General features: G+C 53.6%; 45 protein-coding genes and 1 pseudogene. 16 read left to right on the top strand and 30 right to left on the bottom strand.

Annotated features, from left to right (window positions below; translation table 11 throughout):
• Window positions 1–244 precede the first annotated feature (244 nt).
• The 5 genes from HMPREF0494_RS05920 to HMPREF0494_RS05900 all read right to left on the bottom strand — a co-directional run bounded on the left by HMPREF0494_RS05920 (window position 245) and on the right by HMPREF0494_RS05900 (window position 7,472).
• Entirely contained in the window at window positions 245–1,666 is a 1,422-nt protein-coding gene (locus HMPREF0494_RS05920; protein WP_007124050.1) for a DASS family sodium-coupled anion symporter, read from the bottom strand.
• A 39-nt stretch (window positions 1,667–1,705) separates the two neighbouring features.
• Window positions 1,706–2,641 (bottom strand): L-lactate dehydrogenase, encoded by a 936-nt coding sequence (locus tag HMPREF0494_RS05915; protein WP_007124049.1) that lies wholly within the window; start codon window positions 2,639–2,641, stop codon window positions 1,706–1,708.
• Between the two features lie 84 nt (window positions 2,642–2,725).
• Entirely contained in the window at window positions 2,726–4,120 is a 1,395-nt protein-coding gene (locus HMPREF0494_RS05910) for a flavocytochrome c (RefSeq protein WP_007124048.1), read from the bottom strand.
• 22 nt (window positions 4,121–4,142) lie between these two features.
• Window positions 4,143–5,531, bottom strand: coding sequence for a class II fumarate hydratase (locus HMPREF0494_RS05905; RefSeq protein WP_007124047.1), 1,389 nt, complete (start codon window positions 5,529–5,531; stop codon window positions 4,143–4,145).
• 315 nt (window positions 5,532–5,846) lie between these two features.
• Window positions 5,847–7,472 carry a malolactic enzyme gene (locus HMPREF0494_RS05900; protein WP_007124046.1) on the bottom strand — a complete coding sequence of 542 codons (1,626 nt, stop codon included), beginning with the start codon at window positions 7,470–7,472 and terminating at the stop codon, window positions 5,847–5,849.
• 149 nt (window positions 7,473–7,621) lie between these two features.
• On the opposite strand from HMPREF0494_RS05900, the gene HMPREF0494_RS05895 reads away from it, so the two are divergent.
• Window positions 7,622–8,503, top strand: a complete 882-nt coding sequence (locus HMPREF0494_RS05895; protein ID WP_007124045.1) for a LysR substrate-binding domain-containing protein — start codon at window positions 7,622–7,624, stop codon at window positions 8,501–8,503.
• Window positions 8,504–8,552: 49 nt separating this feature from the next.
• Here the strand turns inward: HMPREF0494_RS05895 and HMPREF0494_RS05890 are convergent, their stop codons facing one another.
• The 3 genes from HMPREF0494_RS05890 to HMPREF0494_RS05880 all read right to left on the bottom strand — a co-directional run bounded on the left by HMPREF0494_RS05890 (window position 8,553) and on the right by HMPREF0494_RS05880 (window position 11,854).
• On the bottom strand, window positions 8,553–9,140 hold the full coding sequence (locus HMPREF0494_RS05890) for a peptidylprolyl isomerase (protein ID WP_040458852.1): 588 nt from the start codon (window positions 9,138–9,140) through the stop codon (window positions 8,553–8,555).
• A 47-nt stretch (window positions 9,141–9,187) separates the two neighbouring features.
• The gene (locus HMPREF0494_RS05885) at window positions 9,188–10,234 is read right to left on the bottom strand and encodes a zinc-dependent alcohol dehydrogenase family protein (protein WP_007124043.1); all 1,047 of its coding nucleotides are present in this window, start codon (window positions 10,232–10,234) and stop codon (window positions 9,188–9,190) included.
• Between the two features lie 66 nt (window positions 10,235–10,300).
• On the bottom strand, window positions 10,301–11,854 hold the full coding sequence (locus HMPREF0494_RS05880) for a plasmid pRiA4b ORF-3 family protein (RefSeq protein WP_225430256.1): 1,554 nt from the start codon (window positions 11,852–11,854) through the stop codon (window positions 10,301–10,303).
• Between the two features lie 133 nt (window positions 11,855–11,987).
• Here HMPREF0494_RS05880 and HMPREF0494_RS05875 point away from each other — a divergent pair.
• A pseudogene (locus HMPREF0494_RS05875) lies at window positions 11,988–13,382 on the top strand (DUF2252 domain-containing protein).
• A gap of 42 nt (window positions 13,383–13,424) precedes the next feature.
• Here the strand turns inward: HMPREF0494_RS05875 and HMPREF0494_RS11400 are convergent.
• Window positions 13,425–13,583: a hypothetical protein gene (locus tag HMPREF0494_RS11400; protein WP_007124039.1), complete on the bottom strand. Its 159-nt coding sequence runs from the start codon at window positions 13,581–13,583 to the stop codon at window positions 13,425–13,427.
• Between the two features lie 110 nt (window positions 13,584–13,693).
• Between HMPREF0494_RS11400 and HMPREF0494_RS05870 the strand changes: the two genes are divergently transcribed.
• Window positions 13,694–14,731, top strand: coding sequence for an aldose epimerase family protein (locus HMPREF0494_RS05870; RefSeq protein ID WP_007124038.1), 1,038 nt, complete (start codon window positions 13,694–13,696; stop codon window positions 14,729–14,731).
• Between the two features lie 130 nt (window positions 14,732–14,861).
• On the opposite strand, the gene HMPREF0494_RS05865 is transcribed toward HMPREF0494_RS05870, so the two are convergent.
• On the bottom strand, window positions 14,862–16,100 hold the full coding sequence (locus HMPREF0494_RS05865) for a D-alanyl-D-alanine carboxypeptidase family protein (protein WP_007124037.1): 1,239 nt from the start codon (window positions 16,098–16,100) through the stop codon (window positions 14,862–14,864).
• 183 nt (window positions 16,101–16,283) lie between these two features.
• Between HMPREF0494_RS05865 and HMPREF0494_RS05860 the strand changes: the two genes are divergently transcribed.
• The 4 genes from HMPREF0494_RS05860 (at window position 16,284) to gtfA (ending at window position 20,985) form a co-directional block, all read left to right on the top strand.
• Window positions 16,284–17,072, top strand: a complete 789-nt coding sequence (locus HMPREF0494_RS05860; protein WP_007124036.1) for a serine hydrolase — start codon at window positions 16,284–16,286, stop codon at window positions 17,070–17,072.
• 81 nt (window positions 17,073–17,153) lie between these two features.
• Window positions 17,154–17,996, top strand: coding sequence for an aldo/keto reductase (locus tag HMPREF0494_RS05855; RefSeq protein ID WP_040458851.1), 843 nt, complete (start codon window positions 17,154–17,156; stop codon window positions 17,994–17,996).
• Between the two features lie 288 nt (window positions 17,997–18,284).
• Window positions 18,285–19,508: an MFS transporter gene (locus tag HMPREF0494_RS05850; RefSeq protein ID WP_007124033.1), complete on the top strand. Its 1,224-nt coding sequence runs from the start codon at window positions 18,285–18,287 to the stop codon at window positions 19,506–19,508.
• 19 nt (window positions 19,509–19,527) lie between these two features.
• Entirely contained in the window at window positions 19,528–20,985 is a 1,458-nt protein-coding gene (gene gtfA, locus HMPREF0494_RS05845) for a sucrose phosphorylase (protein WP_007124032.1), read from the top strand.
• A gap of 302 nt (window positions 20,986–21,287) precedes the next feature.
• Here the strand turns inward: gtfA and HMPREF0494_RS05840 are convergent, their stop codons facing one another.
• Window positions 21,288–21,947 carry a putative quinol monooxygenase gene (locus tag HMPREF0494_RS05840; protein WP_007124031.1) on the bottom strand — a complete coding sequence of 220 codons (660 nt, stop codon included), beginning with the start codon at window positions 21,945–21,947 and terminating at the stop codon, window positions 21,288–21,290.
• Window positions 21,948–22,111: 164 nt separating this feature from the next.
• Between HMPREF0494_RS05840 and HMPREF0494_RS05835 the strand changes: the two genes are divergently transcribed.
• Together HMPREF0494_RS05835 and abc-f are read left to right on the top strand one after the other, a co-directional pair.
• Entirely contained in the window at window positions 22,112–23,056 is a 945-nt protein-coding gene (locus HMPREF0494_RS05835) for a Dyp-type peroxidase (RefSeq protein ID WP_007124030.1), read from the top strand.
• 251 nt (window positions 23,057–23,307) lie between these two features.
• The gene (gene abc-f, locus HMPREF0494_RS05830; protein ID WP_007124029.1) at window positions 23,308–24,810 is read left to right on the top strand and encodes a ribosomal protection-like ABC-F family protein; all 1,503 of its coding nucleotides are present in this window, start codon (window positions 23,308–23,310) and stop codon (window positions 24,808–24,810) included.
• A gap of 50 nt (window positions 24,811–24,860) precedes the next feature.
• On the opposite strand, the gene HMPREF0494_RS05825 is transcribed toward abc-f, so the two are convergent.
• Window positions 24,861–25,577 carry an alpha/beta hydrolase gene (locus tag HMPREF0494_RS05825; RefSeq protein ID WP_040458850.1) on the bottom strand — a complete coding sequence of 239 codons (717 nt, stop codon included), beginning with the start codon at window positions 25,575–25,577 and terminating at the stop codon, window positions 24,861–24,863.
• 189 nt (window positions 25,578–25,766) lie between these two features.
• Between HMPREF0494_RS05825 and HMPREF0494_RS05820 the strand changes: the two genes are divergently transcribed.
• A complete protein-coding gene (locus HMPREF0494_RS05820) occupies window positions 25,767–26,795 on the top strand; it encodes a YeiH family protein (protein WP_007124027.1) in 1,029 nt (342 codons plus the stop codon).
• A gap of 86 nt (window positions 26,796–26,881) precedes the next feature.
• Here HMPREF0494_RS05820 and recQ read toward each other — a convergent pair whose 3' ends face one another.
• The 5 genes from recQ to HMPREF0494_RS05795 all read right to left on the bottom strand — a co-directional run bounded on the left by recQ (window position 26,882) and on the right by HMPREF0494_RS05795 (window position 33,068).
• The gene (recQ, locus tag HMPREF0494_RS05815; RefSeq protein WP_007124026.1) at window positions 26,882–28,672 is read right to left on the bottom strand and encodes a DNA helicase RecQ; all 1,791 of its coding nucleotides are present in this window, start codon (window positions 28,670–28,672) and stop codon (window positions 26,882–26,884) included.
• A 22-nt stretch (window positions 28,673–28,694) separates the two neighbouring features.
• The gene (locus HMPREF0494_RS05810) at window positions 28,695–29,384 is read right to left on the bottom strand and encodes a class I SAM-dependent methyltransferase (RefSeq protein ID WP_007124025.1); all 690 of its coding nucleotides are present in this window, start codon (window positions 29,382–29,384) and stop codon (window positions 28,695–28,697) included.
• A 12-nt stretch (window positions 29,385–29,396) separates the two neighbouring features.
• Window positions 29,397–30,074, bottom strand: a complete 678-nt coding sequence (locus tag HMPREF0494_RS05805; RefSeq protein WP_007124024.1) for a potassium channel family protein — start codon at window positions 30,072–30,074, stop codon at window positions 29,397–29,399.
• Window positions 30,067–31,410, bottom strand: a complete 1,344-nt coding sequence (locus HMPREF0494_RS05800) for a TrkH family potassium uptake protein (protein WP_040458849.1) — start codon at window positions 31,408–31,410, stop codon at window positions 30,067–30,069. Before HMPREF0494_RS05800 ends, HMPREF0494_RS05805 begins: the two co-directional genes overlap by 8 nt.
• Window positions 31,411–31,916: 506 nt before the next feature.
• The gene (locus HMPREF0494_RS05795) at window positions 31,917–33,068 is read right to left on the bottom strand and encodes an ATP-binding protein (protein WP_007124022.1); all 1,152 of its coding nucleotides are present in this window, start codon (window positions 33,066–33,068) and stop codon (window positions 31,917–31,919) included.
• A 154-nt stretch (window positions 33,069–33,222) separates the two neighbouring features.
• On the opposite strand from HMPREF0494_RS05795, the gene HMPREF0494_RS05790 reads away from it, so the two are divergent.
• The 3 genes from HMPREF0494_RS05790 to HMPREF0494_RS11480 all read left to right on the top strand — a co-directional run bounded on the left by HMPREF0494_RS05790 (window position 33,223) and on the right by HMPREF0494_RS11480 (window position 36,787).
• On the top strand, window positions 33,223–33,732 hold the full coding sequence (locus HMPREF0494_RS05790; protein WP_225430257.1) for a GNAT family N-acetyltransferase: 510 nt from the start codon (window positions 33,223–33,225) through the stop codon (window positions 33,730–33,732).
• Window positions 33,733–33,889: 157 nt separating this feature from the next.
• A complete protein-coding gene (locus HMPREF0494_RS05785) occupies window positions 33,890–35,392 on the top strand; it encodes an ABC transporter substrate-binding protein/permease (RefSeq protein WP_040458848.1) in 1,503 nt (500 codons plus the stop codon).
• Between the two features lie 1,248 nt (window positions 35,393–36,640).
• Complete coding sequence (locus HMPREF0494_RS11480; RefSeq protein ID WP_204365258.1) at window positions 36,641–36,787, top strand: hypothetical protein; 147 nt, start codon at window positions 36,641–36,643, stop codon at window positions 36,785–36,787.
• 1,371 nt (window positions 36,788–38,158) lie between these two features.
• On the opposite strand, the gene HMPREF0494_RS05780 is transcribed toward HMPREF0494_RS11480, so the two are convergent.
• The 10 genes from HMPREF0494_RS05780 to HMPREF0494_RS05735 all read right to left on the bottom strand — a co-directional run bounded on the left by HMPREF0494_RS05780 (window position 38,159) and on the right by HMPREF0494_RS05735 (window position 48,970).
• Window positions 38,159–39,214, bottom strand: a complete 1,056-nt coding sequence (locus HMPREF0494_RS05780) for a hypothetical protein (RefSeq protein ID WP_007124014.1) — start codon at window positions 39,212–39,214, stop codon at window positions 38,159–38,161.
• A 162-nt stretch (window positions 39,215–39,376) separates the two neighbouring features.
• Window positions 39,377–40,870: an ABC transporter substrate-binding protein/permease gene (locus HMPREF0494_RS05775; RefSeq protein WP_007124013.1), complete on the bottom strand. Its 1,494-nt coding sequence runs from the start codon at window positions 40,868–40,870 to the stop codon at window positions 39,377–39,379.
• 160 nt (window positions 40,871–41,030) lie between these two features.
• On the bottom strand, window positions 41,031–41,588 hold the full coding sequence (gene efp, locus HMPREF0494_RS05770) for an elongation factor P (protein WP_007124012.1): 558 nt from the start codon (window positions 41,586–41,588) through the stop codon (window positions 41,031–41,033).
• A gap of 163 nt (window positions 41,589–41,751) precedes the next feature.
• Complete coding sequence (locus HMPREF0494_RS05765; RefSeq protein ID WP_007124011.1) at window positions 41,752–42,297, bottom strand: DUF3278 domain-containing protein; 546 nt, start codon at window positions 42,295–42,297, stop codon at window positions 41,752–41,754.
• The gene (locus HMPREF0494_RS05760) at window positions 42,294–42,488 is read right to left on the bottom strand and encodes a helix-turn-helix transcriptional regulator (RefSeq protein ID WP_040458847.1); all 195 of its coding nucleotides are present in this window, start codon (window positions 42,486–42,488) and stop codon (window positions 42,294–42,296) included. The genes HMPREF0494_RS05765 and HMPREF0494_RS05760 overlap by 4 nt, the downstream gene beginning before the upstream one ends.
• Window positions 42,489–42,655: 167 nt before the next feature.
• Complete coding sequence (locus HMPREF0494_RS05755; RefSeq protein ID WP_040458923.1) at window positions 42,656–43,693, bottom strand: zinc-binding dehydrogenase; 1,038 nt, start codon at window positions 43,691–43,693, stop codon at window positions 42,656–42,658.
• A gap of 98 nt (window positions 43,694–43,791) precedes the next feature.
• Complete coding sequence (locus tag HMPREF0494_RS05750; protein WP_040458846.1) at window positions 43,792–44,877, bottom strand: Ldh family oxidoreductase; 1,086 nt, start codon at window positions 44,875–44,877, stop codon at window positions 43,792–43,794.
• A gap of 294 nt (window positions 44,878–45,171) precedes the next feature.
• Window positions 45,172–46,161: a LacI family DNA-binding transcriptional regulator gene (locus tag HMPREF0494_RS05745; RefSeq protein WP_040458845.1), complete on the bottom strand. Its 990-nt coding sequence runs from the start codon at window positions 46,159–46,161 to the stop codon at window positions 45,172–45,174.
• A 111-nt stretch (window positions 46,162–46,272) separates the two neighbouring features.
• Window positions 46,273–47,547 (bottom strand): oligosaccharide MFS transporter, encoded by a 1,275-nt coding sequence (locus HMPREF0494_RS05740; protein ID WP_007124006.1) that lies wholly within the window; start codon window positions 47,545–47,547, stop codon window positions 46,273–46,275.
• Between the two features lies 1 nt (window position 47,548).
• Window positions 47,549–48,970 carry a glycoside hydrolase family 32 protein gene (locus tag HMPREF0494_RS05735; RefSeq protein ID WP_007124005.1) on the bottom strand — a complete coding sequence of 474 codons (1,422 nt, stop codon included), beginning with the start codon at window positions 48,968–48,970 and terminating at the stop codon, window positions 47,549–47,551.
• Window positions 48,971–49,364: 394 nt separating this feature from the next.
• Between HMPREF0494_RS05735 and HMPREF0494_RS05730 the strand changes: the two genes are divergently transcribed.
• Window positions 49,365–50,780 (top strand): glycoside-pentoside-hexuronide (GPH):cation symporter, encoded by a 1,416-nt coding sequence (locus tag HMPREF0494_RS05730; RefSeq protein ID WP_007124004.1) that lies wholly within the window; start codon window positions 49,365–49,367, stop codon window positions 50,778–50,780.
• Window positions 50,781–50,829: 49 nt separating this feature from the next.
• Here HMPREF0494_RS05730 and HMPREF0494_RS05725 read toward each other — a convergent pair whose 3' ends face one another.
• Window positions 50,830–51,948 carry an ROK family transcriptional regulator gene (locus tag HMPREF0494_RS05725; protein ID WP_007124003.1) on the bottom strand — a complete coding sequence of 373 codons (1,119 nt, stop codon included), beginning with the start codon at window positions 51,946–51,948 and terminating at the stop codon, window positions 50,830–50,832.
• A gap of 216 nt (window positions 51,949–52,164) precedes the next feature.
• Between HMPREF0494_RS05725 and HMPREF0494_RS05720 the strand changes: the two genes are divergently transcribed.
• Together HMPREF0494_RS05720 and HMPREF0494_RS05715 are read left to right on the top strand one after the other, a co-directional pair.
• Complete coding sequence (locus tag HMPREF0494_RS05720) at window positions 52,165–52,941, top strand: SDR family oxidoreductase (RefSeq protein ID WP_007124002.1); 777 nt, start codon at window positions 52,165–52,167, stop codon at window positions 52,939–52,941.
• Window positions 52,942–52,975: 34 nt separating this feature from the next.
• On the top strand, window positions 52,976–54,511 hold the full coding sequence (locus HMPREF0494_RS05715; RefSeq protein WP_040458844.1) for an FGGY-family carbohydrate kinase: 1,536 nt from the start codon (window positions 52,976–52,978) through the stop codon (window positions 54,509–54,511).
• 174 nt (window positions 54,512–54,685) lie between these two features.
• On the opposite strand, the gene HMPREF0494_RS05710 is transcribed toward HMPREF0494_RS05715, so the two are convergent.
• Both HMPREF0494_RS05710 and HMPREF0494_RS05705 read right to left on the bottom strand, forming a co-directional pair.
• Window positions 54,686–55,537 (bottom strand): GRP family sugar transporter, encoded by an 852-nt coding sequence (locus HMPREF0494_RS05710; RefSeq protein WP_225430258.1) that lies wholly within the window; start codon window positions 55,535–55,537, stop codon window positions 54,686–54,688.
• A gap of 361 nt (window positions 55,538–55,898) precedes the next feature.
• Window positions 55,899–57,479 (bottom strand): LPXTG cell wall anchor domain-containing protein, encoded by a 1,581-nt coding sequence (locus HMPREF0494_RS05705; RefSeq protein WP_225430259.1) that lies wholly within the window; start codon window positions 57,477–57,479, stop codon window positions 55,899–55,901.
• Window positions 57,480–57,671 lie beyond the last annotated feature (192 nt).

Below are 57,671 nucleotides of genomic sequence, written 5' to 3'. Positions count from 1 at the left end.
CCTCGACAAGGCGTATGGCTAACCTAGAACGATAGTTGGCACGGCACGGGCCGGCTAGCGTTCGTAGTTAGACACTAGCCTTGTGGTTATTTTCCACGTTATCTTTGTAATAGTTAAGAACTAACATGAGGCTGGTGAGAAAACAAAGTTCTCTCCCAGCCTCTTTTTTTGATTACTAGTGAATGATTCAAAAAGGCAACTTACCAATCCAACTCTTTCAGTAGCAAACTATTCAATTAACTTATTACCAGAGGCCAATAACCTTCATCCACAGGGTGCCGATAATTCCGTATACCAAGAGGTAGAAAATCCCCATGACGAAGTTCATCTTCCACCATTCGGACTGGGTAACGTAGCCTGAAGATGACAGCACGGAGGCTGGCCCGTTAGCATAGTGAGTAGTAGAACTCATGAATGCGGAAGTGAAGGCCAACAGCATTGCCGTTAACATTGCAGGAGCACCGGCGGCAACCGCAACGGATACGAAGGCTGCGTACATCGCAGTAACGTGGGCAGTGGCACTAGCAAAGAAGTAGTGCGCGTAGAAGTAGACGATCATTAAGACTGCCAGGACCCAAACCCAGCTAATGCCGTGAAGGGCTGAACCGATGGAACTAGAGAACCACTTGATAAAGCCGAGCTTGGCCAGCTGACCGGCCATGTAAACCAGGACGGACAGCCAAATCAATACGTTCCAAGCACCAGTTTCGTGCAGAACATCTTTGGTATCAAGAACCCCGGTTACCAGTAACAGGGAAATTGCCAAGAAGGCCACAAAGGTCGCGTCAATTGCCGGAATAAAGCTGGTCAGCATCCAGAGAACCAGGGTCAGGATGAAGATTAAGCCCATCAGCTTTTCAGAAATCTTCATCTTCCCCATCTTGCCCAGCTCGTCGTTGGCCCATTGCTTGGCGTTCGGCGTTTCCTTTACCTCCGGCGGGTACATCTTGTAGATGATGTATGGCGTAGCGATCAAACAAATAATACTTGGAACAACCCCGGCCACAAACCAGCCCAACCAGGTAATGTTAATGTGCAAGGTCTTCGCTAAGGCCACGATAACCAGGTTTGGTGCCATGGCCGTCATGAAGGTTGCGGAAGTAATCAGGTTACTGTGGAATTCAGAGAAAACCAGGAATGAACCGATCTTCTTCCGGGTTCCCTTCTTTGGGTCAGACCCGTAAGTTTCCGCCAGTGACTTTACGATTGGGTAAACAACCCCACCGGCACGGGCAGTGTTGGATGGGATGGCTGGTGAAGTTACCAGGTCAATTCCCATGATTGAGTAGGCCAAGCCGAGGCTCCGGTGACCGAAACTCCGTACGAACACCAGGGCAATCCGCCGACCCAGGCCAGTCTTGATAAAGCCCCGGGAAAGCATGAAGGCCATTGCAATCAGCCAAGCAGACGAATTGCTGAAGGCGGTCAAGGCCCCCTTCATCGGTGCAAGACCGACCAACACCATCACCGTAAACCCAACCAGGGTCGTTCCGGCGATTGGTAGCGGCTGAGTGATACAGCCGACGATTGTGGCAACAAAAATGGCAAACATATGCCAAGCAGCTAACGAAACGCCATCTGGCCGAATTGGACCACAGAACCACAGGATTAAACCAATGGCGAGTGTCCAGGCCCAGGCCTTAGTTTTAAACTTTGATAATTCCATCTTTCAATTCCTCTTTAACTATTAAATATTTCCTCTAATTTACAGCTCCACGCCGTCAAGAACTTCCTTCATCTTGGCAGCTGAGTGCGCCATCTTCTTACTCTCTTCTGCAGACAGGTCATGTTCGATAACCTTGACGATCCCACTGGTGTTAATCACCGCTGGGACCCCCAGGTACAAGTCAGAAACACCGTATTCACCATTTAAGGGTGCGGAAATTGGCAGGGTGACGTTACGATTTTCCAAGATCGCCTTGACGATGTAAGCCAGGCACTTGGCAACCCCGTAGAAGGTTGCTCCCTTGCGGGCAATAATCTTACCGCCCCGTTCCTTAACCATTTCCTCAATCCCGGCATAGTTAGTTGCTGAGAAGTCGGCAACTTCCTTCAGCGGCTGCCCGTTAACCGTTGCTTCATCAAAGGCCGCAAAGGACGTATCCCCATGTTCGCCCATGATGTGAGCATCAATCTCGCTGACCGGAACATCCAGCTTTTCTGCCAGGATCACGTTCAGGCGGGCACTATCCAGTGACGTCCCCGTCCCGATGACCCGCTCCTTCGGGAAACCGGAAATCCGCTGGGTCAGCGTCGTCAAAATATCAACCGGGTTGCTGGAAACCACGAAGATCCCGTGGAAACCACTGTCGACGATTGGCTTAACGATCGTTGATAAAATCTTGGCGTTCTTGTTGACCAGGTCCAAACGGGTTTCGCCCGGCTTACGGGGAACCCCGGCGGTAATCACGGCCACGTCCGCGTCACTGGCGTCCGCGTATTCACCGGCACGGATAATCGTTGGTGACTCTAACGGTGTAATGTCTTGCAGGTCCATCGCGTCCCCGGTTGCCTTTTCCTTGTTAAGGTCGACAATTACCAGTTCATCAACTTCCTGCGTCGTTTGCAGCAGTGAGTACGCAAACGACGAACCGACCGCACCATCACCGACCAGGAGAACCTTGTGGCGATGTTTAATCATATCAAATTCCTCCCTGAATAAGGTTAAAATAATTGCTTGCCACCGGCACCGTTACCGATGCCAGTCAAATGTTAATTTAAACGCCTACTTGAGGCCGCGGGCGTACAAGGTCACCTGCTGGCCGGCCTGCCGGCCAAAGACAATCGTTTCGGCGATCGAATTGCCACCGACCCGGTTGTTCCCGTGCAGGCCACCAGCAACTTCACCTGCAGCAAAGAGACCCTTAATGATGTCACCGTTGCCGTCCAGCACCTGAGTCTTCGGTGTGATGTGGATTCCGCCCATCGTGTAGTGGATAGCCGGAGCAATGTGGATAGCGAAGAAGCCTGGCTTAGTGATTCCCCGGTCCATCCCGGTTGTCCGGTGGAACTCGGTATCATCGTGATTTTCTACGGCTTGGTTCCAAGTCGTAACTGTCTGTTTCAAGGTTGCTGGATCCATCTTCAGTTTGCCTACCAAGTCTTCAATCGTATCACCATGAACAACTAAGCCCACCTTGTCGTAGAACTCAATGGCCTTAGCACGGTCACGAATGCCCTGATCAAAAATCAGATAAGCACTGTGTTCTGGTAAAGCAGTGATAGCGTTGGAAACGATCTTCCGGGTGTTCAGCTCATTCACGAACCGCTGCCCGTCAGCGTTAACCAGGATGGCTCCTTCACCCCGAACGGCTTCCCCAATCAGGTAAACATGGGGGTTGTCCTGCTGGACAGTTGGGTGGACCTGAACCAGGTTCATCTGCATCAGCTCGGCACCGACGTTTTCAGCTAACTTCAGACCATCCCCGGTTGCTCCCGGCTGGTTAGTCGTCTTGTAATCCTTGAGGTCAGGACGGAAGCGCTCAATGTACTCCTTAGAAGCACCGAAACCACCAGTTGCTAGGATTACCGCCTTAGCATTAACCCGCTTAGTAAGGTCGCCGGATTTAACCTCAACCCCGTTAACCCGGCCATCATCAGTCTGCAAAAGCTTGATAACCTTGGTCCGGTTAAAGACCGGAATGTTTTCCTTCGCCACCACTTCAAGCAGGCTGTTGACCAGGAAGCCGCCAATTGGGGCCATGCTTGCCGGCCGGTGGGTCCGCTTCTTGGACATCCCCCCGGTAACGGTGATGTCGTCGAGCTTGATGTCGTGGTCGGCCAGCCAGTCAATTGCTGGCGCGGTATGGTAGACGAAGTAGCCCAGCATGTCCTTATCGTTGAGCCGGCCACCATCCTTGTAGGTTTCACGGTAGAAATCACCGACATTGTCGATCACCCCGTGGTGCAGCTGGACGTTGGTTTCGGCGGCGTTCATCCCGGAAGAGGCCCGGTTGGTGTTCCCACCCAGTTCTTCTTCCTTTTCCAGCACGGCCACCTTCAGGCCCAGCTCGTGGGCCTGAATGGCGGCGGCCAGGCCGGTTCCGCCAGAGCCGATAATCACGGCATCATAGCTGTCATCCAGCTTGCTAACTGATAATGGTTGAAATTTTTCTGCCATTATTAATTGATCTCCTTTTTAATTAGTCTTCACGATCAACGTTAGTCATCTTCAGCATATCCATCCACTCATCGTACTGTTCTTCAGTCACCTTGCCGGACTTCAGGGCTGCTTCCTTCAGTGTGCTGCCCGCCTTGTCAGCGGCTTGGGCAATCTTGGCGCTGTCGTGGTAGCCAATGTGTGGTGACAGTGCGGTAACTGTCATTAGGGAGTTGTCAACCAGTTCGGCCATCCGTTGTTCGTTGACGGTCAGACCAGCAACGCAACGGTCGGCGAAGCCGGTGATGGTTCCGGCCAGCAGGTCAGCAGATTCCAGGAAGGCATCGATCAAGACCGGCTTGTAGACGTTCATTTCAAAGTTACCCTGGGATGAGGCCATCGTAACCACGGTGTCGTTACCGAAGACCCGGATAGCGGCCATCGTAACGGCTTCCGCCTGGGTTGGGTTAACCTTCCCCGGCATGATCGATGAACCCGGTTCGTTAGCCGGAATGTTTAATTCACCGTAGCCGGCCCGCGGGCCAGAAGCCAGGAAGCGGATATCCTGGGCAATCTTGAACATATCCGCGGCCAAGGTCTTCAAGGCGCCGTGAACCACGTCCAAGCCGGAGTGGTTAGCCAGGCCGTAGAACTTGTTGCTCTTGGCGGTCAGCTTCAAGCCGTAAACTTCGGACAGCTTTTCGGCGATCTTTTCCGGCATCCCTTCGGCGGCGTTCAGGCCGGTACCAACGGCGGTTCCCCCGATGGCCAGTTCGTTCAGGGTTGGTTCCAAGGTCTTGATGTAGTCCAAGTCGTGTTCCAGAGCGGCTACGTAACCGGACACTTCCTGACCGAACGTCAACGGGACGGCATCCTGCAGGTGGGTCCGGCCAACCTTAACCGTCTTCCAGTACTTGTCCTGCTTCAGCTTTAACTCGTCGATCAGGTGTTGAACGGCGGGCTTTAAGTTGTCCAGGGCTTCCAAGGCCACCACGTTCATTGCGGTTGGGAAGGTATCGTTGGAACTCTGGCCCTTGTTGACATCGTCGTTTGGCAGGATTTCGATGTCCGAGTTGATTTCGTGCGCCTTGTGGGCTACGACTTCGTTGGTGTTCATGTTGGTTTGCGTCCCGGAACCGGTTTGGTAAACCTTTAATGGGAAGTCCTTGCGCAAATCTTCGTCGCTCAACGCGAGCAGTTCATCAATTGCCTGCACAATCAGGTTCCCCTTGTCGGCAGAGATTGCGTTGGTTTCCATGTTCGCCTGGGCCGCGGCCTTCTTAATGTTCAGTAAAGCACGAATGATTGCCAGTGGCATATACTGACCAGTTGGGAAGTTGTTCCGGCTCCGTTCCGTTTGCGGTCCCCATAACGCACTTGCGGGGATTTTAACTGGGCCTAAAGTATCTTCTTCTGTTCGGTAATCAGACATAATAAAAACCTCCAATGGATTATCACACAATAACAACTTGTGAAAATTTACACATCATTACGCAACTATCCTAACTCATCGCCGTTGCAATAGTCAAACCTCTAACATTTAATAAAATTCACTTATAGAATTAAGCGTAATTACCGTTATGATAGCCTTTTCATTTAGGCACCGTGATTTTTTCACAAGCCATTTAAAACAAAAAAATGCCGCTAAACTCCAAAAAGTTGTTACGGCATTTTAATTGTTTAAGTTCACTTTCACAAGCTAAATCAACAAATTAACCGGTAAGTGCTCATTACCATGACGGCCATTTTAATACTTAGCTTCCCAGGTCATTTGCTCCACGGCCTGCTGGGCATCAGTAATTCCTTTGCCAGCTAACCCCTGGTCGATTGCGGACTGGGCAACCGTTATCGCGACCCGCTTGGAGAAGTCCGCCAGCTTCTCCACCGGTGGCAGCACCGCGGCGCCCGGCTGGTCAGGGTCAACAATGCCGCTTAAGGCATGGGCCGCCGCGGCAATCATCTCGTCATTCAGCACCTTAGCCTGGGCGGCCAGGGCCCCGAAACCGACGCCCGGGTAAATCAGGGCGTTATTGGCCTGACCGATTTGGTAGTCAACGTCCCCGTAGTTAACAGTTCCCGCGGGGATCCCGGTCGCAACCAGGGCCCGGCCGTCAGTCCACTTTAGGAGGTCGGCGGCCTTGGCCTCGGCCAGCTTAGTCGGGTTCGACAGCGGGAAAATCACCGGACGCTTGGCGTGGGCCGCCAGCTCGCGGACGACCTCCTCAGTAAAGGCCCCTGGCTGGGTTGAAGTTCCGATCATGACCGTCGGGTGGACCGCCTTGACCACCGAAAGCAGGTCGGTCAGCTGGCCCGCATTCGCAAATTCGGCCCGGCGCCGAGTAAAGGGCTGCTGCTTCGGGGTCAGGCCCGGGGTGTCTTCAAAGAGCAGTCCCTGTTTATCAACCAGGTAAAAGCGCCGCTTGGCTTCAGCAGGGTCCATCCCCTGCCGGACCAGCTCCTCATACAGCATCTTGGCAATTCCCATGCCGGCAGTACCAGCGCCAAAGGTCAAGAAGGTCTGGTCGGTCAGTTTTTCCTTAGAGATGTTCATGGCGCCCAGGACCCCTGCGAGGGCGATGATGCCGGTTCCCTGAATATCATCATTAAAGGTCAAAATCCGCTCCTGGTACTTATCCAAGATTTTGGCGGCGGTCCCCCGGCCAAAGTCCTCAAAGTGGAGCAGGCTCTTTGGAAAGAGGGCTTCTACCCGGTCAACGAAGCGGTCGATAAAGGCAAAGTACCGCTCGCCGTGAATCCGGTGCTGACGGTTGCCCAGGTAGTTCGGGTCATCTAGCAGCTGCTGGTTGTCAGTCCCGGCATCAATCGATACCGGCAGGACCTGGGCCGGGTCAATTCCAGCGGCAGCGGTGTAGACCATCAGCTTGCCGACCGAGATGTCGACCCCGTTGACTCCCCAGTCGCCGATGCCCAGGATCCCCTCCGCGTCGGTAACCACGATCAGCCGAATGTCGCGGCCGTCCGCAGCGGCACGCAGCTCCTCTTCGATGTCCTCGGGATGGTTGACGTCCAGGTAGGCGGCATCCTGGGGCCGCAGGTAGCGTTCATCATACTGTTCGATAGATTCAGCAATTACCGGGTCGTAAACCACGGGCATGAATTCAGTAATGTGCTGCTTCATCAGGTAGAAGAACAGGGTTCGGTTAGTATTGAAAATTTCCATCAGCAGGTGGCGCTTTTCAATTCCCGCCGTTTTGGACTGGTACAGGGCGTAGGTTTCCGCCGCCTGCTCTTCAATCGTCCGCACGTGGGTCGGTAGGAGCCCCAGAAGGCCCAGTTCCCGGCGTTCCGCCATCGTAAACGCCGTCCCCTTATTTTTAAACGGGTCATTTAAGATTTGCATTCCCTTGCGCATAGTTACGTCACTTTCCCTCTTTCATCCTTCGTCCTTGCAATCAATTGTCCCCATCTTAAGCGGACGGATAATGGATAGTCAAACTTGTGCTATACTATCAATAAAGTTGATATACCAGGCTTCGATTACTGATCTAGGGGGATTTATAAATGAAAATCAAGGATCTTGAATACTACCAAAAATTGGTCGAATACCAAAATTTTTCTCAGGTGGCCAGCCACTTCCAAGTTAGCAAGCCGACCATCACAATGGCCATCCAGCGGTTAGAAAAGTCCTTTGGCAGTGCCTTCTTTATCCGTGACCACGTTCATAAGCAGCTGCACATCACGCCTGCGGGCCAGCAATTCGCCAACCACGTCACGGTCATCTTAAATGAATTACGGGTAGCCCGCGAAGAAATTGCCCGCACCCAGTCGACCCGGATCCGCTTCGGCCTGCCGCCGATCATCGGTAACTACTACTTTCCGCCACTGACCCCGACCCTGATGCGGGCCAAATTAATGTCCCGCCTCGACACCTACGAACACGGCTCCAAGGAGCTGCTCCGGATGCTGAAGCAGGGCCAGCTCGACATCGCCCTGCTCGGTTCGCTGACGGCCCTCCGTCAGGACCGCCTGCATACCCAGGAATTTGCCCGCTACCCCTTTAAGGTTATCGTCGGCAAAAACCACCCCTTAGCTAAGCAGCGGCAAGTGCGTTTCGCCGACCTTAAGGATGAAAACTTCATCGTCCCGGGAAGCGAGTTTTTCCACGAGCAAGCCTTCAAGCAGATGTGCCATAATGCCCACTTCCGGCCACGGGTTCTCTTCCGGACGCCCGACATCCACGTCATCAAGGCAATGGTGGCGGAAAACCTGGGAATCTCGTTTCTGACCCAGCTGGCGATCACCCCGACTGACGACCTTGCGGCCCTCAGCATCACCGATGATGAGCAGCCCACCTTCCGCCTTTCGCTCGCCACCCGGGAAACGGCGGTCCTCTCCGCTGACCAGCAGAAACTCTGGCAATTGTTAACTAGGCAGGCAAACTAATCTGAAAACACCCCCAAATGCCGACAAGAAGCATTTGGGGGTGTTCTAATCATTCTTCAATTGTAACTTTGTTCATCACAACGTCTTCCTTTGGCTTATCCATGCCGTCCCGGTCGACCTTGCTGATCTTTTCAACAATCTCCATCCCGGAAATCACCTGGCCAAAGACGGTGTGCCGGTGGTCCAGCCACGGTGTCCCGCCGGTTTCCTTGTAGTGGTCAATGATCTCTTGCGGGTAGCCGACCAGCTTCATCTGCTCCAGCATATTCGCTGGAACCCGGCTTGCGGACACGATAAAGAACTGGCTGCCGTTCGTATTCGGACCGGCATTGGCCATCGACAGGGCCCCGTTGAAGTTAAAGAGCTGGTCGCTAAATTCATCCTCAAAGGCCTTACCGTAAATACTCTCGCCGCCGCGGCCGGTCCCGGTAGGGTCACCACCCTGGATCATAAAGTCGGGGATCACCCGGTGGAAGAGCACCCCGTTGTAGTAGCCCTTTTTCGCTAGTTCAACGAAATTTTTGACCGTCTTCGGTGCTAATTTGGCAAAGAGCTGGACCTTAACGTCCCCTAAGCTAGTCTTAATCGTTGCCTTGGGGCCTTCCGCCTTCGCTAAATCAAGTTGTGGATAATCCATTTTCATTCCTCATTTCTCTGTTTAATAGTCATTGCCTTAACGGATCCTTAGTCGCGGCTAACCCGCAATACACAGGCCCCCTTGATGTTGCCTCCTTTAACGTGTCTGAGCGCCTGGTCCGCCCGTTCAAACGGGTATTCCGTCAAGGCCGGTTCAATATCCAAGCGGTCCGCCAGGGTCAGAAATTCTTCCCCGTCACGCCGCGTGTTGCTTTCCACACTGGTCAGGGTCTTTTCGTGGAAGAGGTAGTCCTGGTAATTCATCGTCGGGACGTCCGACATATGAATTCCCGCCAACGCCAAGGTACCGCCGGGAACGAGACTCGCCAGCGCCGGCAGAACCATGTCACCGACCGGGGCAAACATGATTGACGAATCCAGCGGGACTGGTGACGGATCATAGGCCCCCTGCGCCGATGCACAGCCCAGCTCCAGGGCAAACTGCTGGGCATCCCGACCCCGGGTGAAAACATGAACTTCGATTCCCTGGGCCAGGGCAATCTGGGCGGTAATGTGGGCCGACCCGCCAAAGCCATACAGGCCTAGCCGGCCGCCGGCAGGAACGTTCGCCCGTTCAAAGGCCCGGTAACCGATGATCCCCGCACACAGTAACGGTGCTGCGGTTAAGGAATCAAACCGTTCGGGAATCCGGTAGGCAAAACCCTCCGGAACGGTAACGTACTCGGCATAACCGCCATCGTGGTCCCAGCCCGTGTAAACGGAGTGCGGGCACAAGTTCTCATGGCCGGACCGGCAAAACTTGCAGACCCCGCAGGCGTGTCGGAACCAGGGAATCCCGATTCGATCACCCAGGGCAAACCGCTGCGTTTCCGGCCCCTGGGCAACCACCCGGCCGACAATTTCGTGCCCCGGGGTAACGTGCTCCCGGTGAACCGGCAGGTCCCCCTCCGTGACGTGCAAGTCAGTATGGCAAACCCCGCAGGTTAAGACCTTAACCAGCACTTCCCCGCGGCCAGGCGTTGGGACCGGTTTTTCCACCAGTTTAAGCGGGGCGGGATCACCATTGAGCGGACCGGGTGTTGTCACGGCCCACGCCCGCATCGTTTCCGGAATCGTTTCGTTTTGTTCTGTCATCGTTAACGCTCTCTTTCATAACCAAGTTAACCTCATTGTACCCCACTGGCCGGCTGTGTTAAGCCCCTATTCGTAGTGCCGCTGGAGGGCGGCAATCGCCGGACCCCAGTCTTCCTGAACCGTGGCAACATCAAGCGGCTGATTGACCGTCAAGTCATCCTTAGCGGCTTGGGTCAGGCCGCTGGGCCCACCGATGTCCTCAATGATCCCACGGCCAAAGCCCGCCAGCAGCGTAGCACGGTCACCATTCGAACGGCGGGGCCGCCCCGCCGCTGCCTGGAGCTGGATTGTAAACTTCCAGGAATCGCCAAAGTCATAGTTAAGGATCAGCTGGTCACCGGGCTGAAATTCACCCAGCCAGTGCTTCGTCAAGCTAGCTGTTTCCTCGTAGCCGCTGTCTAAAAACGGCAGCTGGTACCCCGTCTTCCCGGCCCAGAGGTCAAAGAGGTGGTTGCCCCGGGCGTTAAAGAGGGTAAGGACCTGAAAGCAGAACTTATCCAGGCGGGTATCGCCGCTGACTTCAAACTCCCGCCACATTTGCGGCCGGTAGTCAGCTAGCTCGACCCGCACGTGGAAGGTCTGCCGGGCCATGTCCAGGGGCCGCCGGACGTTTTGCTGCTGCCGGTCAAACTGCAATTGAAGCCGGCGGAACAGCTGGCGAAGGCGGTAGGTCCGCCGTTGCGAGTGGAGGGCGTCCCAGCCCTGGGCCACCGCCTGGTTAAACTGGCTGAAATCGTCGTCGTTAAACAGGTGCTGGGACCGCATGAAGCGCGCAAACTCGCGAAGCCCCGTGGCAATCCCCTTCAAAGCCGTGTCGGAAATATTTTCGTCCTGCCGTTCGTTATAGTGGAGGAGGTAGTAGTAAGGCAGGGCCAGGTCATCTAGGGGTGAGATCCCGTTAGCCTCGCAAAGTGAGCAGTAGTCCGCGGCCACGTCAACGTCCCGGTCAATGATTTGGTCACTTTTGCCGTGGCGGTCGAGCAAGCGGCGGTAGTCCGTCAAGAACTGCTGGTTAACGGCCACCGCGTTCATAATGTCGTTTAAAGATGAAGAGCGGTAAAGGTAGGCCCGGTTGTGTTCATTAAAGTTGGGGTGCGCCGGCAGGTGGAAGTTCATCATCGCGTAGTCTTCAAAGAAGTCCATAATCGGCAGCCGTTCCCCCGATACTGGATCCTTCTTCCAGGTTTCCTCGGCAAGCTGCAGGGCCAGTTCAGCGTTGCTGGGCTGCTTGCTCCAGTCAATTACCCCGTTATGGTCATTTAATAAGTTGGCATAGTTCTGGAGGTAGCGGTCCGCCTCCCGGTTAATGCCGTTTTCAAAGCTCACGGTGGCAAACTGGGCGTTCCTAATCAGGCTGATTTTGGCGTGGGGAATCGGGGCCAGTTCCAGCAATGCCAAAAACTGGCGTTTAAACGCCGCCATGAACGAGCGGGAATCATTAAAGCGCTGGGGGTGGCGCACGATTACGGGAAGGGCCAGTTGATTATTCATAATAATCATGAAATCACCCGTCACCCGGACTGACCAGTTCTGTGCACTGCCCAGCTGGCCCTTGAACCGTGCCCGTGTGTTGACGTGCAGGTGTTGGGCAAGCAAATTGTCGACTGCAATAATCACCATTACCAGCTCCTTTTCCATAGTTACCCTTATTGTGGCAGATAAACATTATCAAGACAAATATTGTTTACAAAATTAATGGAAAAGCTAAAATGAGAATTACTAACCCCCGTTATTTCAGAAAGGAAGTCCGCTTATGACCACGCCTAGTTTAGACATCTTTGACTTAAAGCAGCTCCAACTCCACCAGAGCAAGCAGGAGCTGGAGCAGACCGGCCGCAAGCTCCAGCAGGAAACCAGCAGCCATGACCTGAGTACCTTTGTCCCCGTTAAACGGGACCCAGTTGCCGCGATTATGATGACCGAGTCTAAAATGATTCCCGAGCTGCTGCCCCTGCGCCACGAACGAATGATTGCCAGCCCCTTTTCCTTTTTCCGGGGTACCGCGGAACTAATGGAGCGCGATCTAAAATAGCAGCACCAAAGCAATATCCCGATCGTCATCAGCGGGGATGCCCACGTCAATAACTTTGGCTTCTACGCCTCGCCAGAACGGCAGCTGCTCTTTGGCCTCAACGACTTTGATGAATCGCGGATTGGCAACTGGGAAAGTGACCTCAAGCGGCTCTTGGTCAGCGCCGAACTAGTAGGCGAGGAAAATGGCTTTGACCGCACCGCCCTCAAGGAGCTGCTTGAACTAACGACCAAGACTTACCGCCATGCCATCAAACGGGCCAACCGGATGACTTTGTCCGAAACCTTTTACTCTTCCTTTGAAATTAACGACATGGTCAATACCATTAACGCTCTCGGGGACGGCAATTCCGAAATGAACTACCGGCTTGAAAAAATTATGAAGAAGAGCCAGCACAGCAATTCCGAGGAAATCGTTCAAAAGATGGGGACGACCAACGAGCATGGCCAGCTCGTCTTTAAGGACAACCCGCCGCGGGCCAAACACCTCGGCCCCCTGCTCTACCAGCAGGTGGTCGCTGGCTATAACTTTTACCGGCAAAACGCCCGTGAAGATGTCCGGGTCTTTTTGGCCAACTTCCACATCTCCGATATTATCCGGTACAGTGTCGGGGTGGGCAGCTTTGGGACCCGCTGCTACCTAATCATGCTGACCGGGCTGGACGGGAGCCACATTGTCCTCCAAGTCAAGGAGGCCCTTCCCCTCCGCTACAACCTGCTCAGCCTGCAGGTGCAGGAAGCAATCCACAACGGGATCCGAGCCGGGCGGCGGATCGTCACGGCCCAGCGGGTCCTCCAGTCGAGTTCCGACCCCTTCCTGGCTAGCACCCGGTTTGGCGGCCGCAGCTACTACGTTCGCCAGTTCCGCGACATGAAGGAATCGATCAACGTCAGCAAGCTCGACCTGGACAGCTTCCAGCTCTACTGCCAGGTCTGCGCCCTCCTCCTTGCCATGGCCCATTCCCAAAGCCCCACTTCACCGCTCATCCGCGGCTACCTCAAGCACCAGAAAGTCCTTGATGAGGGCCTGGCCGACTGGTCGTTGCAGTACGTCAACCAGGTTCGTAAAGACTACCAGGCCTTTAAGCAGGCGCTCCATCCTCACCAGCAAAAGTAGGTTAAACTAGCCGCCAGCCATTGCGACTTCAATGGCTGGCGGTTAGTCTTTATCCTTACCATAGCGGTCCTGCTCGCTAATCATACTGCTCTTGCGCTTATGCTTATTGATAAATTCGTCCTCCGCCGCAAAAATTTTCAAAAAGTCCATAAAGTTGCGGTGGAAGCTGGCCTTAAAGCGCGGCCACCAATTAGATTTCATTTTCTGATCACCTCGATTTCATTTTACCGCACCGATCATCACACTAGGAAAAATGTGGTAAAATGTTAAGTAAATGTTAAAGCGCTTACGTTCAAGGAGGACTATTTCTTATGGAGATCGTAAAAGTACCTTTCGGCAAGTTCAACGGCCAGCCCGTTACCAAGTTTATTTTGGTTAATGATAATGGTGTCCAGGTCGGCATCCTCGACTTTGCCGGCCTGTTGCAATCGTTTAAGGTGCCAACCAAGGACGGCGGTTTGGCCGACATGGTTTTGACCTCGGAAAACCTAGACGAATTTACCGGCAATGGCTTCTGCACTAACCGGCTAATCGGCCGGGTTGCTGGCCGGATCGCCAATGGTGAATTCAAGATTGACGGCCAGGAATACCACGTCGAACAAAACGAAGGCCAGAACACCCTGCACGGTGGCAAGAATGGCTTTTACAACCACATCTGGCACGTCGACGGGACCAAGCTGACCGACGATGCCGTTTCAGTAACGCTAAGCTTGACCCTGACGGAAGAAATGGACACGTTCCCGGGCAAGATGCACGTCGTTGCTACCTACACCCTTGATAATAACGACAACCTGAGCCTGCAATTCAGCGCTACTAGCGACGCGGACACCCTCTTTAACCCGACCAACCACACCTACTGGAACCTCTCAAAGGCCGCGGCGCCAACGATTGACGACCTCAAGCTCTACGTTAACTCCAAGGACCACTTGGCAGTTGACGATGGCAAGATCCCAACTGGCGAAAAGGTTGCTAACGCGGGCACCCCGTTTGACTTCTCCAAGCCAACCAAGCTGGCAGACGCCCTCAAGCCAATGGCGAACACGAAGGAAAACGGTTTTGACGACATCTGGGAAGTTGAGCCCAGCCTGGACGAGCCGGTAGCTACCCTGGAAGACCCCGAAAGCGGCCGCAAGATGAGCCTCTACTCCGACCGCAACGGGCTGGTCATGTACACCATGAATTCCGACGACCCAACGGTTTACAACCACGGTGAAGTGCACCCCCACAACGGGCTGGCGATGGAAGCACAGACCCTGTCGGATACGCCGCACCATCCAGAATTTGGCAACGTTAACCTCCATCCAGGCGAAGAAAAGACCTGCACCATTAAGTGGCACGTTGAATATTAAGCAGACTAGTAGCGGAACTGTGATTGAAGTAATATAGTATAACACCCCTAAGCTCGGGAATCCCGAACTTAGGGGTGTTTTGTACTTTGCTAAAGACTCGCTGCGGATCCACCAGCTTTAGCCAGCTCGCCTAGAATAACGTGTTTTGAATCGTCCTAGTCACCTGAACTGGCACCTGGACCGCTGGCATCCCCGCTGGCTGCAGTTTAATCCAGCCCACCTGCTCGCCCGTCTTCAGGGGAGCCTTGAGCTGGCCCGTCAGCGACTGGTGCGCCTTGTCCAGCTGCAATTGCGGACTGGTCTGCGCCCAGGAGGTGTTCTTTGGCAGCCAGATCGCGGTCTTCTTAGTCAGGGCCAGGCCGGTCGAGTGCTGTTTCTTCGCGTGAACAACGTGCCGCTGCTGCAGCTTCTTCGGGAAGGCCTTAATGCTATTGAGGGCCACCGGCTGGTAGCCGTTCGCCAAGGCCTCGTAGAATTCCTTTTGCATCTTCGACTGGTCGTTCCAGTCGCCATCGGTGTGCAGGGCGACCACAATCACCCGGCGGCCCGCGTAGGTCCCAGTAGTCACGATACACTTGCCAGCCTCATCGGTATTCCCCGTCTTGAGCCCGTCAATCTGCCAGTCCTTCGGTGCCGCCCCGTTTTGCGGCAGCAGGGAATTAATGTTGGTCATGTGCTCCTTGTGGTCCGCACTGACCTTAAAATCCGCAAACTTAGTTGAGGTAATCTGCAGCGTTTCTGGATACTCCTCAACCAGGTATTTGGCAATCAAAGCAATGTCCTTGGCGGAAAAGAGGTTTTCGGCGTCCTTGTCCACTCCTTTGAGGGCGTGAGCACCCATGTAGCTGTTCGGCAGGCCGACCATGTTGTAAATCTTAGCGTCGTGTACCCCCGCCTTGTGCGCCACTGCCTGCATTTTTTGGTTAAAGGCGGCCGTGCTGCCGGCATCCGCGAGGGCCAGCGCCTCGGTACTGCCATCCGCTGAAACCAGCATCATTGACTCCACCAGCTGCTTAACGGTGTACTTCTCGCCAGCATTCAGCTGCACGTTCGAACAGCGGGGGTCATTGGCCATCTGGGCCACGGCCGGACTAGCGGTGATCTTCTGGTCCCAGCTCAGCTTGTGGGCGCGAATGTCCTGTTCAATCACGGCCAGGGTGAGGATTTTCGTAACCGACGCCACCGGATAAGTTTTCTGCGCGTTTTTTTGGTACAAAACCTGACCCGATTCCGCATCAATTGCGTACGCAGAACGGGCCTTCATCTGGTAAAAGCTGCCAGTATCGGCCTTTGCCAGTCCACCAAGGCTGAGCAGACTCAGGTTTAAGCTAAGTAATACCAGCAGACACTTGCTAATTAATTTTCTCATTTTGCTAACGTTACTCCTTATTGTCCATACCCAACCATGATAGCCGAAAATTAATCGTTTGAATATGACGTTTTTCTAACAAATCGCAAAATCTTAGTTAAGTTTCTCCCGGCGCGCTTTCTTTTTCGCCCATTCCATGTATCATGGTAATTATGTGGATTTTATTAAAAGGAGCATCAACAAATGCAGCCACGGACTAACCGGCGCAAGCGCACAATTTGGGCAATCATCATTATTATCCTACTGGCAATCTGGGGAATTCACCGTTACGGTTCACTGAACGGCCGCCTGCAGAATGCCTGGAACAAGGTCATTTACACTTCAAACGACAACGTGGGGATCGCGGTCTATTCGCCAAAGACCCGCCAGGTTTATACGGGCTCAAACGTTCCCGGCCACCGTTTTCACATGGCGAGCACCGTTAAGGTGGCCATCCTCGCCGGGGTGTTGGTTAAACAGCCAAACGGGCTAAGCGACCACCAGTATCAACTCGCGAAGGAAATGATTGAGCAAAGTGACAATGCCGCCACGACGGAACTGCTCGATGATCTGGGTGGCAGGCAGGGCCTCCAGTCAACGTTCAACCGCTTTGGGATGCACAACTCCACGGCCCGGAGCAATTGGGGCCTATCCACGACCACGCCCCGGGACCAGATCAAACTGCTTAACAATATTTTTTACAAGTCCAACCTGCTGACGAAGCAGGACCAGGAGCTGATTGCCAAGCTGATGCGCAATGTCGAAGCGGATCAGAATTGGGGAATTTCGGCCGATAGCAGCGACTTTGCCGTTAAAAACGGCTGGCTGAGCTATGGCAAGTCCAAGTGGATGGTTAACAGTATCGGCTACGTCAAAAACCGCAACGGTACGGATTATACCATCGCCATCTACACCGACAAGAACGCCAATATGCAGGTCGGCCAGCAGGCGGTCGAGCAGTTGGCCCGGGTCACTAAGAGCCTGCTGAAGTAATCGTTGGCGTGGCAACTGCAAAATAGTCTTTTATTCGGTATTCCGCTGGTGGTACACTAGCTAGTGAAAGAGGGTAATCTGATGAACATTCGTGAAAACTACTTAACCCTGGCGGACGGCCAGCAAATGCCCCAGGAGGGTTTCGGCCTCTATAAGGTTGATGGTCAGGAAACGATGACCGCAGCCATCCAGCACGCCTATGCGGACGGCTACCGTCTCTTTGATACCGCCCAGCTTTACGGCAATGAGGCGGCGGTCGGGACAGCGCTCAAGCAGCTGTCCCTTCCCCGCGACGAGCTCTTCGTGACAACTAAGGTGGCCGAAGAAAACCAGGGCTATGACCGGACCATCGCGTCCGTCAAGGATTCCTTGCAAAAGCTGCAGCTGGATTACGTAAACCTGCTGCTGGTCCACTGGCCGATTGAACGCGCCTTCTTTGAAACCTGGCGGGCCTTTGAGGACCTGAAAAAGGCGGGCCTCACCAGGTCAATCGGGGTCAGCAACTTTGAAATGATTCACCTGCAGTACCTGGCCACCCAAGCCCATGAACTACCGGTTGTCGACCAAGTCGAGCTGCACCCGCTGCTCACCCAGAAGCCCCTGCTCAAGTTTAACCGGGACCACCAGATTGTTACCCAGGCCTGGAGCCCGCTCGGCCGGGGCGCCGTGCTCAGCCAGGACGTGCTAAAGCAAATTGCTGACCAGCACCACAAGTCGCCAGCCCAGGTCATCCTGCGTTGGCACCTGCAAAACGGGGTTTCCTTCATCCCCAAGTCGGTCCATGAAGCACGAATTGCCCAAAACGCCGACATCTATGACTTTACCCTTTCAGCAGGGGAAATGACCCGGATTGATGCCCTTAACAACTACCAGCGCACTGGGCGGGAGCCGGAGTTAGTCTACGAATATAACCGCCAATACTAAGCAAATACGTGCGCACCAGCGTTCCGAATCAGTCGATTTGGGGCGCTTTTTTTGCCGCTGGCTCCCGGTTAAATTGTTTAGCCATGAACAAGCTTGCCAAACCAAGCCCCAATCTTACTATCAGCAGTTTTCATTCTTGTTTTCAACAAACGCTTTAAGAGCAAAGATGAAAGTGATTGCAAATTATTTTTGATAAACGTTTGACAATTAGAAATCACGGTTGTATATTATAGTCACAAGCAAATGATAAGCGTTTAGCAAAAATCTCAAGAAAGCGATATCAGAACTATGAATAATAAGCATTCCATTATTACTAAGCTCGCGTTTCTATCGGTTTCACTGATGGTTACCAGTGCTTACGCCATTCAGGGGTCGCTGCCGCAACTAAAGGCCGCCCTGCACATTAGTCAGACCCAGTCCGAATACCTGGTGACGACACCATCCTTTGCCGTAATGATTTTCGTGGTCCTCTCGCCACTCATCCAGGAATGGTTCCACATTTCTGACAAGAAGATCATCATGACCGGGGTCACCATCGTCGGCTTAGCCGGGATCGTACCGATGTTTGTCGACAACTACCTGACGATCTTGATTTCCCGGTTGATCCTGGGGGCCGGTTACGGCTTGTACAACTCGCAGGCCATCTCGATGATTTCCGTCTGGTACGACGGCTCAGAACGGGCCCAGATGCTGGGCTGGCGGGCCGCAGCGGAACAAATTGGGCAGGCCTGCACGCTGACCATCGCCGGCCTCTTCCTGAGTTTCGCCGGCTGGCACGGTTCCTTCGCCGTTTACTTCTTCGCCTTCCTCGTATTACTCTTCTTTGCAATTCGGGTTCCTGACGACAGCAAGGCCCAGGATGACCACGTCGAAGAGGATAACCTGGCCGCAGAACTGACCGAAAGCGACAGTAAGGAGATCACCAAGATCAGCCCGGTTGTCTACTTGCTGGTTCTGTTTGCCTTCCTGCTGGTCGTTGACTACGTCGGCATGGAAAACCGCTTCCCCGGCCTTGCCGTTGCCATCAATGGGAACCACTACACCGGTTCTTCGATGTTCCTATCACTGATGCTGATTGGTGCCACGCTTGGTGGTATCTGCTACGGAGCGATTCAAAAGCGCCTCGGCTTCGGGACCGTCTACCTCGGCCTGGGGCTGATGGCCCTGTCCAACTTCCTGTTTGGCTTTGCCGGTCACAACTTCGCCCTGATGGTTATCGGGCTGCTCTTGATCGGTTTCCCGCTCCAGCTAGTGTCACCGTTGATTTTCAACCTGTTGCCCGACTTAGCACCCGCCAACCGGCAACCGCTCGTCACTTCACTCTGCCTGATTGGTTTCAACTTTGGTTCCTTCTTCTCACCATCAATTGCAAAATGGACGAACCACCTGCTTGGTCAACCAACCAGTGGGATGGGCTTAGCCGCACCGTTCCCGGTCTACGGCGTGGCGTTGCTCGTCATCGCCCTGATTATTTTCTTTGCTACCCGTCACAACGCTAAACAAGCGCAATAAATTTTTGGAGGTTATTACTATGCCGATTCAAAACAAAGCAATGCTGATTACCTACTCTGACTCCATGGCCAAGAACATTAAGGAAACCCACGAAGTCCTGAAAGAATACATCGGCGACGCCATCGGTGGTGTCCACCTGTTGCCGTTCTTCCCTTCGACTGGTGACCGTGGCTTTGCTCCTTACCGTTACGACGTTGTCGACTCCGCCTTCGGTAACTGGGACGACGTGGAAGCCCTCGGTGAAGACTACTACTTAATGTTTGACTTCATGATCAACCACATCTCCCGGAAGTCTGAAATGTACCAAGACTTCAAACAGAAGCACGATGATTCCAAGTACAACGACTTCTTCATCCGCTGGGAAAAGTTCTGGGAAGCCGCTGGTAAGGGCCGCCCAACCCAAGCGGACATTGACCTGATTTACAAGCGCAAGGACAAGGCGCCAGAGCAAGAAATCGAATTCGCCGACGGCAGCAAGGAACACCTCTGGAACACCTTTGGCGAGGAACAAATCGACATCAACGTCAAGAGCAAGGTGGCCCAAGAGTTCTTCAAGCAAACCCTGATCGACATGGTGAAGCACGGTGCGGACTTGATTCGTTTGGACGCCTTTGCCTACGCGGTTAAGAAGGTCGACACGAACGACTTCTTCGTCGAACCAGAAATTTGGGACCTCTTAAACGAAGTTCGCGAAATCCTGGCCCCTTACCAAGCCGAAATCCTGCCGGAAATCCACGAGCACTACACGATTCCGGAAAAGATTTCTAAGCACGGCTACTTCACTTACGACTTCGCCCTGCCAATGACCACCCTGTACACGCTCTACTCTGGCAAGACCAACCGCCTGGCTAACTGGCTAAAGATGTCGCCAATGAAGCAGTTCACGACGCTGGACACCCACGACGGCATCGGGGTGGTTGACGCCAAGGACATCCTGAGCGACGACGAAATCGAATACTCCTCCAACGAACTGTACAAGGTCGGTGCCAACGTCAAGCGGAAGTACTCCAGCGCTGAATACCACAACCTGGACATCTACCAGATCAACTCTACTTACTACTCCGCCCTCGGTGACGATGACAAGGCCTACCTGCTGGCCCGGGCCTTCCAAGTATTCGCCCCTGGGATTCCAATGATCTACTACGTTGGTCTGCTGGCTGGTTCCAACGACCTGGAACTCCTTGAAAAGACCAAGGAAGGCCGGAACATCAACCGGCACTACTACACGAAGGACGAAGTGGCCAAGGAAGTCCAACGGCCAGTTGTTAAGAACCTCCTCGACCTGCTCTCCTGGCGGAACCAGTTCGCTGCCTTCGACCTTGATGGCTCGATCGACGTGGAAACGCCAAGTGAAACGACCATCAAGATTACGCGGAAGGACAAGGACGGTGCTAACGTCGCCGTGCTGGAAGCCGACGCTGCTAACAAGACCTTTACCATCACTGCCAACGGCGAACAGGTAATGGAACAAAAGTAACCTGACTACAAAACGATGATCTCTCTCAAAATATAACTGCGTCGACCAGGGAAGTGGGAAACAACCTCCTCGACAAGGCGTATGGCTAACCTAGAACGATAGTTGGCACGGTACGGGCCGGCTAGCGTTCGTAGTTAGACACTAGCCTTGTGGTTGTTTTCCACGTTATCTTTGTAATAGTTAAGAACTAGCAAGAGGCTGGTGAGAAAACATAGTTTTTCTCCCAGCCTCCTGGTTTGTCTTACTATCCAAAAAAAGCACTCAGCTAACCGTAAAGCGGTCAGTTGAGTGCTTCATTGACTTTAATTATTGCCAGTATTAACCAGCACGTCGCCAATCGTCTGGTCGACCTGCTTATCTTCGATCCAGTCCTTGCTGGCCGCCACGTAACGCTGGTGGTCCGGGTCGGCAACGTGGTTCCGGTAATTTTCCTCCGACTGGAAGACTTCGTAAATTACCCACTCGTCTGAATGACCCTGCTTGGTCCCGGCGTAAATTGCCAAAATGCCCGGATCAATCTTCAAGGCGTTTTCCAACTGCGCCGTCACCACCCGCTGGTAGTCAGCTTGGTGCCCCGGCTTGACCGTCACTTGGACAATGTTAATCCACAAACCATTTGGAGTGCTGATGTTTAACGCCACGTCCTGGTGGCCCATAAATTGCGGTTCGAGGTCCACCGTCTGGTCGTTGACGATGATCCCGGCCATCTCCTGGTTAAACTGCTGGTACTGGTCAGCGGCAACGTGCTCGTCATAGGCCGCCTGGTTGTTATAGACTTCAAACGTGTAGTTCTTAGTGAGGTCCTCGGGACGGTGGGAGGCATACATCCCAAAGGTCCCGTCCTCAATGGCAACCGCCGTGATCATTTGGCCGCGCCGGGCGTTTAAGTATTCATCATGTGCTTCGGGAGCCGTTTCAATCAGGTGCATCTTATAAACGACGTCCTTGTTCATATTCGTCATGGTTTGAATCCTCTTATTATAGTTCTTGATGGTTATATGATATGCCAAAAGCCTAAAAAAAGTAAACCCAAATCTATTCGGCAGTTTGAAAACGTTTCGGCAATTACCGTTAGAATGCTATAATGAAAACGTAATCGGAATTAATTTGAAGGGAGTCTTTTACCATGCCGATGAACCCAGCAAAAGCACAAGATGTCTGGAAAGATGCTGGTGAACACGTCCAGTTTACTGTATTGGAGCTCAACCGCCAAGACCAGGCCAAAGAACAGGAAGCCATCCAAGAATTCGTGGACCGCTACCAGGCCATTATCCGGTCGCTGCGGATCCGTGATAACAAGGGAAATCTCAAGGCGTCCCTGGGCTTTAGCAGCGCTGCCTGGGACTACCTCTTCCCGGACGCACCGAAGCCAAAGGAGCTGGAACCCTACGAAACCCTGGCCAGTGAGAAATACTCAATGCCCGCTACTAAGGGGGACCTCTTCCTCCACATCCGGGCCAACGATGAGGCCGTTGTCTACGAGCTAATCAGTCAGTGTATGCTCTTCCTCCGGGACTTCACAACGGTAGTCGACGAAACGAAGGGCTTCCGCTACTTTGAGGGCCGGGCGATTATCGGCTTCATCGACGGGACCGAGGCCCCGCAGGTTGAAGATGCTGCCGAATACGCAATCGTCGGCGACGAAGACCCCTTCTTTGAAAATGGTTCCTACGCCTTTGCCCAGAAGTGGCGGCACCACATGGACATCTGGAATAAGCTGACTACCGAAACCCAGGAAAAGGCGGTCGGCCGGAAGAAGTTCAGCGATCTCGAACTGGACGAAAAGGAAAAGTTCCACAACGCCCACAATGTTGCCTCCCAGGCAAAAATCGACGGGGTTGAGCAGAAGATTGTCCGGATGAACGTTCCTTACTCCGACCCGGCAACCGGCAACACCGGGACTTACTTCATCGGCTACTCCCGCTACTGGAAGGTCACGAAGCTGATGCTGCAAAATATGCTGAAGAACGGCGACTACCTGCTGACCTTCTCCGACATCCTATCGGGACAGCTCTTCTTCATCCCGTCCCGCCCGCTGCTCGACCAGATTGCCGACGGTGAATTAAATTAATAATTGACAAGCGGGTCAATTCCTGCTAAGCTAACGTCATTCAAACATTCGGAGGGATCAACCATTGAAATTTTAATTCTACCCATTATTAAGCCGCTTATCGTCCGCGCGCGAACTGGCGGCCCCGAGTAGGATTATTATTTCAAACATTGATCACGATTAATAGCTGGCACGTGCCAGCTGTTTAAAGGTCTGTCCTACCCAGGGCAGGCCTTTTTGCGTCCCTAAACGAAAGGACCGTGATTACTTTGATGCAACCCATTACCATTCGCAACCTCACCTTCGCCTACCCGGGGCAAGCCCCGCTGTTTACCGATTGCAACTTGGACTTCAGCAGTGACTGGCGGCTCGGTCTTCTGGGCCGGAACGGCCGCGGGAAGACCACCCTGATGCAGATTCTTCAAGGGCGGCTGGAATACCAGGGAACGGTCACCAGCAGGCTGAACTTTGCTGTCTTTCCTATGACCATCACCGACCCAACTGCCTTCACCGGGGACGCGCTGCAAGCCGCCATCCCGAATCAGAACCTTGAACAGTGGCAAATCGAACGTGAACTAGGCGTGCTGGGCGTTGATGCCGCCTTATTGTGGCAGCCATACCAAACCTTGAGCGGGGGTGAGCGCACTAAGGTCCAGTTAGCGGCCCTCTTCGCCCAGGACAACGCCTTTTTCCTCCTCGACGAACCGACCAACCACCTGGACCTGGCAGGCCGCCAGCAGGTCGCGGACTACCTGGCCAAGCAGCACAGCGGCTTTATCATTACCAGCCACGACCAGGACTTTCTCGACCGGGTCATTGACCACACCCTCGTGATCGAGCGGCACCAGCTGGTCCTTGGTCAGGGCAACTACTCCGCCTACTTCCAGCAAAAGGAGCAGCGCGACCGCCGCGCCCAAGCCGTCAACCGGCAGCTCAAGACCGAAATCAAGGAGTTGCAGCACACCCGTCAGCAACGGCTCCAATGGGCCCAGCGGGCGGAAAACAAAAAACGGGGGAATTCCCACGCCGATAAGGGCTTCCTCGGGGCCAAGGCCGCCAAAATGATGAAGAAGACCATTTCGACCGCCAACCGCCTCGACCAGACGATCAGTAACCGGCAGGGCCTCCTCAAGAACGTAGAGGAAGTGGTCCCGCTAACGCTCAACTACCAGCCCCACCACCAGCAAACCTTACTGACTGCCGACCGGGTCACGCTGACGATCGACGGTCGCCAGCTCTTTTCACCCCTCACCTGGGCGCTCCACCAGCACGAACAGATCGCCCTGGTCGGCCCGAATGGTGCTGGCAAGAGCAGCCTCATCCGGGCAATCACCGGCCACTTTGCGGGAGAAACTGCCGGCGAGCTCAGTGTTCCCACTGGTCTAACGGTCTCCTATGTCCGCCAAGACTACGCCACTAATACCGGTTCGCTCCGCCAGTTTGCCAGCCAGCATTCCCTACCCTATGACCAGCTCTTGAACCTCCTGCGCAAGCTCGGGATGGAACGGGCGGCCTTTACCGTCCCGATCGAAAAAATGAGCATGGGCCAGCAAAAGAAGGTTGAACTCGCCCGATCGCTGTTAACGCCCGCCCAGCTCTACATCTGGGACGAACCGCTAAACTACTTGGACACTTATAACCAGCAGCAGCTAACGAAGCTCATCAATGAATACCGGCCCCCGCTGCTGTTCGTGGAGCATGACCAGCATTTTATCAATACGATCGCCAGTCAGCAGGTCGCCGTCACCCCACTGGACAGTGCAAACCAGGGTTAAACAAACCGGCGGCCGACACCTAAATTCATTCTGTGCCGACCGCCGGTTGATTATTCACTTTCCAGTTGCTTTAGCCAGTCCAGGAATAATGGCAACCACCTTGCCATGTGCTCATCGGTCCGCTGGTTATTCACGATTCCAGTATAGTAGTTTGCCAGGCCCAGGCCGTGGCCCCCAGTGCTAAACTCGTGCAGCTCGAACGGGACCCGGTTGCGGGCCAGCGCCGCGGTATAGACCGCAATATGGTCCTGGTAAGGCGTCACATCATCCCTTACCGACCCCCAGACAAAGGTTGGCGGGGTCTGGGCGGTGACCAGGGCGGCCACGTTTTCGGTCGTGACCCCCATCCGCTGGTCAATCGTGGGCTGAATTACCGGATAGCCCAAGCCGGCAAAGCGGGCCTTCGTTCCCAGCTGGTTGCTGTACGCGGCCGCGAGCTGCCCGCCGGCGGAAAAGCCGAGGATTCCCAACCGGGCCGGGTCCAGGTCGAGGGCCGCGGCGTGGGCGGTCAGGTAGTCAAAGGCCTGGGCAATCGCCCGTTTGGCGCCCGAATAACTCCGCTGTTCCAGAACCGGATAGCGGACCACGAAGGTTTGAAAGGCCTGGGCTGCTAGCGTGATTGCAACCCGCTCGGTATCCCGCTCCACAATCTGCTTGTAACTGCCGCCCGGGATAATCACGATTCCGGGGAGGGGCACGGTTGTTTTACTATGATAAATGTCAAGCGACGAAGCGGGTTCCATCAGTGAAACATTCTGAATTTCGATAAGATCACCTCATTAACTTAATTGGTCCAAGCGGCAATGGTTGTGCCACCGTTTCTCTGTCAACTATTTTACGCGCATCCGCGATCCCTGACAAAGAAAGCGGCTGCAAAGACCGATTCCCCCTTGCTTCTCACCGTGGGTCTGGTAAAGTGATACGAAGAGAAAGTGATTGGGAGGATTAATACCACGATGCAAATCTTTGCTAAACGGTCATTCTGGCTGGCAGCCGGTATGACTTTAACCTGTTCCGTTGCCGGGGTGCTGCTCGCAAAGCTCCCCTACATCAACCTGATTGGGGCCTTAGTACTCGCCCTGCTCTTAGGGATTGCCATGCAGCTAACCCCACTTCGCCTGCGGCAGGAGGCCAGCGCGGGAACGGCCTTTATTTCCAATAAGTTCCTCCGGCTGGGGATTATCCTGCTCGGTTTCCGTTTAAACCTTACCAAGCTAGCCGCCGCTGGCGTTAAGACAATTTTTGTCGCCGCCTGTGCCGTTACACTCACCATCTTCCTCACCTACTGGCTGAGCCGTAAGTTCGGTGCCGAGGACGAACTGGCAATTTTGACCGCCTGCGGATGCGGGATCTGTGGGGCCGCCGCCGTAATGGGAGTTTCGCCACAGATTGAAACGAACGATGAAGAGCGGAAACGTGAAAATGAGGTCCTCGCCGTCGCGGTCGTTTGCGTGATGGGGACCGTCTTCACCCTCTTAGAAATCGGCCTGAAGCCCCTGCTCCACTTAACTGCGCCCCAGTTTGGCATTGTCGCGGGGGCTTCCCTGCACGAAATCGCCCATGCAGTTGCCGCCGGCGGGGCCTTTGGTCAGGCCAGCCTTGATAACGCCCTGATTATGAAACTATCCCGGGTCCTCCTGCTGGCACCGGTGGCCTTGATTGTCGGCTACTGGTACCAGCACCGCCTGGTGAAAGAAAGCAAGGCCGGTGAAGTCCCGACCCCGAAGCAATTGCCGATTCCGTGGTTCCTGGGCGGTTTTATCCTGACGAGTATTCTGGGAACCTTCCTGCCCTTTTCACAAGGCGTGCTCGACACCCTGGTTCAGGCAGCCTACATCTTCTTGGGAATGGCAATGGCCGCACTGGGGCTGTCGGTTAACTTCAAAGTCATCTTTAAACGGGGTGGTGCCGTCTTTGGGGCGGCAGTCATCAGTTCCACCTGCCTGCTGACCTTTGCAATCATCATGAGCAAGTGGCTATTCTAACCTCGTCAGCTGCTTAGAAAATTCAAATAGCGGTCCAGCGTTCGGGTTGACCGAGCACTGGGCCGCTTTCTGTTTGCTTTATTCGCCTAGCTTTCCCCCGCCAGGTATTCGCCAATGACGTCCATCATTGCCTGCCCATACTGAGCGAGCTTCTGCTGGCCAACCCCGCTGACTTCCAAAAAGTCCCGCTGGGTCTGCGGCTTGAGGCGGGCCATATCGTGAAGGGTTTTATCAGAGAACACCATGAACGGCGGCACGCCCTGCGCATTTGCCAGCTCAAGCCGCTTTTGCCGGAGCTGCTCAAATAAGGCCGCAACGTCCGGACTTTCCTCCAGCTGGGTATGTGACCGGTCCGGTGCCGCTTCCTGGCGCCGGGTGACTTTTTTGTCCCCCCGCAGGACCGCCCAGCCCGCCTGCGCTACCTGGATAACCGGATACTGGGCGCCGGCCGTTTCCAAGAGTTTGGTCGCTAGCAGGTAGTCGATTAAACTGGCCGCGCGCTGCTTGGATAGCTGTTTTAAGCTCCCAAAGCTAGCTAGCCGGCTGGCGCCAATCTCCTGCATCCGTTTATTTTGCGAGCCGGTCAGTGCCTGGGCCACGACGCCCTTACCAAAGCGACCGTGCAATTCTTGGACCATCTTGAGCACCTGCTTGGCTTCAGCCGTAATATCCTGCACCGTTCGCTCATCGGTACAGTTGCTGCAATGCCCACACGGCGGACAGTCCTGCCCAAAGTAGCGGACAATATACTGCTGCAGGCACTCGGGGGTACTGGCATAATTAGCCACCGCCTGCAGTTTTTGGTATTGCAGGTCCCGGTAATCATCGGCCGCGGTCGACTGGTCAATAAACCAGCGGTACTGCCGCAGGTCGTTCGGGTGGTAGATCAGGATTGCTTCACTCGGGAGACCATCACGTCCGGCACGGCCCGCTTCCTGGTAATAGGATTCGATATTCTGGGCGCTCGTCGCGTGAATTACAAAGCGAACATTGCTCTTGTCAATTCCCATTCCAAAAGCACTCGTCGCCACAATCGTACTGACCCGGTCAAATTGAAAGTCATCCTGGACTCGGGCCCGGCTAGCGGGATCCATCCCCGCGTGGTAAGCCGCTACTGAGAGCTGGTGTTCCAGCAGGTAGGCGGTCAGCTGGTCGACCCCTTTCCGGGTATTGACGTAGATAATTCCCGCCTCATCCTGGTGCTTTGCTAAATACTCCCGGATATAGCGCCGACTGCTATTGGTCGGGTGGACAACCTGAAAACTGATGTTGGGCCGGGCAAAGCTGGTGACCACAAAGTTTGCCTTCTCGATTGCCAGCTGCTCGCCAATGTCGGCCTGTACCGCCGGGGTCGCCGTTGCGGTCAGCGCTAAAATGTTGGGCCGGGACCTGAGCTGGTCAATTGCCGCCTTAAGCTGGCGGTAGGCGGGTCGAAAGTCGTGCCCCCACTGGGAAATGCAGTGGGCCTCATCAATTGCCACCAGGTCAACCGGCAGGAAGTTGAGCTGGTAGCGGAAGTATTCCATGTTTAAGCGTTCCGGCGTAACGTAAATCAGCTTGATCCGCCCCTCGTAAGCCTGGCGCAGGATCGGGTTGACCTCGGCCTGGGGAATCGTACTATTAATGGCTGCGGCAGCAATCCCGTTTTGGCGCAGCGCATCAACCTGGTCCTTCATCAAGGAAATCAGGGGCGACACCACGAGGGTGACCCCCGGCTTGACCAGGGCCGGGATCTGGTAGCACAGTGACTTCCCGCCGCCGGTCGGCATAACCGCCAGCACATTTTCACCGTTTATTACCCGGGAAATAACTTCCTTTTGCCCGCTGCGAAATGTTTTAAAGCCAAAATTATCTTTTAAAACCTGCTCTGGTGTCATTACTGCCAGTCCTCCCGTTCAGTCAAACCGCTGCCGCCCGCTTCGCCAGCAGAAGTTTGGTGCTGATCCACGGGCCACCCCACCAGCCATCAATGCCGGTCTTAATGACCCGTATATTATCGATCCCCATATTGCTTAAAACCTGCCGGTACTCGTCCATGTACTTAGTGTCAATGATTACCAGAGTCCCGTCAGCCTTGAGGACCCGGGCGGCCTCTTGCAAGGCCCGGCCCCGTTGAATGGCGGGCGTAATATTATGCAGGGCGGCGTCAATAATAACGTAGTCAAAGTGCTGGCTGGCAAAGGGCAGGTTCATCATTCCACCATCCACCAGTTTAACCCGGTCAGCAAGCTGAGCCGCTGCCACCTGCTGCTTAACCACCGGCAGGGTTTGCCCCCAGGCAGCCACACTGATCACCTTGCCTGGAGCTTGCAAGCGGCGGGCCGCCAGCACAATATCCGCGGGCCGGCCAGCATTAAAGGCCAGGACCTGTGCGTCAGCCGGCAAGCTGAGCCGGTCAAAGAGCCGCCGGAGGATCTTTTCATGGCCACGGGAAATGGTGTGGAAAAAGATCCCCGCCCAGATGATAATCAGAGCCACCCAAACCAGGTTCCAGTATTCGTGACTGGCAAAGGCGGCAAACAGCCCGCTGATGACAGCCAGGAGGGCAATAATACTAATGGTAACAACGGTAATTGCACGGTTTCTCACGGTTGGTTCTCCTTACTTCTGCTTCTGCACAATGTCATTAAGGTGCTGAATGTCGTTAATGTTGCCCACGACGGTAATTTTATCCTGGGGCTGGATGATGTCATTGGCCTGGGGCACCTGGTTAACCTCATCATCCTGGCTTACGATAATGATCACGTTTACCCGGTACCGGTTGCGGAAGTCTAGTTCCTCAAGGGTCTTGCCGAAGAATTTCGGGTTATTGATGCTGAGCTCAGCTAGGGTGGTTTCCTTGCTCAGGGTGACGTAATCGACCATGCTCGGGTTAAGTTGCTGGAAGATGAGCCGCTTTGCCAGGTCATGTTCCGGACGCACCACCATGTCGGCCCCGATCCGTTCTAGGACCCGGGCGTGGTTGACGTTTTCGGCCCGGCAGATGACGTCAGCCGCGCCCAGTTCTTTGGCAATCAGGGTGGCCATGATACTAGCCTCGACGTTCTTACCGATCGAAATGTAAACGTGGTCAAAGTTGCCAATATCGAGTTCACGCAGGGCGTCCTCGTCCTGGGCGTCTGCAACGATCGCCCGCATCACGGTGCCAGCCAGCTCGTTGACCACTTCGGGATTAATATCGATTGCTAAAACTTCCTGACCGGCTTCGACCAGGGAGTCGCAAATTGACGCCCCAAACTGGCCGATTCCAATGACGGCATAACTTTCTTTATTAGCCAATTAACACACTCTCCTCTGGATAACGGTAGCTCTTTACCTTCGGCTGCGAATTAAAGATTGAAAACATCACGGTGTAGATGCCGACCCGGCCGATAAACATCAGGACCATAATTACCAACTGGCCAAAGAGGTTTAGGCTCTGGGTAATTCCTAATGAGATCCCGGTTGTCCCAAACGCCGCCAGGACCTCAAAGGTGACGTACGCTAGTGAATCGTGGGCCGGCAGGTGTTGGGTAAGCACCAACAACAGGATTGCCAGCAGGACGATAAAGAGGGCCACGAAGAACAGGGTCAGCGCGCGGTTGATGTTTTCCTGCGTAAAGCGGCGGTGGGCAAAGTTGGTGTCCCGCTGGCCCCGGAGCGTTGCAATACTCTGGGTCGCCAGCAATCCGATGGTCGTGGTCTTTACCCCACCAGCCGTCGACCCCGGGGTCCCCCCGATGAACATCAAAATAATGGTCACACTGATTCCTGCCGCACTGAGTTTGGTATAGGGGAAGGTAATCAGACCCGCGGTCCGGGGAGTAATCGCCATAAAAACGGTATTTAACAGGCGCTGGGGGCCGCTGATCTGGCTGCTCAGCTGGGCGAGGTTGCGTTCCGTCAGCAAGTACACCAAAAACGAGATTAGAAAAATTACCGCCCCGGTCCGTAACGCCAGCTGGGTGTGGAGGGACAGGTGGTGGTACTTACGAAAATTGAGGAGGTCCTTCCAGACCAAGAAGCCCATGGAGCCAGCTACAATCAGGACCGCCAGTACACAGATCATGTAGGGGTCGTTGAGGTAGTTTTCCATGCTGTTGCCGAAGAGGTCAAAGCCCGCGTTGCAAAAGGCCGAAATCGCGTGAAACACGCTGAACCACAGTCCACGGCCAATCCCATAACGGGGGTAAAAGTCGAAAAACAAGAAAATACTGCCAACCAGCTGGATCAATAGTGAGAGCTTGATAATCAGGTAAACAACACTTAACTGGGAGAGGTGGTCCAGGTTGAGGGCCTCCTGGGTCAGCAAGCGGGTCGACATCCGGACCCGCCGCCGGATCATCAGCGACATCATAACGGCAAAGGTCATGAAGCCCAGTCCCCCCACCTCCATCAAAAGGGCGATTACGGCCTGCCCAAACACGGTCCAGTGGGTTGCCGTGCTGACCAGGGTCAGACCGGTCACACAGGTAGCACTCGTTGACGTAAAGAACGCCGTCATAAAGCTCGTTTGGGCACCGCTGACCGTAGCACAGGGCAAAAGCAGCAGCAGGGTCCCGCTGGCGATCACCAGCAGGAAACCGAGCGTTAGGATTTTGGGGAATGAATATTTCCGCTTGTTGATTTCAATCACGTTCTTGGTCCTCCCATTCATCTCACCAGTTAATTATAATCGTTTTCCCCGCTCGTCGGGAACCCATTTCCCGGATTCTATTTAAAGCCAGCGGTGCACTAGGAAAAGAGCCGAAGATTAGTTCAGCGGCTGTGACATAAGTCTTCTTACACAAAAGGGCTTCAGTGCTCGGCAAAACCGAACTCTGAAGCCCCATTTGTGCTCGCGGGGACTCGTCGTAACCGACTTCTATCTCGCTCCCGCTTGCTGTTTTAGTAACCCTACCACGCTGATGATGTTTGGATGTTAATTGGATGAAAGGAATCGCTTCGTGGTTACTAAACAATTATTATCAAATTGGAAAGGCAAATATCATAATTGCTGGTCCTATTATAGCAAACATTATTGTGAAATAAAACACTAATTTAAAAAGGATAACGTTTATCAACAGCACTTTCCAGAAAAAGGCGTTGTTATAACGGCACTTAGCTAAGCGCCATCTTGTGATTTTTAATACATAACTGCCATCACCACCGGGGCTTTTGTACCCGCACCAACTGGTCTGCTTCGCCCACCGCCAGCAGCAGGGCCTCGCCGGTCGCTAGTGTGCTGGCCGTACTTAGCTTGGGAACAACCGGTAAGGCCGCAAGTTCGTCGCCGCTGCTCAGCCGGTGGACAAGCGCCCGGCCGAATTGGGAGCGTAACCGGGCGGGCAGGTCAAGCGGTGACTGGGTCGTCAAAAGCAGTTGCAGGTTAACCTTCCGCCCCTCCCGCAGCAGCTGGAAGATCCCATTATGGCTCAGTTCCTGATCCGCCGCCGGCAGGTAGCGGTGGGCCTCGTCAAGGACGATCTTAACGGCTGGCTGGGGCTGGTCGCGCCGGGCCAAGCGGTTGTTCAAGACCTGCTTGAAAAGCTCGGAAAGCAGCGCCCCCTGCTGGCGTTCATACCGGCGCAGGAGGGAGAGGTCAATCACCAGGGTCCGGTGGCTGCTCCGGTGCTGCAAAAACAGCTTGAGAACAAAGCCCAGCTCGGTCTTTGCCATCCCCGGATGGCCCTGGGTGTCGAAGAGGTCACGAAAGGCCGGACTCGCCAGCCGTTCCCGCAGGTCGGTCAGCAGGCCCCAATCATGTCTGATTTGTTCCCGGTCGTAGGTCTGACCGCACAGCGAATAATCTGCCTGGTCGTCAGCAAAGGGGATCACCGCCTCCTCCAGCAGCTGCTGGGGCAGTTCGGCAATGGCGTAGTCGCGACTCCAGGCACTAAGCTGATTCAATAAAGACTGGTACCGCGCTAGTGGCCGGCCAACTTTCTTTAGGGGCCCCGGTTGTTGAAGGAGGTTGCGCTGAATCCGCAGGGCGTTCATCGCCCGGGACATTTGCCGTTCTAACCGTTCGGGCAGGTCCAGCCCCAGGACCGCCTGGAGCTCCCCCGGGTCGAGCCGCCCCGCCTCCAGGTAGGCGTTGCCGCCTAAGCGGTAGGTAACCGCGTGGGGTAACTGGGCGTACTCCCCCGTCGGGTCAAACACGATCGCCGTCTGGTCAGTCTGCTGCAACTGGTCAAGCAGTGCCAACGCGGTCGTTGTCTTCCCGCTGCCGGTCTGACCGACAACCAAAAGGTGCTGGTCGGTCAGCGGCCGGTGAACCGGGCGGCCCGTCCGCAAGTCCGTCATTGCTGTCATTTTTCCTGCTCCTTTCCAACTCGGGCTAACGTCACCTGCATTATATCATTAATCTTTTCTAAAGCGCGGCTGATTAGTTGGCGTAATTAGACCTAATCTGCTAAAATGTTGACTATCAAGGAGTGATTTATTTTTGGATTTAGACATACAACCCGTGAGGTTGAGTTTAAGCAACTATCAAGACGTTAAGCAGCTGTACTACCGGGCCTTCCCTAAGTACGAACGGGAACCCTGGCACTGGATGATTTTAAAAAGCAAGTTCCGCCAGGCGGACTTTATGGCCTTCTACGACCAGGGGCAGTTCGTGGGCTTTGCTTACGTCATCCACAGTCACGGTTTCCACTACATCCTCTTTCTGGCCGTCAATGACCAGTTACGGTCACGGGGGTACGGCAGTCGGATTATCAACCAGCTCCGGGCACTCTACCCGAGCGACTCGCTGGTCCTCGACATTGAGCAGCCCGACCCTGCCGCGGCAAATAACCGGCAGCGCCTGCGCCGACTGGCCTTTTACCGGAAGAACGGCTTTTACTTAACGCCCAAGAAATTAGAAGAGGACCAGGTAACCTACCGGGTTCTGGCAACTAAAAAACACATCAACCAGCAAAAGGTCGATGGTATCTTTGAGTGGTTTTCCTGGCCGCTCGGCTGGTTTATCCAGTAAGTAAATACAAGTTTTGACCGTCCGGGTTTCCCGGGCGGCTTTTTTATAACTTTTAATGTATATTTATCGAATTTTTAAAATAAATATTGAATAATTATTCATTTAAGCGTATATTAATTAGCAATTACTAATTACTCACGCAAAGGAGAAAATGACTATGAAGCACCTCAAGCACTACTTAATGCTATTAACCATCATCGCTTCAATCATCATCGCCCCGCTAACCGCTCTTGCGGATAGCGGCACGGCCAGTTCTGCCACGACTAGCTCTACGACCAGCGCAGCGACTGATGATTCCCTGCAAAAGATTAAGCAAAAGGGCGTGCTCGTTGTCGGCACCAGTGCCGGCTACCCGCCCTTTGAATTTACCACCAAAAAGGACGGCAAAACGGAATACGTCGGTTTTGAAATGTCTTTGGCCCGGCAGCTCGCCAAGGACCTGGGAGTGAAGCTGGAAATCAAGAATATGGACTTTGACTCCCTCCTGGTGGCCCTTGAATCGCACAAGATCGACGTGGCCATTGCCGGTATCAACATTACTCCCGAGCGTGAGAAGAGCGTCGACTTTTCCAAGACCTACCATAAGGGAACCAAGTATTTCCTGATCCATAAGCAGGATAAGGACAAGTATAAGAACTACATGGACTTCAAGGGGAAGACCGTCGGAACCGAAAACGGCGCCATGGAATACGCCATGATTAAAAAGTACATCCCCGACGTTCACGAAAAGGGCCTCTCCAAGTGGTCGTCCCTGGTCATTGCCCTGCAGGCCCACAAGCTGGACGGGGTCTTGATGGACTCCGCTACCGCCAAGGCCTTTGCCCAAAATAATCCCGACCTCTACGCCTTTAATTCGCACATGAAGGTAACCAGCGACGGGGTTGCGGTCGCCCTGCCGAAGGGTGCCAACAGCCTGAAAGCCGCGGTTAACCAGACGGTCGATAAGGTCAACCGGGAAGACCTGATTAACAAGAAGTGGCTCCCCGAAGCGGCCAAGTACATGCGGGCCTCCCAAAAAACTAATACCGTCGCTAGTTACTGGACCTTCTTTGTCAAGGGGGTTGAATACACCCTGCTGATTACGGTTCTCGCGGTCATCTGCGGCTTCCTGATCGGGATCCTCTTCGCCCTGATGCGGCTGTCCAGCAGCAAGCTCCTCCACTCAATTGCCATCTGCTACATTGAATTTATTCGGGGCACCCCGATGCTGGTCCAGATCATGTTCGTCTACTTCGGAATTGGGGCGATTATTCAGTCCATGCCGGCCCTGGTCGCCGGGATCATCGCCGTGGCGATTAACTCCGGGGCCTACGTCGCCGAAATTATCCGGTCTGGTATCCAGTCGTTGCCATTGGGTCAGACGGAAGCAGCCCGGAGCCTGGGAATGACCAAGCGGCAAACATTCCGTTACGTCATCATGCCCCAGGCCCTCAAAAACATTTGGCCGGCCCTCGGCAACGAATTTATCACCCTGCTCAAGGATAGTTCGCTGGTTTCGACCATCGGGGTAACCGAGCTGATGTACCAGACCCAGCTGGTCCAGGCCGACACCTACAAGGGGGTCCTGCCGCTCTTCATCACGATGATGATTTACTTCTTCCTGACCTTTACCCTGACCAGGATCCTCAACCACTTTGAAAAGAAATTTCAACACGCCTAACTAATGGGAGTGGGAAATAACCTCCTCGACAAGGCGTATGGCTAACCTAGAACGATAGTTGGCACGGTACGGGCCAGCTATCGTTCGTAGTTAGACACTAGCCTTGTGGTTATTTTCCACGTTATCTTTGTAATAGTTAAGAACTAGCAAGAGGCTGGTGAGAAAAAAACTAGTTTTCTCACCAGCCCCCTTTAATTTAGCTTCAATCATAACCAAAAAAGCCGCCCACACGTTTCATTCAACGTGCAGGCGGCACCGACTAGTTAATCCTTCCCCACTCCTTAGAACTCGGCTAAGCAGCAGACCAGGCACTCCGTCTAAGGTCAATTTTCCAGAAACGTAGACCGCACCAGGCAGTGAACGAATTTGCTAAAGTGGTAACTCAAGCCAACCATCACCGGGACAATTTGAAATTGCCGGGAAATGGCTTGAGCAAGCGCGTCCGATATCTAAACGGCAAACCAGGTACTGGTCCGCCAGAAATGGTTATCTGGGGATTCACCGTTAAAATGCTAGAACACACCAGCCCCTGCTCCCGGCCGAATAAGTGATACGGTACCCGGCCGAGCGCCGCTGAACCCGAAGTAAACGCGCTCGGTCGGCTCACCGGCGTTGCACCGCTCAGCCTCAGCGACCAAGCTGCCGGCAGCCGAACGCCACTTCGTCCGCTGCGTGAGGATGAAATAATTGAATACCACTCGCTTCAAAGACCAGCCCGTAAACGCGGACCGACCCTAGCGGAATTGGGGAAGCCGTTGCCAACCATTTGACGCTCAATTTGAGCCGCGCTTTTACCAAGCACGGTCAAGCCCACAGTCGTCTTTGGCAATGGTGACTTCTCCAATTCGTCTGGTCCGAACGGTCAAGCCTTTCTCAATCGCAAAGTCTACGTCAGAAACACTAACCTGTCCGGCAGTGCACTGACTGCCGGCGACATTTTTACCGCATCATCCCGGTGCCATTAAGGATGGCGAAGACTACCACCGGCAATCTTGCCATCCTTAACTTGGGCTTGTTGTTAATAACCACTACAACACCGTTTCCACAAGGCGTTCAGCAATCCCCCCGCCAAGATTTGGTTAGCAGGTCACTCCATTGTTCGCAATTTGACCCTTCCTAACGGTTTTGTACATAGATGCCAAGGGTGTAAACAGATTTATTGTAATATCAAGTGTAAGCACAATTATTTTAGGAAGAAGATCAGCTGCTCGCGGCCCTGGACAATTTGAAGCCGCGCAGTTTGAAATTATGGAGATGTTTAATAATTATCAGGGGATCCACGCCAAACAGCGGGGAAAAGCAGCCGTGTACAAGAACCGGCCCGATAAAGGACAATTAGAAATCATGCTGCGCGCCCGAATGGCTTCTCGCCAATTGTGGTCACTGCATTTCTAGGTAAATGATTAGATGGGCAAGCAGTAATCGTTAAATCAGCTCGAGGAAAGTTAGTTTCACTGATTCCACAATCAAGCTGGTCAGCCTAATCAACTCAATTATCCGCAGTTGCGAAGAATTCTTTGCGACATAAACCAAGCTGACCATGGTTAGAAACACAATCGGGTGCGCCGCCGTACTGATGATCGGTCCGCGGCCTTGTACTACGGCTTTTTGCTATCGCTGGTGAGATCAGTCTGCGGGGCATTGGCTACCCGTTTTTTACTGTCTGATTCACCGACTGACCCCAGCGCCTGATTAGAAATGCGGCCGCCGCACTAGAATTGGCGCCGGTTGGCAAACTCGTCCCAAAACTAGCTCATCACCCAGAGGCGCGAGCTAGTTTCCCAGTCCACCCCAGTTAACAAGCTGCTGGGAACGGGATGGGGAACGAACTAGTGCAACCGTTCGGCCAAACTTTTGCAGTGCGGTTGGGAGTGTCAATCAGCCGAGCAGTGAAAAATCACTAAGCCGACCACTAGGTAAACCAAGAATGTTAGCTTCCTTCATGGGTTTGTAACCGTTGATGACCTGTCATTGGTGCCGGTCCCCTCCAGGCGCAACGAAGGTGAAAACGCGCTAAACCAACCAGCAACTACGCAGTGTGGGAACCACAGCGGCGAAATTGTGATCGCGAGCGGGGCGGGGACTTTGAAAACACCAGCGGCGAATTAGCTAATGGCCGCTCGTACTGAGCATAGCCATTATCCACGAATGCCGGTCAGTACCGGCAGCGCACCGCTAGTCAAAGGCCCTAAAGAGTCAGCGCAACGGTTAATATAAAAGTAATCTCCCCCTTTCAGGCCCAAGTCCTAATAGCGGCGGTCGCTCAATCGTTTTCAAAGAGGTCCACCCGCTATTTGTGGTTTCAGAATACCGTTTTTTTTTTTTTTTTCTAAGGGGATTGTTAATACTTGTTATTTATATAAATATAATCATTTTACGTCATTATATTAGTGTGGTAAAATGAAATTGGCTTTGTGTATTCGTGCGCAAGGCCCTTTTTTATTTTAGCGGCCGTTGATAGTAAGCGGTTTCCCTTATCTAGGGATAACGGAGTGGCCCTAGTAAACATCTGGTAAAAAAGTTTTTTATTTGCTTAACGCATGAAAATTCAATCATTTAAGGCCGAGTTCACCGGTGTTGGTGCGCTGTGCTAACGCCGGTTCGTGATGGTTAAATTTGTTGGTAAAATTTGCTATGACGGAGATGGCCTTCAGTGTTCACCCGGTAAGTGAACCAGGTGGGGACTTGGTTGGTTGAAACGGCAAAGTGGGGCCACGGCAGAAATATTTCTGCCGTGGCCCCGCCCCAATACTTTATTAAAGAAAATTACATATAATTAAGGTCATCGTACTTCGTACCGGCTTGCTGCTTGGCCATGCTCTGGCTCTGGTAGTACACGGCCGTGACGTGCATATCCGCGCCGCCCGTTTCCACCAGTACCTTGACCTGCTGGCCGTTGATCGTTTCGGTGTGGACTGCATAGTAGGCCCCGTCGCCGGCGGTCTGCTGCCAGCCGCGCAGGTTTAACCAGCGCATCCCATGGGCGTTGTCAAAGGTTCCCCGCATCCAGTTCTTGGTGGCCCGGCCGATTGCCTGGCTGGTTGCGTTATTCTCGTCCTGCAAGAAGGCGGGACTTTGCTTGTAGATGGTTACCTGGTCGCCATCATTATCGCCACCGGTATACTTGAAGGTGTGCGCACCAAAGGTCACGGAACCCGGTTCACCATTATCAGCCGTATACCAGGTTCCCTGCAGCTCGCTCGGGACATCCACCGGGCCCTCGTTACCGTACTGGCCGGTACTCGTGGAAGCCTTGCCAGTTTGGGCGTCCCTGCTTGCGGGTGTGGTCAGGCCCCCGTTGGTCTTGTCAACCACCTTGGTGCCCGTCGCTAGGTTGTTAACCAGCTGGCCCTGGCCGTTGTGATTGAGGTACTGCACCATCTCTGCCCGGCTTACCGTGGTCAGTTTCTTGGCCTGGCCAGACTGGGCGTCCTCGTAGATCGTCACATTGTTGCCATTAACGGTGTAAACCAGGCCGGTGTCCTTGCCGTTGGCCGTGACGTTGTAGGCGACCCCCTGGCCGTTATCGCTCAGCTGGTACTTGTTCGTCCGGTAGAGGCTCACCTGCAGGCCGTTTTGCTGGCCCGCCTTGGCAGTCGTCGCCCAATCGTTGCCGTACTTATTGCCTGCGTAAGCCGTAATCACGGCAACCGTCTGTTGGGGAGTCAGGTTATCCTGGCTAATCTTGTTATCAGTCTTCGGCGCCAGAAGGCTGGAGGAGGTGGCGGAGGACGTGTCCTTGCTGGTGGCTTGGTTTCCACAACCGGCCAGGAGCAAGGCGAGACCCGTCACAAGGGTAATTCCCAATTTCTGATGATTCATAATTTACTTCCTTATTAAATAAGATTATTTTTCAATATACACCTCTCCCGGTGGAAAGTAAAAGCGGTTGGGAATTAACTCAGCCGCCTTATTCTTTTGACCCAACCCCTAATAGCTGTGCTGTGCGTCGATGGAGAACTAGGCAAGCCAGTTCTTCCACCATTAAGCCTGCCGAGGCCGGTTTAGTTTCCGCTCGCCAAAGTTTAATAAGCGGGTCAGGGTGAAAGTCAGGATGAAGTAAATCAGCATCGCGACCCCCAGCGGCAGGACCCCCTTGTAGGTGGCGGACTGAACCAGCTGGGTTTGGTACATCAGCTCCGTAACCCCAATGACGGACGCCAGCGAACTATCCTTGAGCAGGGTAATAAACTCGTTGCCAAGGGCCGGCCAAATATTCCGGACCGCCTGCGGCAGAACAACGTAACGCATCGTCAGCCGCTTGCTCATTCCCAGGCTCCGGCTGGCCTCCACCTGGCCGGCACTGACCGCCTGAATCCCTGACCGGATGATTTCGGCCACGTAGGCCCCGGAATTAATGGAGATGGCAATAATCCCGGCAATCACCGCCGGCATGGATTGGATAATCGCCCCGATGCCGAAGTAGACGAACATAATCTGGACCATCATTGGCGTACCCCGGATAAATTCAATATAAGCGACCGCCAGTCCATGTAGCACCAGGTTAGCCGACCGCCGCATTAGGGCCAGCAGTAAACCGAGGATGATCCCAAACAAAGCGGAGCAAACCGCGATGATAATCGTGTAGCCAACCCCTTTGGCAAAGTAGTTCCAGTAATTCCACATGGTGTTCTGCTTGGCACCCTGGCTCATGTACTTACCAGCCCGGGGAACGTATTCCTTATCAAAGGTATTGTGTTTCTGCAGCTTGGTGATGGTCTTATTTACCGCCGCCACCAGCTCGGGCGAATTTTTGGCTACCGCGACGGCCGTCCCCTGCTGGCCGCTAATCTTGAAATGCGGGTCGAGGGTGGTGAGCTTGGCGTTGTTAGCGACAAAGGCTTTCGCCCGGGTCGAATCCATCACTACCCCATCGACCTTGTGGGATTGCAGGGCGATGATTAAATTATTGACCCGGTCCAGGCCCTTCAGTTTGGCGCCCTTGACCTGCTGCTTGGCAATGTCATACTGTTCCGACCCGTTTTGCGCCCCGATCACGTGCCCCTTGAAGTCGCTCAGGTGCTTATACTTGGCCTTGTCAGACTTGTTAATCACGATGTACTGACTGTCGCCATAGTAAACTTTGGAAAAGTCGACACTCTTGGCCCGCTCTGGCGTGGGGCTCATCGCGGCAATCACCATGTCCACTTTATGGGTTTCCAAAGCAACTAAGAGGGAGTCAAAGTTCATCACCTTAAACTCGGCCTTGACACCCAGGTCCTTGGCAATCTGCTTGCCCAGGTCGATGTCAATACCGACCCGTTTGTTGACCCCGTGTTCCTTCACCGAAAATTCGTAGGGCGGATAGTCGGCCGCGGTCCCAATGACGAGTTTGCCCCGCTTCTTGATGGCGGCAATGCTTTCTACCTGGTCAGCATTACCACTGTTCGTTTCCGGTGTGGCAGCCAGCGCCGACCCCGTTGTTAAAACCAGCGGCAAGATTAGCGTCAGCAATAATAATTGCAATCCTTTCTTCATATCAGTGCCCTTCTTTAACTTTATTTGTCAAATAATATACACCTATATGTTTAAATATTCAATATCATGGCTTGAAAAGAATTTTTATTCGTTACCCAACTAAAAAAATCCGCTGCCAGTTAATCCGGCAACAGATTTTTTAGTTAGATGGTAATTTGAATTAGGCCCGGGACTTGTAGCTGCCATCAGTGGTGTTGATAATCAGCTTGTCACCGGTCTTGATGAAGGCTGGCACGTTAACTACCAGGCCGGTGTTCATCGTCGCTGGCTTGCCACCGCCATCGATGGTTGCACCCTTAATCATTGGTTCAGTTTCCGCAACCGTCATTTCAACCGTGACTGGCAGTTCAACCCCGATGATGTCGCCATTAACGAAGTTCAGCGTAACGTTCATGTTTTCTACCAGGTAGTTCTTGTCATCACCCAACTGGTCGTGGGACAGGGTGTACTGTTCGTAGTTTTCCAAGTCCATGAAGACTGCGGAGTCGCCTTCGTCGTACAGGTATTGTGCGTTCCGCTTGTCGACGTTGACCTGCTCCACCTTTTCGGATGGCCGCATCGTCGTGTGAACGATGGAACCAGTCCGGACGTCTTGGATGTCCATCTGCATCAGGGTGTTACCCTTACCAGGCTTGTGGTGGTTGATTTGCAGAACCTTGAGCAGCTTGCCGCCCCGTTCAAAAACCATGCCCTTTTTCAAATCGATTGTTTGAATCATACTAAAACACCTTCACTAATTTGAGATTTTGTCCGGTTTAACTGCGGCGAGACAGCCACCAGAACGATTTTACGGCCTGACGATTTCAAGCCATAGTACAGTTACCATTGTAACACATTCGTTCCCGTTGCTATACGCTTAAAATGCAAAAATCAGCGAAGTCCTACTCGCCCTTCTTTAAGTTCCGCCAGTACATCCAGCCCCAGCCGCAACCGACCAAGAGTCCGAAGAAGAGGGCATTAAAAACCAGCACAACGTAAATCATCACGTGGGCGACGGCCGGAAGCTTAGTCAGGGAATCACCGGCATTGGCCAGGAAGACCGCCACCTGCACGATGGCTTCTACCAATGCTGCAACCAAGCCGATGATAATCCCCCGCTTGACTACCCACCGTTTGGTCTTCTTTAATTCTTTGGCCGGTAGCTCGTTGACCAGCACCCGCTCCTTGCCCATAACGAGGTAGAAATACCAGGTCACCACGATAAACAGGGCTAGGATGCTCACAAAGGCGAACAAAAAGGCGATTTTGTAAGTAGTGGTCAGTGCCAACACCATGGCAACCAGCAGCAGGAGCGGCGTAAACAGGGTCAGCAACAGGTAGCCGGAATTACCCAGGTGGTCGAGGCGCTGCCGTTGGTACTCATCCAGTTCGCCGCTGATTCCGTAGGATAATTTCAGCAGGCCGTCACGTAGTTTTTCTTTAGTCATTCGCTTTCCTCCCAAAATAATGAATTGAGGTCCGTTCGCAGGGCCAGCGCGAGTTTGCGGCACAGGTCCAACGAGGGGTTGTACTTGTCATTTTCAATCAAGTTGATCGTCTGCCGCGCCACCCCGATTTCCTGGGCTAGTGCGAACTGCGATAATTTTTGCTTCTTACGGTACTCTTTCACCCGGTTCAACTAATCACCCGCTTTCGATGTCAAATATATGTGACATTGATTGACGTTATCATAGCAAGCTCCAGATGAGGTGTCAATTATATTTGACATTTTAAAACACAAAAAGCCCCGACAGGTTGGCAGCAACCTGTTCCGGGGCTTTCCATTTGAGAAATTGTGCTTATTTATTAGTCAAAGACCAGGTAGGACTTGATGGCCTGCCGCTGGTCCATCGCCTCATAGGCCGCTTGAATCTCGTCCAGGCTAAAGGACTTCGTGAAGACCTTGCCGGGGTTGATCTCACCATCCAGAACGGCCTTGAGCAGGACTTCCTTATCATAAGTCGTCACGGAAGCCGGACCCCCCGCAACAATTGCATTCTTGTAGAAGAGGGCAGTCATGTCCTGCTTTGGCGTGTGGGGCAGGCCAACCCGGCCGATGATGGCACCTGGACGGCCGACTGCCAGGGCGGTGTTCGTGGACTGCTCCGTCCCGACACATTCAAGGACGGCGTCGGCGCCACCGTTAGTCAGGTCCATGATGGCCTGAACCGCTTCGTCACCCCGGACCGCTACGTTGTCGGTCGCCCCGAATTCCTTGGCCAGGGCCTGCCGGTCAGCATGGCGGCTGGTGGAGATAATCTGCTTGGCACCGCGCATCTTTGCCGCGATAATGGCACACAGGCCGACCGCACCGTCACCCATTACGACCACGGTGTCTCCAGCACTAACGTTGGCAACCCGGGCCGCGTGGTAACCAGTTGCCATCACGTCGGCCAGGGTCAGTAAGGACTTCTTCATGCCCTCGCTGTAATCGGCTGGCTGCCCCGGAACCTTGACCAGGGCCCATTGACCGTGCTGGAAACGAATGTATTCAGCTTGCACCCCCGACGAGAAGTTGTCAGAATGGCTTTGGCATGAGCCATCAAAGCCGGCCCGGCAAGCAGGACAGTGGCCGCAACCGTGGGTAAATGGCGCAATCACGAAGTCGCCGGGCTGCACGGTTGTGATGTCAGCACCGACTTCTTCGACCACCCCGAGGGCTTCGTGACCGGAGTTTTCAGCCTCCGCTTCAACTGGGTTAATCCCCCGGAAGTTCCACAGGTCCGACCCGCAGACACACGACCGCAATACCTTGATGATTACGTCGTCTGGCTTTTGGATTGTTGGCTGGTCAACGTCCTTTAACTCCATCTGACCTTTGCTTGCAAAAAAGGCTTTCTTCATCATTCAGGACTCCCTTCTGTATAATTCCAATTATAACTAGAACCATCACAAAAGAGTAATACTTTGAATTAATGAGTAGCCATAGACAAAATGAATAATTACAGTGCAGCCGGAACCGGAACCCCCAGTTCCTTGCCAATTGCCGTAATTTCTTCGGCAGTCTTGTCGTCGATGGCAACGCCGGACTGCTGGTTTTCCTTCAGGTAACGGTATTCACGGTCGCCTGGTACCCAGATCGTCTTGCCGGCAACGTGTTCGAGGCCGCGGATTCGGTCCAGCATCGCGGTGGCGTCCTGCTTCAATGTTTCCGGATCACCGAAGAAGGCCGGATCAAAGGCAAAGAGGAACTGGCTAAAGTCGTGCTTGCCGCGGACGGTGTCGGCCGAAATCGACCCCTGGGCCAGGATCCCGGTCAGCAGCTCGACCACGATGGAGTTGCCCATCCCCTTGTAGTTGGCGTTAACTTCCTGGTTACCACCCAGGGTGACCAGGCCGCCGCCCTTTTGTTCGCCTTCACTAAAGGCGGCCGTTGCCAGAATGTCCTCCGCCTCTTTCGGGTCGGTGACCACTTGCCGGTCCTTGTCAACCACCCATTCACCCGGCAGCTCGGTTCCCTTCTTATCAGCCACCTGGATCTTGCCACCGGCCACGGCAGAGGTTGCCCCATCGAACATGAACGGGTGAGGGCTAGCCGGGAAGCCGAAGGCAAAGGCGTTGGAACCGAGGAAGGCCTGGGTGGCATTGGTCGGCACCACCAACGGCCGGGTGTTGGTCAGGGCGATCCCGACCAAGCCCGCGTCCAGGGCCTTGCGAGCGTAATAGCCGGCAATCCCGAAGTGGTTGGAGTTCCGGACTACGGCAATTCCGACCCCGACCTTCTTTGCCTTGTCAATTACCTTGTCCATCGCCAGGTTCGCCGCAATCTGGCCCATGTTCTGGTTGGCGTCAACCAGGACAGAGCCGGGCAGTTCCCGGACCACTTTCGGCTGCTTGGTCGGCACGATGGTTCCGTCCTTAATCATCCGCCGGTACCAGGCCAGCCGCTGAATCCCGTGGGAGGAAATCCCCCGCAGGTCCGCGTCGACCAGGGTATCGGCCAAGAGCTGGCCATCCTGCTGGCTGAAGCCGAGCTTACCAAACACATTCTCTAAGTATTGTCGTTCATCACTTGCTTTTACATGCATCGTGTTCACACCTTTCCAAAATAAAAAAGTCCCCGTGCAAACTGCACAAGGACGCTGACCGTGGTACCACCTATTTTTGCTATTTAAGAATAGCCTCTTGCGATGGATAACGGCCATCGCCCGGGATTGTAGCTTGCACCCAACCCATTCCGATGAGTTCATTTCGCGGGTTATCCAATGTGTCCTTTCACCAGCCGGCACTCTCTATAATTAAAATCACCCGTTACTATTCTCATCTATTTTTAATTATTATCACTTATTTTAAGCGGTGTGGTCAAAAAGTCAAGGGAAGATTTATCTCAGTGAACCACTTACCCGGAGCTTCACCGGTAATTTATGGCTGCCTGCGACCTGGTCACCCCTAATTTCCCGTTGCAGGAGGTCAACCGCCGTCTTGGCCATCTCATCAAGCGGCTGCACAATTGTTGACAGCTCCGGGACAATCTGGGTCGTCGTCGGCACCCCGTCGTAGCCGATGACCTGGAGCTGGTCTGGCACGGCGATTCCCCGCTGGCGGGCAACCTGCAGCAGCTGGATCGCATCCATATCGTTGCTGGTAAAGAAGGCATCCACCTCGGGGTGTTCATCAAAAATCCGGTTAAAAAACGCCTGGAGACGGTCAGGCCGGCTATTAAAGTCAATCTTATAGGTGACCGGCGTCAGCCCGTGCTCCCTCATCACATCTTGGTAGGCCTGCTGGCGGAGGTAGTCACGCTTATTAAAGCGTTCCACGCTATCGGTGTGAATGATGTGGACGGCACCCCGCCGGATCAGCTCCTCAGTTGCCAGCCGACCGCCGGCATAGTTGTCGGAACTAACGTTGGGGATCGTCGCCCGCAGGTAACGGTCAATTGAAACAATCGGCAAGTTGGCATTCTGGTACTCGGGAATCTGCTGCTGGTGGTTGTGGGTCGCAATTACCAGGCCATCCACCTGCCGGGCCAGCAGTTGCTGGAGGTAACGGCGCTCTTTGCCAATATCATTCTCCGCGTTGCCGACCAGCACCTTGAAGCCGGCATTGAACAGGTAGTGCTCAAGCTGGAACGTCAGCTCGCCAAAAAAGGGGTTGGCTACCGTCGGGACCAGCACGCCAATCGTCATCGTCTTTTGGGATTGGAGCTGCCGGGCGACGGTGTTGGGCCGGTAGTTGAGCTGGTGCATTGCTGCCTCCACCTTATTAATCGTTTTTGCGCTTAGGTACCCCCGCCGGTTAATCACACGGGACACCGTTGTCGGCGAAACCCCCGCCAGCTTCGCCACGTCCGTCATCTTAGGTTGACTCATAGTAATTCCCTCATCCTCATCTAGTTTCATGGCCATTATACCCTTAAAAGGCGCCATAAAGAAACAGTGGCCTACCGTGCGCGGGGCAACGCTAAGTCACTGTTTTTTGCTTTAGTTGTTTTCTAGTGGTTGACCGTCAACCTCCTGGTTATCCTTGCGCAAAATGACGAATGCGTATACCGCAGCGCAAATCACAATCAGCGAAATAACCAGGAAGGTCGCCCGGTAGCCGATCCGGTCGTGGAGCATTCCCAGGGGCGTCGACAGGATGATCTGGCCGATTTGACCGGCAATCTGCCCAACCACCATGTACATCGTCGCCGATAGCCGGGTGTCAAAGTGGAGGGTCAAATAGCGGAACATCGCCAGGGCAAAGATGGCCGTTTCCGGGGCGTGAAAGAGCTTCACAATCGAGATCCCGACCGGGCTGACGACCAGGCCGCAGAGGCCGATCCGCAAGAACATAATGGTGACCCCAATCAAGAGGGTCTTGCGGACCCCGATCTTCTTCATAATCCAGGGAACAATCGCCATCATAATTGCTTCGAGGAAGACTTCAATCGAATTGAGGATTCCGTAGGCCGTGTTTCCCTGGGCCGCCGTCTTGAAAAATTGGGTAAAGAACTGGGGAAACATCTGCTGGTCAAAGACCGTGTAAAAGGACCCGCTGAAAATAATGAAGAAAACCAATTCCCACAACTGCTTGAGCTTGAAAACACTGATGATCTCTTTGAAACTCGGCTTATCCGCGTCGTGTTCTTCCTCGGCCTTATTCTCGTAACGGGCAACCTGTGTGGGGCTCTTAGTCCGGCCAAAGCAGAGCAGGAGGAAGGTTAGCAAGCTAATCCCGCTGCTGAGCCAAAAGACGATGTAGGGACTGATGGTGAAGAGGTAGCCGGCACACAATGCCGAAACGGCGTAACCAAATGACCCCCAGGCCCGGGCCCGACCGTATTCAAAGCTGTACCGCCGGCTCATCCGTTCTGCGAGGGCCTCGAAGGTCGGGGACGCCGCCAGAAAGGCAAAGGAGAGGTAGAGGGAACCTAAGAAGGCGCCGAGGATAAAGTTAGAGTGCAGCAGTGGCGCGTAAATCCAGGTAAAGAAGGGCCCAAGGAGCATTTCCAGGATGGTAACCCCAATCAGCAGCCGGCGTTTAATGCCGAGCTTGTCTTGCACTGACCCGTAGATGAACATTAAGACCAGCGTAATTGCCGAATCGAAAGTATAGATCATCCCGACCTTGGCCCCAGAGAAGCCGAGGTCATTGGTGAGCCAGATTTGGAAGAACGACCACCAGATTCCCCACGCGGCGAAGAACAGCAGCAGACTAAGCGAACTCTCCAGGTAAAAGCTGTTTTTAAACGCTGATAACTTGCTATTTTTCATGCTATAACCCCTTTTCTGTCCCTAATGTGTAAATCTGAACTTGGGCTGACTGCTCATGGTCACTCGTCACTTGGCAACTCACCCGGCCAGTGGCGTAGTAGCGATCGGTAAACGAAACCCAGCCACTGTTGACAAAGATTTCGACGGAGCTGGTGTCGACAAAGATCCGTAAGTCTCGTAAACCAGCTGGCAGTTCGGCGTACCGTTTGCCGTCGGGGCCGCGCCGGTCGAGTACCAGTTCTCCGTTGCGGTAAGTCAATGAGATGAGCTGCCCCTGCTGGTCATTGAGCTGCCAGCTAAATTGGCCGGTGACCGCTGTCGGGAACGTCAGCGTAAACTCACTGTGCTGGGGATCGCTGACCGTTAGTTCCCGGCGGCCGGCAAGCTTGAATTGTCCATCATAATCGGTGCGGACACGCAGCGTTGCCATTTCACGGACCGGTTGGTTGTATAAGTGACCATCCCTGAGCGTTAGTTCCCGGGGAATCGTCAATATCCCGGCCCAACCATCCGCCTTTTCCGGCATTGACTCTTCAAAGGGACTAGTCCAGGCAATCATAATCCGCCGCTGGTCGGGGGTTGCCATTGTCTGGGTGGCGTAGAAATTATGCCCCTTGTCCAATTCTTGGAGGTCAGTCCCCGTAAAGCGGCAGTTAGCGTAATCAAGCTGGCCAACTGAGTAACAGACCTGGGAAAGGTTCATAAAGTTCTTAGCGGTGGCTGGCAGCCCCATCGGTGAACACAGGAGGATGTCCTTGCCCGCCAAGTGGAAAAAGTCGGGACATTCGAGCATCTTGCCGGTATTTTTGACGGTCGTCACATCAAACATCGTTCCGGATAATTTCCAGTGCAGGAGGTCTGTTGATTGGTACAGCAGAATGCGGCCCTGGTTGGTTGCCCGCTCCCGGCTTCCCAATACCAAATAGTATTTACCCTGGTGCTGCCAAACCTTCGGATCGCGGAAATCCTGGGAATTATCAGCAGGCGCACTGATAACCGGGTTCCCCGCATACTTGGTGAAATGGATTCCGTCATCGCTGTACGCCACGTTCTGGTTCTCCCAGAAATGATCCTGATCCCCATCGTCATAGTAATGGTGGCCGGTATAAAGCAGGTACAGGCGGCCATCCTTAACCATGGCGGACCCGGAAAAGCACCCGCCGGTATCCTCCGGGTCACCAGGTACCAGCGCAACGGGTAACTGCTCCCAGTGGACCAGGTCCTTGCTGCGCACGTGGCCCCAGTGCATTGGGCCCCACTCAGCAGAATACGGGTGGTACTGGTAAAAGACGTGGTAGTAGCCCTGGTAATAGCACAAGCCGTTGGGGTCGTTCAGCCAGCCGCCCGGCGTTGCGATGTGGTAACGCGGTCGGTAACGCTGGTCAGTGACCTGGATTACTTTATTACGATTAACTTGTTTCATGATAATTCCTTCACCTTCGTTTTTGTTATCGCTTTCATCAACAAAGCCTACACTTTGTGAAATTATATGTCAAACGTATGACATATAAAAATCGTCAAATATGTCATACGTTTGACATAAGAAAGCCTGCTACCACTGTGCTCGATTAAATTTCCCAAAAATTTAATTTTTTTGGTAGCGCCACCATCACTTCACAAATTCTGACTAACGGGGCCCGAGCGTGGTCCCAGTCCCCGGCTGCCGCAATTTAACTTGGCATGGCCCCCCGTTCTGGCAATTGTGAAATAAATAATTAGTTTTGTACCCCTTGTTTTAGCAACCGCTTTCATTTACAATGCAATTGTAAAATAGTTTTGTAAAATGTATTTATAAAATACGGAAAGGTCGGTCTGCTTTGAAAAAGTATTTTGCGTATGCGCTCGGCACCTTTGGGCACGATGCGTTTTATAACACCCTCAGCATTTATTTTATGATGTTTATTACCAGTCAACTCTTTACGAATTCCAGTGACACCAAGATGGTGGGAATCGTCACCTCCATCATCGTGATCATCCGGGTCGGCGAAATCATGTTTGACCCCATGATCGGTGGGATTGTCGATAACACCAATACCCGGTGGGGGAAGTTCCGCCCCTGGATTTTAATCGGCTCCCTCGTTGCTTCCATCGGGCTCGTCTTCCTCTTTTCGGACTACTTTGGCCTTGCCTGGAGCAACCCGCTCTTCTACCTGGTCCTGCTCTCAATCACGTTCTTAATTATCGACGTCTTCTACTCCTTTAGCGACATCGCCATCTGGTCGATGCTGCCGGCGGTAAGTATCGATAATAAGGTCCGCACTAACTTCGGGACCGCCTCTCGGCTGGGTTCAACCCTTGGTGCGCAGATCGTAATTGTGATTATCACCCCTGCGATCATGCTCTTCTCACACCTCTTTTCCAAGGTGCCGTTTGGGCAGCAGACGCGGGCCGGCTGGCTGGGCTACGTCATTATTGTGGCGATCCTGTGTACTGGCGGCGCCCTGATTACCTGTCTAAACATCAAGGAGCAAAAGAACCTGATTCGCTCAAACACCAAGCACACGACATTAAAGGACATCTTTCGAGCAATCGGCCACAACAGCCAGTTACTGTGGATTGCGGCCTCCTACTTCCTGTTTGCCTTTAGCTACGTCGTTACGAACTCGCTTCTGATGTACTACTTTACCTACCGGCTCGGCAACGCTGCCGCCTACACCTGGGTTGGGGTAATTACCTGCATCCTCGGGGTCTTCTCGGTTGCGCTGTACCCGTTCTTGGAGAACCTGATTAAGCGGAAGGCAATTTACGTCGGCGGGATTGGCTTCATGCTCATTGGCTACGTCATCTTCCTCTTTGCCGGGCAAAGTCTGCACTGGGTACTGACCGCCGTCGCCTTCTACTTCGTTCCCTACCCGTTAATCTTCTTGGCAACCCTGATGACCATTACCGATAGTGTCGAATATGGCCAGTTAGTGAACGGAACCCGTAACGAGTCCGTCACCCTTTCGGTGCGGCCATTAATTGACAAGCTTGCCGGTGCGGCTTCTAACGGAATCGTCGGCCTCGTTGCCGTCGCGGCTGGTATGACCGGGAACGCTAAGCCAAGCGACATTTCCGCCCACGGGATTATGGAGTTCAACACCTTTATGTTCTACATTCCAATCGGCTTGTTAATTATTGCGGCCCTGATTTTCTACTTCAAAGTTACGCTGACCGAGGAACAGCACGCTAAAATCGTTGCGGCCCTTGAAAATCGGCTCAATAGTAGCCAAACTACAACCCAGAATGCCTAATAAAAAGGGCTTCCAGAAAAAATCTGGAAGCCCTTTTTATTATCATCGTTTAAATTGAACTAAGCTTCTCGTCAATAAAGGGGATAGCCGCCCCAATCGCGACCGCGTTATCGGCAACGTGGCCCACCTTGACGTACCGTTCATTTTCGGGGAAAACGGAGATTGCCCTTAGGCGTTTCCGTAATTCTTCAAGGACCGGGCTAGTGATAAACTTGCTCAGCCGCCCCCCAATTATGATTGGCACGTCGATGAACATATGGAGGTTATAAATTGACTCAGCAAGGTAATCCAGGTATTCGGCAAAGCGCTTTTTGACTGCCGGATCATCCTGCTTGAGGTTCGCAAAAAAGCTGTTGAGCGTTTCGGTCGGCTGCAACAACGAGGACAGCGAGCAATACGTTTCAATACACCCCCGGCGGCCACAATAACAGGGCCGACCATGGCGGGGGTTAATCGAAATGTGTTCCATCGTGCCGTCCCGCCCCGTCGTGCTTCGTAAAATCTTGCCAGCAACGATCATCGCGCTCCCAAAGTGCTCGCCGATCGATAGCACGATTCCGTCATGCGGGTTGGCGGCGTATTCAGCGGCCGCGACACAATCGGCATCATGGTAAAAGCGAACCGGGAATGGCAAAAACTGGCTAAAGCGCTCCGCCCGCATCCCGGTGCAATCCAAAATCTTTCCCCACAAAACCGTAGTTCCCGCACTGTCAATCAGCCCCTGGATACCAATACCAGCGCCTAAGATGGCCTTCTCGTTGTAGCCGTTGTTCTGCAGGACCCAGCGAACCTGGTCGGCCAGTGCCGCAGCGTACTGGTCGCTATTTGCGAACGGGATGTTCACCGTATGAATCGCCAGGACTTCGTGTTTCAGGTTAATCACCGTAATCGTGGCGTACTTTTGAAAGACTTCAATTCCAATACTCAGAAAGGCATTGTGGTTAATTGAGTAGGCCGTGGCCCGGCGGCCGATTTTTGATTCCAGCTGGCCATTCTTCATAATCAGCTGCTGGTCGCTCAACCGGTTCAGATTGCTGGTGACCGTCGGCAGGCTCAGGCCCAGCTCATCGGCAATCATCTGTTTAGATAGCTTATCATTGTGCATCAGCAGGTGATAAATATTCGAGTAATTCGACTGCTGAATCGACTGCATTGTCTTTGTCCTCATAGTACCCTCCCAGCTTTAGACTAGTAGGTTAAGTGTAGCATAAAATGATTACGATAATTAATTTTTCAATTTCTTGAAATCGGTTCCAAAAAAGTGTTGACTTTTCGGAATAAAGGTCCTATCCTAAAAAGTGAATTAAATAAAGTCGTTTTATAAAATTGGATAAGATAATATAAAGCGACCATTAATCCAATATTTTTTGAGGAGGAATTACTCATGGGAATTTTAGATCGGATGCGCCTCGACAGGAAGAGCATTTATGTGACGGGCGGTGCCCAGGGCTTAGGGAAGGCCATGGCCACCGGGCTCGCCGAAGCCGGTGCCGACGTCGCAATCGTTGACATCAACGAAGAAAAGGCTAAGGCAACCGCCGAAGAAATTGCTCAGGCCACTGGGCAAAAGGTAATCGCGGTTAAGACCGACGTCACCGACCCCGAGGAAGTCGAAAAGATGGTCCAAACGGTCGTTGACCAATTAGGGGGGCTTGACGCCGCATTTAACAACGCCGGGATGTGCTTAAACGTTCCTGCCGAAGAAATGTCATACGAAGACTGGCTGAAGGTTGTTAACCTGAACTTGAACTCCGTCTTCCTCTGCTCCACTGCCGCCGGCCGCTACATGTTAAAGCAGGGCCATGGTTCGATTGTCAACACGGCTTCAATGTCCGCGCACATCGTTAACCGGCCGCAACCACAGTGTTCTTACAACGCGACGAAGAACGGTGTAATTCAGCTGTCCAAGTCCCTGGCCATCGAGTGGGCCAAGCGCGGCGTGCGGGTTAACACAATGAGCCCCGGCTACATGGGAACCGACCTGACCCTGAGTTCTCCAGACCTGAAGCCATTAATCAAGACCTGGAATGACTGGGCACCACTGGGCCGGCTGGGGAAGCCAGAGGAACTGCAAGGAATGGCCGTTTACCTGGCAAGCGACACCAGCAGCTTCTCAACTGGTGAAGATTACCTGATCGATGGGGCCTTCACTGCTTGGTAAAAATCACCTTTCAGGATAAAGGAGCATGAAGAGTATGGACTACTTAATTGGAACAGACATTGGAACCTCCGGGACCAAAAGTATCCTGATGAATACTAAGGGCGAGCTGATCGCCCAAGACCTGGAAGAATATGACGTGCTGACGCCCCACCCCCTGTGGGCAGAACAGTGGCCAGACGTTTGGCTCAAAGCAGTTAAAGACTCCATCCGCAAAACCGTGGCCAAAAGCAAGGTCAATCCCGCAGATATTAAGGGAATTGGGATCAGCGGCCTTTACGGTGGTTCAGGAATCCCCGTTGATGACAAGATGGAGCCGGTACGGCCGGACTTAATCTGGATGGATCGCCGGGCCGCCGAAGAAACCGAGTGGGTAAAGCGCCACGTCGACACTGACCGGCTCCGTGAAATCACCGGAAACGAAGTTGTCGACCCCTATTATGGTTACACGAAGGTTCTCTGGATCAAGAACCACGAACCAGAAAATTGGCGGCGAACCAAGATGTTCCTGCCGCCAAACAACTACGTAATCTACAAGCTGACTGGCAAGGTTTCAATTGACTACTCCGCGGCCGGCAACATCGGCGGTTTCTACGATATTAACAAGGGAACCTGGTCGAAAGAAATGATGGACGCGATGGGGGTCCCGGTTGATAAGATGCCGGAGAAATTTGTCGACGCCACCGAAATCGCCGGGCTGATTACCAAAGAGGCGGCCCAGGAATTAGGCGTTCCCGCTGGCACCCCGGTAATCGCCGGTGGGGTTGACGTTGGGGCAGCCAACATCGGAATGGGTGTCTTCCAACCCGGACGGTACGTTGCCGCAATCGGTTCCTCAATGAATGCCGCGCTGGTTAGCGAAGAGCCGATTAAGGGCAAGGGATTAATCGTCTGGCCATACCCTTACAAGTCACGGCAGCTGGTTTACAACTTCTCTGGTTCAGCCACTGCGGGGGCCATCACCAAGTGGTTCCGCGATAACTTCGGCCTGCTGGAAAAGGGCGTGCAAGAAAGCGGCGGCGATAACGCTTACGTCACGCTTGGCAAGGAGGCCCACAATGTCCCGGCCGGCAGCCGCGGCCTGGTAGTGCTCCCATACTTCATGGGTGAGCGGGCCCCGGTCTGGAATTCCAACGCCAAGGGGCTGGTCTTCGGCCTGTCCCTCGTCCACACGAAGGCTGACCTTTTCCACGCCTTCCAAGAGGCGGTTTGCTACGCCCTCCGGCACAGTATTGAAAGTACGGGCCGCGACCTCGGCGACTACATCGTGATCGCCGGTGGCGTGACCAACTCGCCAGACTGGGTTCAGATGTTTGCCGACGTTACCGGTTACGCTGTTCGAACACCAATTGACGACGCTGAAGCCAACCTTGGCGACGTAATGCTAGCCGGGCTTGCTACCGGGACCCTCACAGTTGACGAGGTTCAAAAGTGGCAGGTTCTGGGCGAAAAGGTCGAACCACGGCGGGAGCAGCATGAAGTCTACAACCGCTACTACCGGCTCTACCGTAATTTATACAATGACTTAGGCAGTGATATGAAGGAACTTTCTGAATTAACCAACATCCAATAATCATTAAATCCTGTAATTAACAACCGTTTTCCATTTTCAACATCATATATATAGTTACTCCTAAGAAATGTAAGTTTAAGGGCCTGTGGCAAAACCATGCCACAGGCCCTTGTTTTAGTTACGAATGTTTTAATAATGTCACGCAAACCAACCGCCAGGCATTCCGACTAATTCCTATTTCGTGACCCCAATCATAATGCCGCCGGCGACCACCAGGATCACCCCGGCGATAATCATCTTAACTTCCTTCGGCGTCTTGGCCTCGTGGAGGATCCACAGGCCGCCCAGGGTTGAGATGATCACGTTCAGTTGGGACATGGTGTAGCCAACCGCCACCCCATTAATTTCGTTGGAAAAGATAATCCCCAGGTTGGCAATGGCGAAGCAGACTCCGGTGGCCATGTTCTGCCAGGTCTTGGCGGCAAACAGCTGCGGCTGCTTCTCAAACGAGCACAGGATAATCATCGCGACAAAGATCGCCACGGCCTGCGGGAAGACCATGTCCCAACCACCCAGGTGAAAGGCGGTCGGGAAGGAGGCGTAGGCCACGAAGCCCAGTGAGGAAACCAGGAGGTAGAGCATCCCCTTCTTGACGTTGCTCCCCTGGTCACGCCGTTCCTGGTAGGCGGTCATCGCAATCCCGATGACAATTAAAATGAGGGCCCCGCCCCCCAGCAGCCACTGGCTGACCGTCGTCCACTCGTGGAAGCACAGCGCCCCCACTAGGGCGGTCCCGACCAGCTGTTCACCAACCGAAATCGGCATGGTCATTGAGACCCCCACCAAAGAGAAGCTCTTGACCTGCAGAATAATCCCGATACAAAAACCAATTCCGCTCAGCGCCGCCCCCAGCCAGAGCACCGGCGTTAGGACTGGCTGCTTGACAAGGTAGACGCCGATCCCGACTAACAGGGTCACGATGGCCATCCCCATAACCTTGTTGGTGTACTTGCCGCCGATCAGCTGCATACAGATGACCTGAAAGCCCAGGCCGAGCGCTGGCACTAGGGCAATTAAAATATCCATTACTGACATATTAGCTTCCGTCCCCTTTTCAGCAAAAAGAGGCGACTGCATTTTCTACAATTTCAGTCGCCTCTTCAGATTATCTTCATCCCATGTCGGGCGCTAGCAGCGCCGGCCTGCGGAATGCTTAGTTTTCCTTCTTTGCGTTCTCCATCGCCTTCATAATTGAAGGGTTCTTGGAGTGACAGTCCTTAATCATTTGCAAATCTTCTTCACTGAGTTCAACGATGTACTTTGCCATAGTTAGTCCCTCGCTTTCTAAAATTATCTATACTATATCACTTTTGGGAGCACAGATTAACCACTTTCCCGCGAAAATCGGTTAATCTTGTGAAAAAAATTCAATCTTTTAATGAGAACGTTAGTCAACGTCGGTAGGCCGCTTTTTTCGCCGCCCAAAGCCAAACAGACTAGCGAGTGCGAAGAGCCCTAATCCCCAGATAGCGCTGGCGGAACGATCAGTACCCGTTTGCGGTAATTGGACCGCTCCCGGTGCGGCGTTCCCGGCTGACTGGCCGCGTCCGGTGGTTTCCACAATGGCCGTCCCTGCTGGCGTGCGGTTCCCGGAAGCCGTTCCACCATGCGCAACCTTCTGGTAGTAAACATCAATGAGCTGGTTGGCGGTAGCACCGTCAACGGTAACCGCGGCAATCCGCTCGGGAGTGGCCTGATATCCTGCTACCGGCGCGACCGTAACTGCTGGCCAGGTGCCGACTAGTTGCGTGACGTCATCGCCAACGTGCCAGCTGCCATAGGTGACTACCCCCGTTGCCGGATCCGTTGTAAAGCTCCGGTTAAAAGTAACCGTCTGCTCCTGCTCCGTCGTGGTGCCGTTAACATTATGGGTGACAATCGTCCGCACCGTCTGCTTTGCCAAGTCGTTCACCACTACTGTCGCGCCCGCGTGGTCAATGGTGAGGAGGTAATTTGAAGCATGGTCCGTCCCCGGCCCGCTGTGAAAGGCTTGATCCAGGGCGGCCCTGAGGTTAGCGTTTCCCTGGGCCGTCAGCACGACCTGGTAACTGCCATCCGCATTTTGCTCCCCAATCGTCAGATCCCCGGTTTGGAAATGGTAGTTGAAACCATGACTGACATTAGCGAAGGGGGTCTCCTCCGGCGTTCCGGCAAAGGAAACCGTGTACTGGCCAGGAGTAAACTGGCCCTCACCACTGCCGTTATCATTAATAACGCTCTGGCCGGTAATCGTCGCCTGAACGTCATAGGGGTTGATAATGTAAAAGGCATACCAGTGACTGCTAATGATGGTTGCGAGGTTATACGGTGCTAAGGCAATGTTGTGCAAGCTGGCGTCTGGCACCCACTTGTCACCGACCGTCAAGCCGTTTTCCTTGTGCAGGTTGCCCTCCCAGTGACCGTTTAACCACGCCAACAGGTTATCATAGCCGGGCTTGCTAAGGAAAACCAGGTAACGGCCAGTGTTGACCGCCTGACCATTAATCAGAGCCGGCTGGGTCCAGCCGTTCAAGTGGGCAACTTCTTCATTGCTAGCAAAGCGCAAGTCGCCGTCAACCAGGTTATACTGGGGAATCTTATACGGCAGGCTGACGTTAAAACTGAGGCTGTACTTGCTGGGGTCAATTTCACTACCGTAGACCGTATTGGTATTAACGGGGCCAGTCGGCAGGTTGTCTTCGCGCTGGTGGGCGGTAGCCTGCGCAGCCGCGGTTGTACTCTGCGCGGCTGCCGGCTGTTCTACCTTCGGTTCAGTGGCCGGCTGAGTTGGCGCTGTGCTCTCAGCTACCGGTTGGCTCCTAGTGGACGTACCGGCTGATGACGCTGCTGGTGTCGGTACAGCCGCCGTCGAGGGGGCAGTCGGCGCAGCGGTTGGCTGGTCAGCAGCGTGGGCACTAGCTAAGCTGGCTGATAGTGCCGTTAGTACCGTGGCGCTCACCAAGGCCCACTGCTTTTTACGTTTATCCAACTGGTAATTGTTCAATCTTATATGGGGAATTTGATTTACTCTCATCGCAAGACTCTTTTCGTAAAGACTGGCTTGATTTTATCGTCAACCCATTAAAAATGGGGATGCTGGTTTTGTTATTATACAATAACTCAGGCGCAAAAATGATATTTCCACCCAATTTTTACCCTTCATTAACTACTATAAACAAAA

It is taken from the genome of Limosilactobacillus antri DSM 16041 (assembly GCF_000160835.1).
Taxonomy (GTDB): Bacteria; Bacillota; Bacilli; order Lactobacillales; family Lactobacillaceae; genus Limosilactobacillus; species Limosilactobacillus antri.
The sequence above is the reverse complement of the archived record's forward strand: the minus strand, read 5'-3'. Positions and strand labels throughout refer to the sequence as shown.

Bases quoted from the DNA above. Each gene is read 5' to 3' on its own strand.
- HMPREF0494_RS05920 (WP_007124050.1), bottom strand. From the start codon at position 1,666: ATGGAATTATCAAAGTTTAAAACTAAGGCCTGGGCCTGGACACTCGCC.
- HMPREF0494_RS05915 (WP_007124049.1), bottom strand. From the start codon at position 2,641: ATGATTAAACATCGCCACAAGGTTCTCCTGGTCGGTGATGGTGCGGTC.
- HMPREF0494_RS05910 (WP_007124048.1), bottom strand. From the start codon at position 4,120: ATGGCAGAAAAATTTCAACCATTATCAGTTAGCAAGCTGGATGACAGC.
- HMPREF0494_RS05905 (WP_007124047.1), bottom strand. From the start codon at position 5,531: ATGTCTGATTACCGAACAGAAGAAGATACTTTAGGCCCAGTTAAAATC.
- HMPREF0494_RS05900 (WP_007124046.1), bottom strand. From the start codon at position 7,472: ATGCGCAAGGGAATGCAAATCTTAAATGACCCGTTTAAAAATAAGGGG.
- HMPREF0494_RS05895 (WP_007124045.1), top strand. From the start codon at position 7,622: ATGAAAATCAAGGATCTTGAATACTACCAAAAATTGGTCGAATACCAA.
- HMPREF0494_RS05890 (WP_040458852.1), bottom strand. From the start codon at position 9,140: ATGGATTATCCACAACTTGATTTAGCGAAGGCGGAAGGCCCCAAGGCA.
- HMPREF0494_RS05885 (WP_007124043.1), bottom strand. From the start codon at position 10,234: ATGACAGAACAAAACGAAACGATTCCGGAAACGATGCGGGCGTGGGCC.
- HMPREF0494_RS05880 (WP_225430256.1), bottom strand. From the start codon at position 11,854: ATGGTGATTATTGCAGTCGACAATTTGCTTGCCCAACACCTGCACGTC.
- HMPREF0494_RS11400 (WP_007124039.1), bottom strand. From the start codon at position 13,583: ATGAAATCTAATTGGTGGCCGCGCTTTAAGGCCAGCTTCCACCGCAAC.
- HMPREF0494_RS05870 (WP_007124038.1), top strand. From the start codon at position 13,694: ATGGAGATCGTAAAAGTACCTTTCGGCAAGTTCAACGGCCAGCCCGTT.
- HMPREF0494_RS05865 (WP_007124037.1), bottom strand. From the start codon at position 16,100: ATGAGAAAATTAATTAGCAAGTGTCTGCTGGTATTACTTAGCTTAAAC.
- HMPREF0494_RS05860 (WP_007124036.1), top strand. From the start codon at position 16,284: ATGCAGCCACGGACTAACCGGCGCAAGCGCACAATTTGGGCAATCATC.
- HMPREF0494_RS05855 (WP_040458851.1), top strand. From the start codon at position 17,154: ATGAACATTCGTGAAAACTACTTAACCCTGGCGGACGGCCAGCAAATG.
- HMPREF0494_RS05850 (WP_007124033.1), top strand. From the start codon at position 18,285: ATGAATAATAAGCATTCCATTATTACTAAGCTCGCGTTTCTATCGGTT.
- gtfA (WP_007124032.1), top strand. From the start codon at position 19,528: ATGCCGATTCAAAACAAAGCAATGCTGATTACCTACTCTGACTCCATG.
- HMPREF0494_RS05840 (WP_007124031.1), bottom strand. From the start codon at position 21,947: ATGACGAATATGAACAAGGACGTCGTTTATAAGATGCACCTGATTGAA.
- HMPREF0494_RS05835 (WP_007124030.1), top strand. From the start codon at position 22,112: ATGCCGATGAACCCAGCAAAAGCACAAGATGTCTGGAAAGATGCTGGT.
- abc-f (WP_007124029.1), top strand. From the start codon at position 23,308: ATGCAACCCATTACCATTCGCAACCTCACCTTCGCCTACCCGGGGCAA.
- HMPREF0494_RS05820 (WP_007124027.1), top strand. From the start codon at position 25,767: ATGCAAATCTTTGCTAAACGGTCATTCTGGCTGGCAGCCGGTATGACT.
- recQ (WP_007124026.1), bottom strand. From the start codon at position 28,672: ATGACACCAGAGCAGGTTTTAAAAGATAATTTTGGCTTTAAAACATTT.
- HMPREF0494_RS05795 (WP_007124022.1), bottom strand. From the start codon at position 33,068: ATGACAGCAATGACGGACTTGCGGACGGGCCGCCCGGTTCACCGGCCG.
- HMPREF0494_RS05785 (WP_040458848.1), top strand. From the start codon at position 33,890: ATGAAGCACCTCAAGCACTACTTAATGCTATTAACCATCATCGCTTCA.
- HMPREF0494_RS11480 (WP_204365258.1), top strand. From the start codon at position 36,641: ATGGAGATGTTTAATAATTATCAGGGGATCCACGCCAAACAGCGGGGA.
- HMPREF0494_RS05780 (WP_007124014.1), bottom strand. From the start codon at position 39,214: ATGAATCATCAGAAATTGGGAATTACCCTTGTGACGGGTCTCGCCTTG.
- HMPREF0494_RS05775 (WP_007124013.1), bottom strand. From the start codon at position 40,870: ATGAAGAAAGGATTGCAATTATTATTGCTGACGCTAATCTTGCCGCTG.
- efp (WP_007124012.1), bottom strand. From the start codon at position 41,588: ATGATTCAAACAATCGATTTGAAAAAGGGCATGGTTTTTGAACGGGGC.
- HMPREF0494_RS05765 (WP_007124011.1), bottom strand. From the start codon at position 42,297: ATGACTAAAGAAAAACTACGTGACGGCCTGCTGAAATTATCCTACGGA.
- HMPREF0494_RS05755 (WP_040458923.1), bottom strand. From the start codon at position 43,693: ATGAAGAAAGCCTTTTTTGCAAGCAAAGGTCAGATGGAGTTAAAGGAC.
- HMPREF0494_RS05750 (WP_040458846.1), bottom strand. From the start codon at position 44,877: ATGCATGTAAAAGCAAGTGATGAACGACAATACTTAGAGAATGTGTTT.
- HMPREF0494_RS05745 (WP_040458845.1), bottom strand. From the start codon at position 46,161: ATGAGTCAACCTAAGATGACGGACGTGGCGAAGCTGGCGGGGGTTTCG.
- HMPREF0494_RS05740 (WP_007124006.1), bottom strand. From the start codon at position 47,547: ATGAAAAATAGCAAGTTATCAGCGTTTAAAAACAGCTTTTACCTGGAG.
- HMPREF0494_RS05735 (WP_007124005.1), bottom strand. From the start codon at position 48,970: ATGAAACAAGTTAATCGTAATAAAGTAATCCAGGTCACTGACCAGCGT.
- HMPREF0494_RS05725 (WP_007124003.1), bottom strand. From the start codon at position 51,948: ATGAGGACAAAGACAATGCAGTCGATTCAGCAGTCGAATTACTCGAAT.
- HMPREF0494_RS05720 (WP_007124002.1), top strand. From the start codon at position 52,165: ATGGGAATTTTAGATCGGATGCGCCTCGACAGGAAGAGCATTTATGTG.
- HMPREF0494_RS05715 (WP_040458844.1), top strand. From the start codon at position 52,976: ATGGACTACTTAATTGGAACAGACATTGGAACCTCCGGGACCAAAAGT.
- HMPREF0494_RS05710 (WP_225430258.1), bottom strand. From the start codon at position 55,537: ATGGATATTTTAATTGCCCTAGTGCCAGCGCTCGGCCTGGGCTTTCAG.